Raw genomic sequence first — 57,671 nt, 5'->3', positions numbered from 1 at the left:
GAGTATTTATGATAAATTATCTGATGAATTATATGAAGAAATAACAAACATATAGAAATGAATCCAAGACAAGTTGCAGATTATATGTTCGATCAGGATTATTTTTCCCAATGGATGAATATCAAAATGATTGAAGTTAAAGAAAACTATTGCCTGATAGAAATGCCTATCAAAAAAGATATGATAAATGGGCTTAAAACCGTTCATGGAGGGGTAACGTTTGCTTTTGCTGACTCCGCATTGGCATTCTCATCCAACAACTCAGGAGACGCAGCGGTAGCTTTAAACTGTATCATCAATTTTACCAAAGCCGGAAAGGAAGGTGATATTTTCAGAGCAGAAAGTATTTTGGTCAATGACACAAGAAAAACAGCTGTTTATGATATTAAAATTACCAATCAAAACGAAGAACTGATCGCAAAATTTGTAGGAACAGTATATAAAATAGGAAAGAAAGTAACAGAATTATAAAATAAGATAAAAGACATCAGATGTCAGATATTAGATTTTGAAAATGTCTGTTATCTGAAATCTATCATCTAAAATCTAATAAGAAATGAACAACGTATACATCATAGACTATGTCAGGACTCCCATCTCAAAACTACAGGGAGGATTATCAGAAGTAAGAGCAGACGATCTTGCAGCTATTGTAATCAAAGAAGTTGTCGCAAGAAATCCTGAGGTTCCTGTTGAGGAAATTGAAGATGTGATCTTCGGTTGTGCTAACCAGGCTGGGGAAGATAACAGAAATGTTGCCAGAATGGGACTTTTATTAGCTGGGCTGCCATATAAAATAGGAGGTGAAACAGTGAACAGGCTTTGCGCTTCAGGAATGTCAGCTGTTGCTAATGCTTTTCGTTCTATAGCTTCAGGTGAAGGAGAAATTTACATTGCAGGTGGAGTAGAACAGATGACGCGTTCTCCATATGTTATGTCAAAACCAAGTGCAGCTTTTGGAAGAGACAGTCAGATGTATGATACCACTTTCGGATGGAGATTTATCAATCCGAAGATGAAAGAAATGTATGGCGTTGACGGGATGGGTGAAACTGCAGAAAATCTTGCAGACATGCATCAGATCAACAGAGAAGATCAGGATAAATTTGCCCTTTGGTCACAGCAAAAAGCAACTAAAGCTCAGGAAAGCGGAAGATTGGCAGAAGAAATTGTAAAAGTTGAGATTCCACAGAGAAAAGGAGATCCGATTGTTTTTGAAAAAGATGAATTTATCAAACCTACTTCTTCAATGGAAGGATTAGGAAAACTTCGTCCTGCATTCAGAAAAGAAGGAACAGTAACGGCAGGAAACGCTTCAGGAATGAATGATGGAGCTGCCGCCTTAATATTAGCCAGCGAAGAAGCTGTTAAAAAATATGGATTAAAACCAAAAGCTAAGATTTTAGGATCTTCCGTAGCTGGTGTAGAACCAAGAATTATGGGAATCGGACCTGTAGAAGCTACTCAAAAGCTATTAAAAAGATTAAACCTTTCACTCGATGATATGGACATCATTGAATTGAATGAAGCTTTTGCAGCACAGGCTTTAGCAGTAACAAGAAGCTTAGGTTTAAAAGATGATGATTCAAGAATAAATCCAAACGGAGGAGCTATTGCCATCGGACATCCACTGGGAGTTTCCGGAGCAAGAATCGTTGGTTCTGCTGCTATAGAATTACAGAAACCGGATAAAAAATATGCATTGTGTACCCTTTGTATCGGAGTTGGACAAGGCTACGCAATGGTAATTGAACGAGTTTAAATTAATTAAAAAAGTATTGACTATAAATAGTTTAAATATTAATCTCTTATGAATAAGTTCACTGATAAAGAAAGAAGAATATTTAACTATGGAATTATTGTAGGAAAACTTGAAACAATAGCTAGATTCAACGACAAGACGAACCATGTTTACAATTTTGAATTAAGTTCTATACCTAAATTAAATACAATTGCGGAATCTATAGAATATAAAGTTGAAAATATTAGTGAGAGTTATACATTAGAGAAAATAAGTTTAAAGGACGCATTTAAATTTTTCTTTAATCTATTGTATGATAAATGGTTTTATTCCTATCAAGATGACAGTGAATATCATTTATCTGATGTAGGAAATAATTTTTCTTTATACTTTGATGAGTGGAAAAGAGAATGGATTGAAGATTTTGTTGATCTTTTACTTCAAACAATAGATCCGATACAAATTTATGAAATAGAATATCAGAATTTGAAAAGCTATTATGCATCAGATTATGATGAATTTATTCTTGAGAGTCAAGATGAGTTATATTATTTTAAACTTTCAGCCATTGATTAAAATTTATTAAAAAGCATAAATAAAATTTATGTATCTAAAAGTTAATTTTCAAATTAAATAAAATGAACATCTACTCATATCACGGAATCCGTCCCATTATAAAACCTTCTGCTTACATTCATCCGCAGGCAGTGATTATCGGGAATGTAGAAATAGGTGAAGAAGTCTATATTGGTCCCAATGCTGTAATCCGTGGCGATTGGGGGAAAATTATCATTAAAGACGGAGCCAATGTACAGGAGAACTGTACGCTTCATGTTTTCCCCAATATAGAAACCATTTTAGAGGAATCAGCACATATTGGACATGGAGCGATTATTCATTCCGGACACATCGGAAAAAATTGTTTGATTGGAATGAACTCTGTGATCATGGACAAAGCTTATATCGGTGATGAAAGTATTGTCGGAGCATTAGCGTTTGTTCCTGCTAACTTCAGATGTGAGCCCAGAAAATTGATTGTGGGTAGTCCTGCAAAAATTATCCGTGACGTTTCTGATGAAATGATCCATTGGAAAACAGAAGGAACAAAGTTGTATCAGGAACTTGCCAGAGAAGGAAAAGAAGCGATTCTGCCTTGTGAGCCTTTTACTGAATATGTCCATCAAACTCCTACAAAGATTGTGGATTACAGTATTTGGGATGATGTGAAATAAATAACCATTCAAAATTAAATATGATAAAGAAAATTGCTCTTATATGCAGTATGATGTTTGCGGTAAATTCGATGGTATCAGCACAGACTGTCACAACAAAACCGCTTACAATAGGAGAAGTAAGAACCATAAAGTCTAAGGTTCTCAATGAAGAGAGAACATTGAACATCTATCTTCCTCAAAATTTTGATAAAACAAAAGCATATCCGCTGATCTATCTTTTAGATGGAAGCATGAATGAAGATTTTATTCACGTTACAGGATTGGTGCAATTTTTCAATCAGATGTATTCCATGCCGGAAACCATTGTGGTAGGAATTGCGAATGTAGACCGAAAAAGAGATTTTACTTTCCATACAGATCTGAAGGATTTACAGAAAGACTATCCAACAACAGGACATTCAGATAAGTTTATCACTTTTTTTGAAAAAGAATTAAAACCCTATGTTGAAAGTCAGTTTAAAACAACGGAGAAGTACCTTTTTGGACAATCTCTAGGAGGTCTTTTAGCAACAGAAATCTTGTTGAAGAAGCCAGAAATGTTCAACAATTATTTCATTATCAGCCCAAGTTTATGGTGGGATGACGAAAGCCTTTTAAAGCAGGCACCTCAACTTCTTTCAAAATCTCAGGATACTAAAAAATTCGTTTACGTTTCTGTGGGAAAAGGAGAGCATCCTGTTATGATAAAAGATGCAGAAGATCTTTATGATGTTTTGAAAAAAGCGGGAAAGAAAAACTGGACATTAGAATATAAAATGATGGAAACAGATAACCACGCGACGATTCTTCACAGAAGTTTATATGAAGGATTGGTGAAATTGTTTCCATATCAGGAACCGAAATAAATAATAAATGTAACAATATACCAATGTAAAAATGTAACATCCATTTGTCATGCTGAGCGGAGTCGAAGCATCTATTGGTAAACTGTTAGATTGATACATTGTTAAATTAAATTCTATATGGAAAAACTAAAAAACTATATCTACGGGCAATGGGTAGAAGGAAACGGAGATGGGATTCCTTTGTACAACGCCGTTACAGGTGAACAGGTTGCTGTTTCCGATACAGAAGGACTTAATTTTGAGCAAGCCCTTGACTATGGAAGAACGATAGGTTACAAAAATCTTTCTTCAATGACGTTCTATGATCGTGGAGAAATGTTGAAAAAAGTAGCCCTTTACCTATTAGAAAGAAAGAAAAAATATTACGAATTATCATACAAAACAGGAGCTACACACGTTGACTCATGGGTAGATATTGAAGGAGGTTTCGGAACCTTCTTTACCTATTCAGGATTAGCGAAGAGAATGCTTCCCAATACCTCATTTTGGGTGGATGGAGACACGCAGAAGATTTCTGCTAACGGAACTTTCTTGGGAACTCATATTTTGACACCTAGTGAAGGTGTTTCCGTACAGATCAATGCTTACAACTTTCCTGTTTGGGGAATGTTGGAAAAGTTATCCACATCATTGTTAGCAGGTGTTCCGGCTATCGTTAAGCCATCACCTTTCGGATCCTATCTTACGAATGCAGTATTTCAGGATATGATTGAAAGTGGAGTATTGCCGGAAGGAGCTGTTCAGCTGGTTTGTGGAGAACCGGGAAATATTCTGGATTACGTTCAGGATGGAGACTCAGTATTGTTTACAGGTTCCGCTACTACAGGAAGAAAATTAAAATCACTTCCTTCCGTTGCAGGAAATGCTGTTCGTTTCAATATGGAAGCAGATTCCCTGAACTGCTCAATCCTTGGGTTGGAAGCAAAACCGGGAACTCCTGAATTTGATCTGTTCATCAAAGAAGTTCGTAACGAAATGACTACAAAAGCAGGACAGAAATGTACGGCAATCAGAAGAATTATCGTTCCTGAGCATTTAATCGGTGACGTTCAAAACGCTTTATCTAAAGCTTTAGACCAAACAAAAATTGGAAACCCATTAAGTAGAGAAACCAGAATGGGATCTTTGGTGGGTAAACAACAATACGAAGAAGTTTTAAGAAAAGTAAACATCTTAAAATCTGAAACAGAACTTGTCTATGATGGAAAACATGAGCTTGTAGATGCCAACTATGAAAACGGTGCATTCATGAGTCCTAAATTATTCCTGAATGACAAGCCTTTCGAGAAAAACATCTCTCACGACGTAGAAGCTTTCGGTCCGGTATCCACTTTGATGCCATATAAAGATGCGGAAGAAGCGGCAGCTTTGGCAAAAAGAGGAAAAGGAAGCTTAGTAGGATCTATCATTTCCCATGACGAAAACTTTATTGCAGAAACTTCTTGGAAAATGGCTTCTCAGCACGGAAGAATCTTTGTTTTGAACAGAGATAACGCCAAAGAAAGTACTGGTCATGGTTCACCACTTCCGACATTGATGCATGGAGGTCCTGGTAGAGCCGGAGGCGGAGAGGAAATGGGCGGTTTGAGTGGTCTTCATTTCTTTTTACAGAAAACAGCTATTCAGGGATCACCTGATGTATTGAAGGCTATCACGAAGATCTATCAGCAAGGAGCAGAGAAGAAATTCTCAGACAAACATCCTTTCCAGAAATACTTTGAAGAAGTTGAGGTAGGAGATTCTTTAGAAACAGCGGGAAGAACCGTTACTGATGCAGATATTGTAAACTTCTCAAACGTTTCATGGGATCACTTCTATGCACATACTGATGCTACAAGTTTAACGGGAACTATTTTTGATAAAACAGTTGCTCACGGATATTTTATCCTTTCAGCAGCAGCAGGATTATTTGTTTCCGGTAAAAAAGGACCTGTGATCGCAAACTACGGATTAGAAGAATGTAGTTTCTTTAAACCTGTATACGCTGGAGATACCATTACGGTTTATTTAACAGCAAAGGAAAAAATTAACAGAGGAGTAAAAGGAAGAAATATTCCATCCGGAGTTGTAAAATGGTTAGTAGAAGTCATCAACCAAAGAGATGAGGTAGTTTGCGTAGCTACAATTCTTACATTGGTGGCAAAGCAATCTCCATTTATCGATTTAAATGTGAAAAATGTTCAAAAGATTTTAGGTGGATTAACGGAAAGTACTCCTGCACTTTGGGGGAAAATGTCACCGCAGCAAATGATCGAGCATTTGGATGAAGCTGTATTGGTAAGCTTAGGCGAACCAGAAGCTGAAAAATGTTTCACTCCTGAAGAACACCTTGAGAAATGGCAGGATTCTCTTTATAATCACAGAGCAATGCCAAAAGAGTTTACCGCTCCTTTCTTACCGCAGGATGGTTCACTTCCGGAAGCAAAATACAAAAATCTGGACGCAGCAAAACAAGCATTCATTGATAACCTGAAAAAATTTGTGGTATACTACAAAGAAAACCCTCAGGCAGAGCATATGAATTTCGTGTTTGGAAAACTGAATAAAGAAATGTGGGAACTGATGCATAAAAAACACTTTACCCATCATTTTGAACAATTCGGATTGATTTAATTCAAAATAAATGTGAATTTATAGCCCGTTCAGTTTACTGGAACGGGCTTTTTAATTTATCCTTGTCAAGGAGAGAAAAAAAATCTAAACTTAGAAAAACCTGCTGAGAAAGATTTTGAAAATCAATAAATGAATAGTATTTTTAAACCTCAATCATAAAATAAAAACAATGAACGAAAGCTGGATGCAAAAATGGGAAGAGATAAAAGACAAACTGATATCTCCGATAGATATTGAAAGCTATTTTACCTCAGAGGAAATCATGGAGCAGAAGATGGAAACAATGGAAATAGGAAATGTTTCTTTGCCATCAGGAAAGGTAATTGTAAGAGACCCTTTGGTATATCTGAATCAAAAAGAACAACCTTTCTTTGTTGAAGTTCCCAAAGGTAATTTTCCGGTCACGATTGCTGTGGCAAAATTTGAAGATTGGGGAGATCGTTATGCCGCTGTAAAAGTAGAATTTACCAAAGAAAAACCTGTTATTTACAGAGAAGCTTTAATTGGCATTGAAAATATCGACGAAACTGATGAAGATGCTTTTTTCGGATTTAATGTGGATGCCGGTTTAGCTTGTATTACCGATCCGGAAGTTGTTCCTCATGTGGATAAGTTTATTGATGAGTTGGAGGTAGAGAATATCTACGATGATTACTTTGCAGAACTATTTGCAAAAAGCTACAAAGAGAATCCGGAAAACCAAAGAGAGCTGGGAGATTGGATCAATTGGAAAGTTCCCGGTACAGATTATCAGATTCCAATATTTGCCAGTGGAATAGGAGATGGAGTATATCCGGTTTATTTTGCTTATGATGAACAGGACAAAATTTGTGGATTATATATTCACTTCATTGATATTGAATTAGAATTTTCAGAGTTCGATGAAGAAGAGGATGACGACGAAGAATCAGGTTCACAGGATAATTTCGTTTTTCTAAAATAAATCCAATGAATAAAACTTTTGCAGATCAGGTCATTACATTCAATGAAAATCTAACTTATACCGGAGCTCTTCCTGAAGGTTTTGATATTTTGAATCCATATCTGGATAATCCGGAAACAATGATCGTTATGCAAAAGTTTTATCATAAATATTATAATGATTCCAACAAAAGAAAATTCATCATTGGAATCAATCCCAGCCGTCATGGAGCAGGAGTTACGGGAGTTCCGTTCACCGATACCAAAAGACTGGAAACGGTTTGTGGTATCAAAATGAAATCCGCCCATACCCACGAAGTATCTTCCGTATTCATGTATGATATGATTGCAGACTATGGTGGGGCAGAACTGTTTTATAAAGACGTTTATATCAATTCACCATTTCCTTTAGCCATTGTCAGAAAAACAAAGAATGGGTGGCTGAATGCCAATTACTATGACGATAAAGAACTTTTCGAAGCTGTAAAAAACTTTATGATTGAATCATTAAAGCAGCACCTCAGCTTAAACCTTGACAGTTCAGAAGTTTTTATCCTCGGGAAAAAGAATGCAGACTTTATTGCAAAACTTAATAAGGAAGCCAATCTATTTGAAAAAATGACCGTTCTGGAACACCCCAGATATATCCAGCAATACAAATCCAAAGAAAAGCAGCTTTATATAGACAAATACATTCTGGCATTGAAAGGAGAAAATCAATAACCATCCTATTTTTCATGATTCAATGGCAGTTTTTTATTAAATTGTGATCATGAATGTTTTCCCAAAAGACACAATCTTCAAATACAGTTGGCGTACTTATCAGAAAAAATTTCTTGATAATCTTGATACCTATCTTTCAGATAATCATCTGCATGTTTCTGCACCTCCGGGATCAGGAAAAACAGTACTTGGACTGGAAATAATGCTAAGGCTTGGTAAACCTGCTCTTATTGTAGCCCCAACACTGGCAATCAAAAACCAATGGATTCAAAGATTCTGTGAGCTTTTTCTCAATACAGAAACTATTCCCGACTGGATATCATCAGACATTAAAAACCCGGGAATAATCACTGTTACTACTTATCAGGGAATTCATTCTGCTTCTGAAACAGCAGAGGAAGAAGAAGAGAGTAATGCAGTAGGGAAATCTTCAAAAGTTCCCTTTTCTGAAATTATAAAGAAACTACAAAAACAAAAAGTAGGAACCCTTATTCTGGATGAAGCCCACCATCTGAAAAATGCGTGGTGGAGAAGCCTCATGGAACTGAAGGAAAAAATTGAGCCTACCGTAGTTTCTCTCACCGCTACACCTCCTTTTGATGTTTCAGGGAGTGAATGGCAGAAGTACATCAAGCTGAACGGTCCTATTGATGTAGAGATATCCGTTCCTGAACTGATGCTAGAAGGCGATCTTTGTCCACATCAGGATCTTGTACATTTTACACTGCCTTCAGAGGAAGAACAGAAAAAAATAGAATATTATCACACACAGGCGCTCGGCTTTTTTGAAGAGATCAAAAATGATGAAACCCTTTTGAAAGCCATAGAACAACATCCCGTTTATAATAACCCACGGGAACATTTGGAATGGATCTATGAAAATATTTCCTCCTACACCTCAGGGTTGGTTTATCTTAATTTTAGGGGAAAAGAAATTGCTGAGGTTCATTTTGAAATTATCGGTGATCAGCAAAAATATGTTCCTGAATTTGATTTTATTTGGCTGGAAGAGCTGCTTGACTTTTATCTACTGATCGATGAAGTTCATTTCAAAGATTTTGAAGAACACCGTACAGACCTTGGAAACAGATTAAAAAGGAATGGCTTTTTAGAAAAGAAAACATTGAGCTTTTTTAATAGTAAAAATTTAAATCAGATTCTTAATTCAAGTATCGGGAAACTTCAGGGAATAAAAGACATTGCTGATCATGAATTTTCAGTGTTGAAGGAAAACCTCAGAATGGTAATTCTTACTGATTTTATTAAAAAGGAATATCTAAATAACGGAACCCAAAATACAATTAATCTTGATAAAATAGGAGCCGTTCCAATCTTTGAAAAATTAAGAAGAGAGAATTTTCAACATAAAAAAATAGGAGTTCTTACAGGAAGTCTCGTAATCATTCCGGCAAGCTCGAAAGATATGTTTGATGAGCTGTGTACCCGAAAGTCATTATCAGGAATATCAGTTATACCATTGAGCTATGATCCCGAATATCTTATCATTAGTCTTACAGATCAAATAAAGCATGCCATTGTACACATTATTACAGAAGTTTTCCAAAGCGGAGGCATTCAGGTTTTAATTGGAACAAAATCATTATTGGGTGAAGGCTGGGACGCTCCGAAGATGAATACACTGATTTTAGCAAGCTTTGTGAGTTCTTTCGTTCTTTCCAATCAAATGAGAGGTAGAGTGATAAGAACAGATAAAGATATCCCTAATAAAACTGGAAATATATGGCATCTTGTATGCTTTGATGCTAAGGATGAAAATGGTGGGCAGGATCTGGGAATTATGAAACGCAGATTTAAAACCTTTGTCGGAATTTCCAATAAAGAGAATCCTACCATTGAGAACAACTTTGAAAGACTCAATATTAACGTCATTGCCCATAAAGAAGAAATTCCAGAAGTTAATAAGACGTTTTTTCATCTTGCTGCAAATAGGGCAGAACTTACAGGACGATGGACAAACGCTCTTGATCAGGGAAATATTTTAGTAGAAGAAATACAGGTTCCTACCATGAATATGACAGCCATGGAGGAAATGAAAATGGATTACGTTAGTAAAATGTCCGGAAATATGGTCAAAGTAATGGCATCTTCCGTTTTATTGTTCTGGCAGAATCTTTTGTTCGGAATACTCAGAAATATACAGGAAATCGATTCTATGAAAAGCTTTTCGATAATCATTTCCCTTTTTGGAGGAGCCGGTTTTATTGTATACGGAAGAAAATTATACAGATCAGCAAGACAATATATGAAATATAAAGATGTCGGAAAACAGCTTGGCGCTCTTGCTGAGGTTGTATTGAACGGACTGATCTATGAAAGAGTTATCAGAACTCCTTTTGAAAAACTCACCATTGTAAGCGCTGCCAATACTAATGAAGGAGCATTCTGTTACCTTAAAGGAGGAAGCCAATATGAAAATACACAATTCATACAGACATTACAGGAATTGGTTTCTCAGGTAGATAATCCGAAATACTTACTGAAGCAGAAGAAAAGCTTTTTCTTTATGAAAAAAGATCTGTACTATCCAATACCGGAAATATTTTCAAAAAATAAAAAAAGCGCAGACTTCTTTAACAAAAGCTGGAATAAGATCATCGGGAAATCTGAACTCGTTTTCACAAGAAGTATTGAAGGACGAAAAATTCTTTTAAAACTAAGATTTGAAGCTTTATTAAAAAGAAACGGAAGAATAGAACATCTTCATAAATGGACCAGATAAAAAAACAAACCCCTTAATATTTAAGGGGTTTTGTCATTCTTGAATTAGAATCTTTATGGGAACAAGCACTTATATGGATGTCTTGTGTTATTAGTCTTTAATGACTTTAGTGGATTCGTTGGCGGTTCTTATAAAATAGACTCCTTTTGGTAGATCTGAGATATTGGTATCATTAGAACCTTTTTGAAGCTGAACTGTTTTTAGGGTTTTACCTTCAGCACTATAAATTTTCGCCTCAGAATTTTTTTCTGCCTTTATAGAAAGAGGTCCTTTTGTAGGATTCGGATATACATTCAAACTTTTTGATGACAATTTGGACTCTGATGTTCCTAATACAATATTACTGTCCTTCACCCAAGTGAATGAATCCAGCGCTATATAGTAAAAATTACCACCAAGAGTTAGCTGGAGCTGATCAATAATAATATTTGAATAGTTTTGCCCATCCAGGTTAGTCAGATCAATAAGAGTATACCCATTGGTGGTACTTATTGATGTATTAAAATTTGAGGATTTGGTTCTTGAAAATTTTGTTACTCCGCTAAGTTTTCCTGTTATAGTAAGGGACCCTGTTACATTTTGATTGGAGTATTGGTTCGAAACATATACCCAAAATCTATTGACTTTAAAGAGATTTGATGTAGTTCTTATACTGAAAGAGGCAAATTCAGGACCTACACTTCCGGTGTTATCAATATATCTATTGTCAATTGAGGTACTAGGTCCGTTCCAGCCAGTAGCGGCTCTGTTGATAATATCAAAATTAGACACATGGGAAATAATGTTGAATATTACACCGTTGTCCGTAAAACTTGTAGATTCGGAAGATTCAGTTTCAAATAATTCTGTACTTGTCTGCCCAAATGAAAAAATTGAAATGAGCATGCTACAGATAATAAAAAAAGTAGTGCTTTTCATGATTTCTGTTTTAAAAAATTAGGTTTTAAAAAATTAGTAATTGAAGGCAAAAGTAAAGACACAGAAATTTTACATTTTAAAAACTGTTTTGCAAAAGAAGAGAATTGCGTCTTTACCTCTACCAACCCTATCAGACATTAATAAAAAAACGTTTTCTGATAGTGAAATTCTGTTATTAGTTTTAATATTTTTAGCTACGAGAAGGGTAAGTACCTTCAACACAGATAATATAATTCAATCCAAGATATGGAGGCATATTGTTTACCGGAAGATTTTGCCCTGTATACATTATTGATTTCATATTGAGAGTAGTATCAGGATCTGCATCTATAAAATTGGGAACTGGGCTGAAATCCCTTCCGTTAGGAATTCCTGTAATAGCAAAAGAAGAAGTGGCAGTAGGAGTTACACTATTCGCATTCTGATTTTTGATTCTAAGCTGAAAACCACCAGCAATACTTGGTAAGTTAGCAGCTAAAAGTGTATTCTGAGTTGTTCCAGCCGTCACTCCCAAAGGATAATATTCGTTTGCATTTACATTTCCTGCACCTAAAGCCATTTTTCCTTTAAGATTTGGAAGAGCGAAAGTATCAATACCATTTCCTCCGTACGTTGTTCCCAAAATTGAAAACAAAGCACTGTTTTGTGAAATTCTTAATAAGCTTCCGTCACAGAACATCCAGCCTCTTGGTGCAAAATTTCCTGCAAATAATTTGATAATTCCAATGTACTCGTCCATAATAATAGTTTTTTTAAGCTTTAATTTCCTACTCTGTTCCTGGGCTTTTCAGATTCCGCCTTTAATGGTTTATTTTCTTACCCAAAGGAACAACTATTCCCAAGGCAGTACTAGAGTAGAAAATACCAAATTGAGCACTCCGTATTTCTACGTAAAGGGATATTTTTATACTTTTTAGCCAATAATCAGTAATTCCTTATTCAATCATAATTTCCTATCCTGATTTTCCGGCTTTTATACTGAAAATTATGCTTCCTAAGTTTCCTCAAAACCACTGTAATTAGTATTTTTGTAAGAATCCAATAAAAATAAAAATGAACGAATTCGTAGTATCAGAAATTAAAAATAATATTGCTGAAATCACCTTTGGAACCCCAAAAAGCAATTCCCTTCCAGGTGCTATTTTAGAAAAACTGGCTCAGACTATTTTAGATGAAGGAGCAAAAGATGAGGTAAAAGCAATCCTGGTAAAAAGTGAAGGTGAAAAAGCATTCTGTGCAGGAGCAAGCTTTGATGAACTTTTAGCTATTGAAGAACTTGAAGCTTCTACAAAATTTTTCGGAGGTTTTGCAAAAGTTCTGAATGCCATGAGAAATTGTGGCAAAATCGTAGTGGTAAGAGTTCAAGGAAAAACAACAGGCGGTGGAGTAGGAATTGCATGCGGAGCAGATTACTGTTTTGCAACAAAAGATTCAGCATTGGCACTTACTGAGATCAATTTAGGGATCGGACCTTTCGTAATCGGACCTTATGTGGAAAGAAAAATCGGAAAATCACAATTCTCTGCAATGGCTATCGATGCAGACTTCAGATCTGCAGAATGGGCAGAGCAGCACAACGTTTATCACTCTGTATCAGAAAATATTCACGAAATGGATGAAAAACTGGAGAAATTTTTACAGACTTTAGCATCAAGAAGCAAAGAAGCATTAGCGTTGATCAAAAAAGTATCATGGGAAGGTACAGATCATTTCAATGAGTTGATGCCGGCAAGAATTCATATGAGTGCAAGCCTTATTTTAGAAGATTCAGCCAAAAAGAATATCGAAGCAATTAAAGAAAGACTGAGAGCAAAATAACTTTCAGCCAATTTAAAATATTGAGCCGTTGATCTATTCAGCGGCTTTTTTATGAATGATTAAGTCGAAACAGTTTGATGAATTCAAATTTCAGTAAAAAATATTTTGTTGATTGATAAAAATTTATAACTTTGTAATTCAAAGTTCTTTTTATGGATTCGAAAAATTATCACGAAGACTTATCCCACATCCGTTCCATGATGGAGCGGTCTTCCAGATTTATTTCTTTGAGCGGACTCTCCGGAGTGGTGGCTGGTATAGTAGCACTTTTAGGTGCCGGATATGCCTATTTTGCTATGGAAAGTAAAAAAGTAGAGTACATTAACGGGGGCAGACTTAGCTTTACACCGGCATTGGTTCAGGAATTAGTGATCACTGGATTGGTAGTTCTAGTGGTGGCTGTTTTAAGTGGATATATTTTTACAGCCAATAAAAGTAAAAAGAAAGGATTAAAGATTTGGGATGCCACTACCAAACGTCTTTTAGCAACCTTTGCAGTTCCGTTGGCGGCGGGAGGAATTTTCTGCGCTGCTCTTATTTATCATCAATTAATAGTTTGGATTGCTCCTACAACTTTAGTATTCTATGGATTAGGATTAATCAGTGCTGAGAGATACACCTTACCAGATGTAAAATATCTTGGATATTGTGAAGTAACTCTTGGCTTATTTTCTCTTTTCTTTTTAGGTTGGGGATTATTCTTCTGGGCAGTAGGCTTCGGTGTTTTGCATATAGTTTATGGACTTATTATGCATAAAAAATATAAATAAAAACTAAATTTGCAGTCCCTTAGGATGCTATTCGCCATAATCTGCATTTTAATAGCTGCAACCTTTACCTATTATGATCAAAATCAGTCAACTCAATAAAGAATTTGAAAGCCGTGTAAGATTGGGCATTATGTCCGTTCTTATGGTGAACGATTGGGTTGATTTCTCTGAAATGAAAGGATTGCTGGAAATTACAGACGGAAATCTTGCCAGCCACAGTAACGCTTTGGAGAAAGTAGGATATATAGAAGTGAAAAAAGAATTTGTAGGTAAAAAGCCCAAAACCTCTTACCGAGTCACACAAAGTGGGAGACAGGCATTTACTGATCATCTGGATGCACTTGAAAAATTATTGGGGCGATAGTCCTATATTTTTTTGAAAATTTACTTTGTAATTCAAAGTTCTTTGTTTTTTTAATTTGAAACTATTGTAAAATTATGAAAGATCAGGATATTATTAATATAGGAAAGTCGGTTTTTGGACTTTGCTTTTTACTGGGAAATATGTGTCTGTTTGGATACCTAATCACCAAGGAGGAAGATTTTGCTATAGGAGGATTTCTCTTACTAATTGTTGGCTCAGCTCTAAATCTGCTGATCATACTTATTCTTCTTTTATCGGCTGTTGTTATTCCGTCAAGATCTGATGCTTGTCTCAAAGCTATAGGTATACTGATGATTAATATTCCAATAGCCATAATTTATGCTTTAATAGGACTTAACCTTAATTAAAATAATACACAATGAAAAAAATACGCGTTCAGTTTCTGCTTTTTGTGTACGATAAAACTCAAAAGCTCTACAGAAAATATTTCAAAAAGAAAAAAAGACAATGGCAGTTCAATGAAAAACAACTGTTGGAATTTCAGGAAGACTCATTAGGACGAAAGCTTGGCGAATTCTACCATAAACATGGGTTTTCTATGATTCCCAAAATGGAAAATCATGACGTTCATCACCTGATTACCGGTTGTGGAACCAACTTCGAAGACGAAATTGCCATGCAATATCTCTTGCTAGGAAACGGAAAACTCAACGCCCATCTTCTTGCGGTAATCGTTTTAGGAACATTTATTCTCCCTGAATATGTGAAGATTTATATCAAGGCGTACAGGAAAGGACAAAACATGAGAACTTTTCATCATTGGGATTTCGAAGAGTTGTTATGGCAGAATTTTGATCATCTGAAAAATTTTGTCCAGCAGAAGGACACAGTTGTTTTATACTAAAAAAATGATAAGTCTTTTATCTCTTGGTCTAACCTTTAAAATTTCTAAACATCATGAAAACACATCATTATATATTTCTCACAACCCTCTCATTTGTTATTCTGTTTTACGACCAGGATCTTGGATTAAACTTCGGGATTCTAGGAATTCTGTATGCTGTTCTAACCTTTTTTAAAACTATAGAAAGAAACAAAACGAGAACATTCTACATTCTTACAGCTACAAGCATTCTCTCCAGTATTGCCTTTGCCTGGTATGGTGATTTTCCGTCTTTTCTTGCCGTTGTAAGTTCACTGCTTTTACTTTCCTATAAAGCAAAAAACAAAAAGATGAAGATCCTTTTCCTTATACCTGTTTTTGTTGTTAATTGCCTTACCTCCTTTTGTCGATTTTTTGACTTTGACAAATGGATGCCCCAAAGAAATGTTTCCGGATTATGGCAGAAGATCATGGCATTTGTATTGATTCCGTTGGTACTTTTATCCGTTTTCTTCGGTATTTATGCAGCAGGAAGTGATCACTTTGCGTCCCTTTTTACAGATTATGAATTGGATATAAATCTTTGGCAGCTATTCTGTCTTATCGTTTTAGGATTTTTTATTGCCTTTAATTATTGGAATTATGCCGTTGAAAAATTGATCTACAAAACAAATCACGTTTTGAATAATGATTTTAATAAAGATGCTCAAATACCAAAGTCTACTTACTCATTCCTTGATGTCGATTCCGAGAGAATAAGCGGAATAGTATCTTTCTTTTGTCTGAATATCTTATTGGTATTTTTCATTATTACCTACAATTACGAACAGTTTTATGAAGTATCAAAAACATCCATTCAACTTTCCGAAGAAACCCATGAAAGAGTAAACGCCGTGATCATGTCTATCATTATGGCAATTTTGGTGATTATGTTTTACTTTAAATCAGGGTTCAATTTCGATCCTAAGGCAAAATTATTGAAAGTACTAGCCAAAATATGGATCTTTCTGAATGCTGTACTGATCATATCTGCCGCTGTGAAAAACTATGAATATATCATCAATTATGGCTTCACCTACAAAAGACTCGGAGTTTTTGCTTTCCTGCTTTTATCTTTGATTGGGCTTGTTTTGACATTTATTAAAATTCAGAAAAGAAAAAGAAATGCATTCCTGTTTAATACTATGGTTTGGTATTTTTATGCAACAATTTTAATTTGCAGTTATATTAATTGGGGCGGTTTTATCACTTCACAAAATATGAAACGTAAAGATTTCGCTGTTAATTATCATTTTACGGCTATTAATTTCAGTGAAAAATGTCTTATGGAATATGCCAAAGAGAAGAATAATCAGAAACTCAAAAATGATCTGATGAACAGACTCAAAAATGAAAAGTCCAAAAATTTTCTTTCTAAAATCATTTATTATCAAACTGTTAAATAATAAAGAAAACAAAATAGAACATTGAAAACCGGACCATTAATGGTGAATTGGAACAATTTTAGCATTTAAAAAGAACTACTTTAACCAGGAGTGAATAAAAGAAAAAGACAGGAAAACCTAAAAAACTTCCATCTTGGCTCACATCCTTAAATTTAATTATTATGAAAAAAAGCTTATTGTTAATTCCATTGATTATCATTTCCTGTAAGAAAGATCCTGCAGTCACTGAAACACCAGGAAAAGACTCTGTCGCAGCAACAGAAATGCCGGATTCAGTTTATAAAAGAGATTCTATAGCATTGAAAAAAAGAGACTCAATCATTAACAATGCTCCCGCGACCAAAGAAGTTTTACGTAAAGGGGTAATGAGAAACGAAAAAGAAGGTCAGATCGTAAGAACAGCAGATGCTTCTCAGCTTCCGTTTACTTTAGGTGAGGAGTTTACAAAAGATGATCAGGAGCTGGTTTTAAAACTTACAAACTTTGAACAGTCTAAAATAAAAGCAACGATTGCTACAAAAGAGAAAGATTTTAATATCAGATTTAATCAGATAAAGCTTCCTAATGGAGATTATGACGGTCCTTTCGGGAGAGATATCACTTATGATATAAAAGAAAAAGGAGAGGTATGGCTTATTATTGGGAAAAGTAATATGGCTTCTGGAAATACCAAAGGGCATTTTACAGTAAGTGTAGAATAGATCAATCAATTTTGGTACAATTTCTGCAAACTATATCCAAAATTTAAATTAAATATTATGAAAAATATAGTTCTAACAGCAATGGTTGCCTCAGCCGCACTTGTAAGTTGCGGAACCGTACAGTCATTGGTTCAGAATACGTTCCCATACACAGCGAATGTTTTAGTTTCTACAGGGGTACCTGGTGATAAGGAAGTTTCTTCTACAGCAACTGCAACTAATGTACAGACATGGTTTGGAGGTAACAACAATGCAAAGATTAAAGATGTAAGAATTTCTGAAGCTAAGATTTCCGTAGCAAGTCCTTCAGGAGGAAATTTAAGCGCTTTTAAATCCGTGAAAATATATGTTTCTTCCAATGGAACAGGAGAAAGGCTGATTGCGTCACGTTCCAATATGTCAAACAATTCTTCAAGCCTCAATCTTGATCTGAATGATACAGGATTTCTGGATGAAATTGTAAAAAGTTCTGGTTTAACGGTAAGAACCGTTTATGAACTGAAAAACCAGACAAGTTCAGATATGAACATTAAAGTAGCCCTTAATTTCAGCAGTGTTCCTGCGAAATAATTTTATAATAGTTTATGAAGAGAAAACACCTTTCAGCTTGCTGAAAGGTGTTTTTGTATATATTATAGTTTGGTGAATTTCTCAACAACTCTTCTCGGTCCTTCATTGATGTTGATCATATATTGTCCTGTCGGAAGCTGTGAAATATTAATTTTTTCATCCGAAGAAACTGTGCTTTTGATCACCGATCTTCCTTGCATATTAACGACTTCAATGTCCAGTTTTTTATTTTCTTTACTTTGAATCGCTATGAAACTACTGGATGGATTTGGATAAATTTTAACTTCCAGCGGAGGTAAAGCGGTAACTGTAGCTTTGGATTTACCTTCCAGTTGTAATATCGCATTCTTTACATTCGGAAGAGGTCCTATTTTCTTATTGGTATCTGTACCACCCTGAGGAATTCCTGTAGAAACCAAAAGGCTTCTCATAGCTGATGGACTTAAGTATTGTCCTGTTGTCTGCTTGTAAAAAGATTGGATCAATACCGCAGCTGAGGCTACTGTAGGTGTTGCAGAGCTTGTTCCGCTGAAATAATTGTAAGTTCTGTTGTTGTCATTATCATATTTCGCATACGATCCGTATCCTGCGGCAAGAACGCTGCTTCCCCATCCCTGCACATCCACTCTGTTTCCGTAAGTACTGAAACTTTGTTTTGAATGGGTAGTATTAGGAGTTCCTGCTCCTACAATGATAGCACCGCTGTTTCCTCTTGATCTGTAAGTAGCATAAAAAGGATCATCAAGGTCCTGATTTCCATTTCCTGCCGCAGCAACGATAATGATTCCTGAATCTGTAGCCGCTTTTGTAAGATCCCAGATCACACTGTCATATTCCGCAGGACAATATTCTCCGTTCTTCCCACCAGTCTGCATTTCATAAAGAATAACATCTCCAGCCGTAGAAGCATTAATGGATCTGCTCACTGCCGAAGCTCTGTTGTAGCCAACGGTAGTCCATTCCATATACCCTTTTATTTCTGAAGCATTATAAACGGCACCGGTAAGTCCGATATTATCTTTTATAGAGCCTAAAATACTTACAACAGCAGTCCCATGATCACGATAATTGTTATTAGCTAACCCGGAATTGGGAGAATATCCTGGTTCCAGTTGTATAGAGTTTTGATTGGTTAGCATTTCATGAGTTTTATAAAAACCATATTCCACATCACGGATTCTGATATTTTGCCCGGTAATTCCTCTGGACCATGCGTATTTTGCATTGATGCCCGGATTGTCATTAAGATAAGTCTGAACGCTTTCCAGATCAGGAGTAGCAACGAACATATTAACCAAAGGAGGTTCAACTGGCGTTCCACTCATCACAGATACATATTCTACCTCAGGAAATCTTTCAAGAGTTTGAATCAGCTTTTGAGAAGAATCTGGGTTATGTAAAGGAATATTTGCCTTAAATATTCTTTTCAGTTTTTGAACAGATTCTCCTGAGTTGCCATTCATCCTACTGCTGATCATCATTTCATTGATTTTTTCATCACTGAATTCAAGATCATAAGTAAATGTAATTTCATTTTCTCTGGAGAACTTTTCCAGCTCAGCATTTTTGTTGAAAGCTGCTTTTTCTGAGGTAATACCTTTTGAAAAGCACACATAGATGATTGAGTTTTGATCTGGGCGTGATTGTCCAAAAGAAAAGAAGAAACAGAACACGAAAAGTGTAAGAATTCTAAATTTTGTTTTCATATTGTTTTTGTTAAATGGTTGTGAATAATTTTGTGTTAGATCAAAAATAATAATAAAATAAAAACAAATCACGTTTTTGTGAGTTTATTTTTTATTTCTGCTGAATTTGCTTTATTTAAGGGACTTCTGTAATCATAAATAAAAAAATACCTTCCAGAATTACTGAAAGGTATTTTGTAAGCGGTATAAAATGAGAACTAATTTACACTATTCCTCAAACCAATTTTCTTTTGTTTTATGATAATAAATCTTCTTTTTATTCATGATTTGGTATTCAATACCGATGCTGTCTTTAGTTACATTTACAAGTCTTGCATTCTGAATAGGCTGGTCACTTCCTATTATTGGACTTTCGGGAGTAAGTTCTAAAACATTTTCAGCAACACTATCATAATGTGTTCTTAAAATTTGTTTTTCAAGAATTCCTTCCTGTCTGTAAATGGTTATTTGTGGTTTGTATAATACTCCCGGGCGATTTCTGTCAATTCTATAGGTATCATCAAGCTGAATTCGCTGATAACTTCCAATGGTTGAAAAATAATGTACCAACCCGAAAAACGGAATCATCATGGGTAGAATACTCAAAATAATTCCTGAAATGATCAGTGTAAAATAAACCTTAGTGATTTTCTTTTTCCAGAACTTTATAATGACAAAAACTGTCATCGACAGCCAAAGCCAGCCGATTATTTTATCGGGATAATATCCGGAAAAGCTATAATTATTAATACTCATGAGAATCCCACACAATAAAATCAGTGAGATAACGAGATAAGCGATGGCTATTTTTTTATTTGTCATGTATTTCTATGATCAGTTTTTGGTAATAGAATCCATAACGATAGTCACAGGTCCGTCATTGATTAGCGAAACCTTCATGTCTGCGCCGAAAATTCCGCTTTCCGTTTTTAAACCGGATTTCGCAATTTCTTCTTTAAAATAATCAAACAATGGAACTGCTTTATCTGGTTTTGCAGCTTTGATGAAAGAAGGGCGATTTCCTTTTTTATAATCAGCAATCAATGTAAACTGACTGATGCATAATATTTCTCCTGAAATATCTTTAACAGAAAGATTCAGTTTGTCATCTTCATCTCCAAAAATCCTAAGGTTTAAAACTTTTTGTACCAGCCAATCCGCATCTGTTTTTTCATCATTTTCATCAACGCCTACCAGCAGCATCAATCCTTTTCCTATTTCACCTACGATGTTTCCGTCTACTTTTACACTGGCTTCAGAGACTCTCTGTATAACGATCTTCATTGTTTATTTTTAATAGTAAATACTTAAAGTTTTGCTTACTTCATCATAATTGTAAGGATATGTTTTCGGTGGTAGTGAAGTTTTAGAGCCACTTTCAGGTTGCCCAGTTCTTAAGATCCAGGTTGTATTATCCTTTGGACAAATAATAGAGATATTGTTTTTAACTTCAAGAGTAGTATTGTTATCGGGGCATAGGTGAGGTGCATTACGGTCATACACTTTAAATGCATTTCCCGTACGTACAATAATCAGTCCTCGCGTTCCGGATTGCTGCTCATCAACGTAAGCCCAGCCATTGTCATAATTCAAAGAATTGTACAGAGGCATGGTGTTTAAGTTAATGGTTACATTGATGGGGGCATTGGGAAAGCAGCTTACAGTATCTTCTCTGCTTCCGCATGAGTTTGTAGATAATGTACTGAAAACCAATAAAATAAAAATAGATAATATCGAAAAAGTTTTTTTCATTTCAATTTAAATTTTTATATATTTGTAAAAATTAAACGATTACAACACGAAAACATTGTCCGGCAAATGTCGGATTATTTTTTTATACTAAAACTAAATTTTGAAAATTATGGCAAGCTATGTAACAAAGGAGGGCCTAGAGAAAATGAAAGCTGAGCTGGAACAGTTGGAAACTGTAGAGAGACCAAAAATTACTCAGCAGATCGCAGAAGCAAGAGACAAAGGAGATTTGTCTGAAAATGCAGAATATGATGCGGCTAAAGAGGCTCAGGGGATGCTTGAAATGAGAATTTCCAAGCTGAAAGATGTTATCTCAACTTCTAAAATTATAGACGAAAGCCAATTAGATACTTCAAAAGTTTCAATCCTTACAACGGTGAAACTTAAGAATAATGCGACTAAGCAAGAGCAGGTATTTACATTGGTACCAGATAACGAAAGTGATCTTAAGACAGGAAAGATTTCTGTAAATACTCCGATCGCTAAAGGACTATTAGGTAAAGCTAAAGGTGAAACAGCTGAGATTACTTTACCAAACGGAAACAAACTTTCTTTTGAAGTATTAGACATCTCTCTATAGTCTGATACCATCTTTCTATTTCTAAACTTCTAATATTTAACGACTAACTTCTAAATACAATGAGCACTATATTCACAAAAATCATCAACGGTGAAATTCCCTCATATAAAATTGCAGAAGACGAAAACTTTATAGCTTTCTTAGATGCAATGCCTTTGGTGAAAGGACATACTCTGGTAGTTCCTAAAAAAGAAGTGGATTTGATTTTTGATCTTGAAAGTGAAGAATACAAAAACCTTTGGGGATTTGCCCAAGAGGTAGCCAAGAAGATCAAAACTGCAATTCCATGTGTAAGAGTAGGAGTAGCAGTTGTAGGACTTGAAGTCCCTCATGCCCACATCCATCTGATTCCTTTAAATAAGATGGAGGATATGAACTTCAGAAATGAAAGATTAAAATTAACGAACGAAGAATATACAGAGATTCAAACCTCAATTATAAATTCTTAAAAAAAGCAGAAAATCGTAAAAAAGAAATTTTTTACGATTTTCTTTAACATATACACATATATTATATCATATGAATTCAAACCAGTGTTCTTTCTGCGGTAGAAAAAGAAATGAAGTACAGATGCTGATTTCAGGGCAGAACGGTTTTATTTGTGAAAATTGTATAGAACAGGCACACACTATCGTTAAAGACAGTGCTTCCAAATCAGAATATTCATCTGCAGACAATATGGAAGATCTTAAAAAACCAAAAGAAATCAAGGTATTTCTTGATCAGTACGTCATCGGACAGGATCAGGCGAAAAAACAGCTTTCAATTGCTGTCTATAATCATTATAAGAGATTGCTTCATGCTCAGGATGAAAACAGAGAAGTAGAGCTTGAAAAGTCTAATATCATCATGATTGGAGAGACAGGAACGGGAAAAACCCTTCTTGCAAAAACCATCGCCAGAGAACTTAACGTTCCTTTCTGTATCGTGGATGCAACCATTTTAACAGAAGCCGGATACGTAGGAGAAGACGTTGAAAGTATTCTTTCAAGACTATTGATGGTGGCTGATTACGATGTAGAGAAAGCAGAAAAAGGAATTGTCTTTATTGATGAGATCGATAAGATTGCCAGAAAATCAGATAACCCAAGTATTACACGAGATGTTTCCGGAGAAGGTGTACAACAGGGATTATTAAAGCTATTGGAAGGGAGTATTGTAAACGTTCCGCCACAAGGAGGAAGAAAACATCCAGACCAAAAATACATTCAGGTGAATACTCAGAATATTCTTTTCATTGCCGGAGGAGCTTTTGACGGAATCAAAGAGATTATCGAAAGAAGAATGAATAAACAGGCAATTGGGTTCAGTTCTGAGAAAATCAATAAAACAGATGAAGATGAATATGTATTAACAAATATTAATGCAATCGATCTTCGTTCATTCGGATTAATTCCCGAACTTTTAGGAAGATTTCCAATCATCACCTATCTTGATAAACTAACAAAAGAAACGTTGGTAAGAATCATGAAAGAACCTAAAAATTCAATCGTGAACCAATTTGTAGAGTTATTCAAAATGGATGGCACGGATTTGGTAATCACAGACGGTGCAATCGAAAAAATCGTAGAGGAAACTATTGAAAAAGGATTAGGAGCAAGGGGTCTGAGAGGGACTACAGAAAAAGTTTTAGAAGACTATATGTTCTCAATCGGAGAGGAGAAAGAGATTGTATTAACGGAAGATAATATTTTGATTAATAGATAAAAATGTTTTTTTTTTAAGAAAAAAATAATACCTTTGCGGGTGAAGATTGTATTAACACACAAATAATTTATACAATGAGAAAAAGTTTATTTGCTATAGGTCTTTTAGCAATTAGTTATTCTGTTCAGGCGCAGATACTATGTCATGTTGACACTAATGCTAATATGTATGTGAGCGAAGGCACCCTAGTTTATAGCGGTGGAGGTGTACAAACAAAAGGCAATGGTCTTTTGGACGTACATGGAAATATTATGGTTGTGGGATCTGGTACAGATGCTTTTAAAACAATCGACGCCGGAGGTTCAGATAAAACCGATGGTGGAAATATTGTTTTAAGGCTTAATACCCCCGGAAACTATAATTCTTCTACGTATGGTCAGTTGTTCATCGATGGATTATCCCAATCCAACATTACAGGTGTCGTAAGTAAAGAATACCTTACTGATAAACACGGTAACGGTAATTACTTCCAACAGATTGCCCTTCCTTTCTATGGAAAGGCATACAGTTCATTATCCACAGAATTAGGAAAAGCATTTGGTACCACAAGGAATATCCAAAATCCTGGTTACATAAATAATGATCTTATTCTACAATGGAATAACCCACAGGCTAAATCTGATCATGTAACGGACTTGTCAAGTACTACAAGTAACGGTCCGGCATATTATATGTTAGGTTCTAGAAATAATAACCTAAATCTTAATACGCCTCTTGGTGCTAATACCGTATATACTTTAAACGGTAGACCATATGCAACTTTTGCTCCAGTAAGCTTACAGAATGGAGGAAATGTGTCTTTTGGACCTAATGGTAACGGAGCAAACAATCATGGAGAAGCTTATAACTCTTACCTTCAGGATCAGTTTGATCTTCCGAATGGTGCGTGGAATGCTACTTATGGTAAAAACATTTATCAGTTTGGTAACCCATTCTTTACCAACTTGGATCTTTCTAAGATCGGTTATATAGAAGGTGGTACTATTACAGACGGAAATAATGTAGCTAACATTATGGGGATTGAATATTCAGCAGGTTCAGTGGTAACCTTAGCTAATGGATATACTTATACTACTGGTGCATTAATACAGACATTTAATTCAAATGGAACTCCTGTTGGAGATATGGGTTTAATTATCAAACCAATGCAACCATTTATTATTAAGTTGAGAGATAATTCAGCACAGACTCTTAATTTCAGTACTCTTAGAAGATTTAAGGATGTTGTAAGAGCAAATGGAACAGATTATGGTGTAACTGCAGCTAGAGTTAGCAATAAAGTAACTAACGGAACAGTTAAACAGCTGGGAGTTATTGGTCTTGATGCTAATGGTAATGAAATTGGAAGAACCTATTATGTAGTTTCTCCTACTGCCACTACAGGCCATCAGATGTCTATTGCCACTACAGTACAGGCTGCTGCAACTCCAAGTAACCTGATTGGTACATTTGAAGAATTGCCAACTGGTGGATATGATCCGCAACAAAATTTAAAATATTGGTTATATATTAATGAAGCTAACGAAGATAACTTCTTAGGAAGAGATGTATTACTATGGAACTATGATTTCAGTAAGCCAGACAAGAAAATTGTTTCTTACAAATTTGAAATCAGAGAGAATGCAGAAATGATTGCTGCTGGAGCACATCAATTGTCTTCAGGAACAGGATTCTTTTTTAAAGCATCCAATGGTTCAGTACAAGAAGCAAAACAGGGAGATGTAGTTCCTGTAACTTCTAAGTCATATAATCTATACTATGGAGCACCTGATAGAGGAACTCTTGCAACTAGAGAAACGAATATAACTTCTAGAACAACAGTTGTTTATAATCCTGCAATCAGTAACTATATCGTTAGATTTGATCCAGATTGGAAAAAAGCAGATATTGAAGTTTATGATATGAGTGGTAAACTTATTATCTCGAAGAAAGCTGTTGAGACATCCAAAGACTTCGTAATTGAACTTAATGATTCAGTGAAGAGTACTTATGTCGTAAAAGTTGTTTCGGATAAAGGAGTAATAGTGAACACCAAAATCTTAAAATAAAAATTAATATGAAAACCATAAATAAACTAATATTTGCGTTATTTTTCTTTGCCACATTATTGGTAAGGGCAGATATAGATGATATGCCAGTTCCAGGAGGTGGAGGAACCGGAGGACACGGTACCGGAGGAGCTCCATCGTCACCAATTGATATGTATGTATATTTACTTTCTATTGTGGCATTTGCATTCATCGTATACTTTACAAAAAAGTATAAAAACGTTAAAGCATAAAATTTTATTAAAATAACAAGAAACTCTCTGATTAATCAGAGAGTTTTTTTATTTTTACTCTATGAAAAAGATTTATACATTATCTGCAATGTTAGCTGCATTTGCTTTACAGGCTCAGTTTACAGTTACTATTCAAACACCGGCAGATTTTAAAGATAAGGATGCAATTCTATATACATTAAACGGGTCAAAAGATATTATTGTTACAAAAGAACAAAGTAAAAATAATACATGGACTTTCAAATATCCCAATCATTATATGGGAATGATGAAAGTTTATTTCCCAGGATCCAATAATACAGTGAGTTTTATATCTGAAAACAAGAATGTAAATTTCAAACTGGATATTCAAAAGGATAAAGTGAAAGATGTCGTTTATCTTGATGAGGCTAACGAATTAATGAGTAAGCAGCAAGATGGCTCACAAAAGAAAGAGCTTATCTTACCTGCTTTAGGACAGATTAAAGAATACTATAAAGATAATACTGAATTTGGTAAAGCATTGAAGCTAGAGATTGAGAGACTTTCTGGATCATCATCTTCCATAGATGCTGCACAACATCCGTTTATTTCATATTATAATACAAACTACAGTAAATTCCTTTCCAATAGTCCTGATGGAGCAAAAAAAGTAGATCAGGAGGAAGTAATCAACTTCTTAGATAAGTCTAATGATATGCTTGAAAGCTCATCGTTATTGAGACCTGTATTGGTGGCTTATTTAAACTCAGGAGGAAATACTAATGTGGGGGCTTCTGTAGATAAACTTTTAGATCGTTTAAAGGTAGAGACACCAAGAGGACAGACAGTATTATCAGAGCTTATTGATATCTTTGATGTCTATCAAATGGATGAGTTTAAGACCAAGTATCTTGGTTTAGCTAAGAATCTTAAATGTACCATTAATGACAGGCTTGCTTCTACATTGAAGTCCAATGCTAATGTGGAAATGGGGGCTGCTTTCCCTAACTATAAGTTTCAGTCAGCAACTAATACTACAGCTAAGTCTATTTATGATGTAAAGGCAGACAAAAAGGTAATTGTATTCTGGTCTTCTACATGTTCACATTGTGAAACAGAACTTCCTAAATTATTAGAAAAATACAATGATTTAAAGACAAAAGATATTCAGGTGATTGCTCTGTCTTTGGACGTAGATAAAAATTCTTATACAAAAAAGATTGCTGCATTTCCTTGGATCAATGATTCGGAATTAAGAGGATGGAACAGTAATTATGTAGAAACCTACAATGTTCATGCAACTCCGACGTATTTTATTTTAGATGCTAACAATAAGATAATCAGCAAACCAGAACATGTTGGGAATGTTTTAGAATATTTTAAGTTAAAATAATTTTGGTAGTTAAAATATAATTTCTATATTTGCACCACCAAAACGGCGAGGTAGCTCAGTTGGTTAGAGCGCAGGATTCATAACCCTGAGGTCACGGGTTCAATTCCCGTCTTCGCTACAATAAACCGCAATCATTAACTAATGATTGCGGTTTTCGATTTTTATAAGGTTGTTCAATCTTTTGTATTCATACTGTCAATTCTCCTGACAAGCTTCCTTTTTGGTGATTCTTTTTTCCTAAAGTAAATAATCCACTCTCTCGGAAAGAATTAATGTTCTTAATATCTCCATTCAAAGGACGTTTACATTCTGTATTTAATATTATTTTCAAATAAGGCTTAATTAGAGGTTTTTAATCGTTTTAACTATTTGGATAAGGTATTTTATTCTATTGAACAAAAAACAGCGCAAATGGCGAGGAAAAGGGCTGTAGGATGCGAAAGTTTCTATACTTGACACTATGTAATAGACAAGACTCTTTTCTCTCATCATTTGAATGATGAAATAGTATAAAAAAACCGCTTCAAAAAGAAACGGTTTATGATTATTTTGTATGACTATGCCTGATAGCCTAATAATTCTCTGATTTGGTAGAAGAACCTTTCAATAAGTCTGAGATCTTTTGTGACGATTTCAGCGTTACCTCTAAGTTCTTTATCAAACTTCAAGGTTTTATTGTAGCTTGTCTTTAAACCGTTTGGCAAAACTACATCTACATAGTAATTTCCTTTGTCGTCCGGAATAAGAGATATATTCTGAACTTTCCCTTCGATAATACCATATTCCTGGAAACGGAAGTTATCAAGTTTGATCAAGACCTTTTCTCCTGGAATAATCTTCCCTGAATTGGCTGTAGGAACAGACATTCTTCCTACTATTCGATCTTTGTTCTTTGGTAGGATAGAAACTATAGGCTCTCCCGGCTTTACAAACTGATTTTCCCCGAAAAACTGCTGGAAGCTTGCTACACCATTCGTGGAAGAAATAACAAGGTAATTTTGCTCCCATTGCTTTAATGACTTTCTAAGTTGTTCAAATAACTGTAAAGTCTGTGCAGAGTAAGTAATTCTTTCTTTTTCCGAGTTGATTGCTGTAACGCTTTGAGTTTTGTTAATATTTGAAATTCCTTCCTCAGCCTGAGATATGGATATATTAATATTCTCAAGGTTTTGCTGTGCCTGAAGATATTTAATCTTTTCATTTTCCAGTTCTACCGCAGAGATTACTCCTTGATTAAAGAGTTCCTGAGATCTGTTAAAATTCTTTTTAGTAAGATCATATTTTACGGATTCCAGACTTTTCTGCTGTCTTAAAGTTGTCATTCTTAATTTATATTCAGAAATACTCTTTTGAGAAGCGAGGTTTTCGGGAACGTAAGGTTGTAACCTTCTGAAAAGTTCTTCATCTTGAAAAGCTTTTGCAAAACTGTTGTATTCTCCCTGCAATTCTCCAAGCTTAAATCTGGATGACTGGGCAAGAGGAAAAGAATACAGTTGATTCGGAGATATAGAATCAACGATTTTTTTTAGTTCCAGAACATCCTTGTAATTGGCTGCAGATTGCATGACCATTAGTACATCATTCTTTTTAACTTCCTGATGATCTTTAATAAATATTTTCTCTATTCTGGTCCCTATTCTTGCCTCTATTTTCTCCGGAGGATTTTGAGAAGTTACAATAATGGGAGCCGGCACAAATTCCGGGTATTTTATAATATAACTCATTACGAAAATAAGCAGGATAATCACAAATATAACTGTGTTTCCCCAACGTATCATCCAATTAGGCGGCTGGGTAAGAATATCCTGTACACTTTCTGAGCGGAGTTCGATATTGTCTAAAACGTCTTCTTTCATTTTTCTGAGATAAAATTTCTTTCCAAATTTGAAAAGAATATTATTTTAATTTCCTAATTCTAGTTGATTTCTAACCAATCTGTAGTATTCGCCTCTTAAATCAACTAATTCTGCGTGGCTTCCTTCTTCTACAACCCTTCCTTTATCCAATACAATAATTTTGTCGGCATGTTTTACAGTGGAAAGCCTGTGAGCAATAACTACGGCTGTTTTTCCCTGGAAGAACTGTTCTAGATTTTCCATAATAACCTTTTCGTTATTAGCGTCCAATGCAGATGTAGCTTCATCAAATAAGATGTATTGAGGTGATTTGTAAACTGCTCTTGCTATAAAGAGTCTTTGCTTTTGTCCGCCACTTACTCCAACACCTTCATTTCCGATCTTTGTATTATAGCTGAGAGGTAAGCCTTCTATAAAGTCTTTAATATTGGCAATTTCTACTGCTCGCCTTAGTTTCCGTTTATCAATGTGATCTTCACCCACTGCGATATTATTGGCGATAGTATCGTTAAATACATAACCTTCCTGCATTACTACACCACAATGATCTCTCCAGAAACGTGGAGATATGTTTTTCATGCTTGTGTTTCCGATTCTAATATCTCCTTTGTCAGGATCATAAAATTTCATCAAAAGCTTAAGTAAAGTGGTTTTTCCACTTCCACTTGCTCCCACGATAGCAGTAGTTTTTTGATAAGGGATTGTAAGATTCAGGTTTTCAAAGACAGGAACATCTGATCCTACATATCTGAAAGACATATCTGTAATTTCGATATCTCTATGTGGAATATCCATGGCGTACTGCTCATCTTTACTTTCTTCATCTTCTTTATCATGAATTTCTCCTAATCTTTCAAGGGATATTTTAGCATCCTGAGTTTGCTTAATAAAATCGATGAGCTGCAAAAGCGGGCTGTTCAGCTGTCCAATGATGTATTGTACAGAAAGCATCATCCCTAATGTTAAGTTTCCACTTAATACCAGTTTTGCAGAAAGGAAGCTTACCAGAATATCTTTAATCTGATTAATGAAATTTCCTCCTACTGACTGCCATTGTTCTAATGAAAGTGATTTTATCCTTATTTTAAATAACTTTACCTGAAGAAATTCCCAATCCCAACGTTTTTGCTTTTCAGCGTTATGCATTTTGATTTCTTGCATACCGTTGATTAATTCAATGACTTTGCTTTGCTCCTGAGAAACCTGGGAAAATCTTTTATAATCAAGTTCTTTTCTTTTTTTAAGGAAAAAGGTAATCCATCCGATATATAATCCAGCACCAATCAGATAAACAATGAAAAGCCTGTAATCATACAGTAATAAAACAATGCTGAAAATAATAAGATTCACAAGCGAGAACAAAGTGTTCAGTGAAGAACTTGTTAAAAGTTGTTCTATCCTGTGATGATCGTTAATTCTTTGCATGATATCACCCGTCATCCTAGTATCGAAGAAGCTTATAGGGAGCTTCATCAGCTTAATGAAGAAATCGGAAATGATCGAAATATTTATTCTGGCTGAAAGGTGAAGAAGGATCCAGCTTCTGATCACTTCGATACCCATTCTTCCAAGGAACAGCATGATCTGGGCAAGAAGTACCACGTAGATAAAGTTGATGTCCTGATTCTGAATACCGACATCCACAATACTTTGCGTAAGGAAAGGGAATACCAGTGAAAGTAAACTTCCTGCTAAAAGCCCTACCGCCAATTGAATGACAAGGGATTTATATTTTAACAGATACTTGGAAAGGAATGAAAAGCTGGCTTTACTTTCTTCAGAATCAAATTCCGTTTGAAAGAATGCTGGTGTGGTTTCCAGAATAAGAACAATTCCTTCTTCCGTATTTTCATTAGCGTTTTCTCCAATCCAGGCTTTAATGAATTCTTCCTGTGTGTAAGAAATCAAGCCATAACTTGGATCTGATATATATACGTTGTTATTTTTATCTGTTTTATAAACTACAACAAAGTGGTTTTTGTTCCAGTGGGCAATACAAGGAAGTGGAACTTCTTCTACAAGGGTTTTGAAGTCAACCTGAACTCCCATCGATCGGAATCCCAGGTTTTCTGCAGCATCACTCAGCCCCAAAAGGCTGCTTCCTTCACGGGTAGTCTCAGAAAGAGCTCGTATCTGTTGTAGGGATATATTTTTACCGTAATATTTACTTACGATTCTCAGACAGGTTGGTCCGCAGTCTTTAGTGTCTGGCTGCTTATAAAAGGGGAATTTTTTCAAAACTAATACTCATTATAAAATGTCGTCATATTTTGACGACATTTTTTGCTTTATTCAATATTATAATTCAAAGAAATGGTTGGCTAGTAGTAGCACCATTTGTTACATGCATTAATAGCTCCTTCCTTAGGTGGATTTATTTTGGACTCGCAGTAGCTTGCTTCACTTTGGATTCTTGCACATTCCTGTGTAATACCACCTTTTAGTGTTCTTAAGTTCTCTCTTGAAAGTTTTTTAAGATTTTTCATAATATATAGTTTTTGGTTAATGCTTTATTTTTCCTAAGATAGTGAAATTTTAGAATTGTCAGCTTTTTTTTACTAAAAGTCTTCATCTTCTATTAATTCATCAACAAAGAATACAATATCTTCACGATCGTATCTTTCAGGGTACTGATATCCGTTGATAATAAATACAGGAGTGAAGTTCAGCCCGGCATTGCTGTTTTCCATAGACATTGCTACCAGAGGGCTTACATTTTCTGATGTAGGAACTCCTCCTACAAGAGTATTGATCTGGCTTTCGTCTTTTGTTTCAAACCATTTTTCTATGGCATGAAGGAATTCTTTTTCAGGTTTATTATTGTAAATGTGAGTGAAATCTGAGATCAACTGATTGTATTTTTCATTGGCTCTTTCTGGAATATAATTGAATCTCATTTGTAATGAAATGTCATCCGGATATTTCTCTAAAAGGTTTTCTACAATTTTATGAGCATCTTTACAGAAACCACAATATGGATTGGAAACAATGGAAATACGAACTTTAGTATCTTTTTTTCCTACTGAGAAAGTTTGAGTATCCTGAAAATCAATTTTATCTTTTGTTAATAATTGACTTTTGAATAGCTCATAATTTCTTTTAAATCTCAGGTTCTTAGCATTTGACTTTTGAATCTCCTCTTTTTGCTCAAGTAAAGTATTGAAATAGATTACTGCTGAAAAAATAAGAGCCCATAAGATAACAGTAAGTAGAAGTATTCCAACTGCAAATGAGTAATTTTCAAAAAAGAAACTGCTGATAACCAATTGTCCTACAAGGATTGAAATGATTAAAAGACAAACTTTACAAAATGTCTTCTCTACAAAAGCCTGAACGTAAAGAGAATATCCAATTGCCAGTATGGAAACAAATGTAAACCCTTTTACAATATAAGCGGTTGCAGGTAAAAACAGCCCTAATACCGCAAGCCCTGTGAAATAGATTAATGAAAAGTCAGAAAACTTTAAACCTAAAATACTGGTTTTATCTTGTTTTATGATTTTATCACAAGCATTAACTGTCTGTGTAACAGTAGGAGCACCACATATACTTCCGATCACTGTAGAAGTATTTCCGAATTTCTGATTGAATAATTCCAATGAAATATATACACCAGCTAGTGAAAGTAAGTTGAAAATAGCTTCCTGTATGGTTTGGTTGAGAAGGGAATAAATAAGAATGACTGCAAAAATAGCATATAAAACAGGCTTGAAATTGAAGACCATTTTACTTTCTGCATTTTCGGTTTTTTCAAATAGAAGTACAAAGTTTGTAGACTTGTTATATAACTCTTCTTTGTTTAAAGTTTTTGCTTTTTCCGAGTAGACTGAGTAATTGGTTCCTGATTTTTTGACTAAGGAAAACGAATTTTCTACAATTGCAATAAACTCTTCAGGAAGTTCATTCCAGTATTCTTTGTCAAGTTCATAGGCATCATTTTTTACTCCCATAAAGTTCAAAGTATCGCTAAATGCCAGCGCAGATGGATAATTCGGATGGGAATTAAACTGGAAAATAAACTCCTGCTTATCGAGTTTCAGATAGTTAATTAGTTTGTCAAAAATCATATTAATATTTTTAACTAAAATACACAGATGTTTTAAATTAACAAAAAAATTTTTCTTTTATTAGTGAGATATAGCGTGGAGTAGGCGTATTTAGTTTAATTTTCAATATTTTATATTTAATTTTAATTGGAAATGTTTTTTAAAAATTAAAGTTTTAAAGTTCATCATAATGATGATCTGGTTCATAAAAGAGAAGTATTGTCCACATCCTTATTTTCCCCTTAATCTAAAATTCATAATAACAATGGTTATAGAATTTTCATTATTTAAAAACTAAGTCTTTTCTAAAGAAATAAAAATATATAAGTTCGACAGGCGAATGACACTACAAATAATCTTTTGGATCAGTCAAATTAATGGGTTTAAATTTTAGATATATATCTTCTTTTAAAGGGAATAACTCTAATTTTTCTTCTGTTGAAAATAGGGGATAACTGGAATATTTTATGTGTAACCAAAACTTTGATTCTGTAGTTTTTTAACGTATTAAGTACAACTTAATTGATTTTTTATTATTGTATCTCAAGTTTGATTAAGATTAATATTGTTGTTCTATAAACTCAAAAAAACTTAAAAAATCATAAAGTTTTCATAAAGTTTTAAAAAAGAAATAAAATGTTTTTGTATTTATAAAATATGTCGTACTTTTACATCGCCTTGAATGAGGGAACAAGTCAAGGTAATAAATTTTTTTTCATCATTTGTGTTTTTAGAATCGTATCGCCTGATACGATTCTTTTTTTATTCTATTTTTCGTAGTTTAAAAGGAGATCTATAAAGTAAGAATAGGTGACAGAACCTTCCTGTTGATTGCTTTTTAGGAAGAGATTATTGGTAAATCCAAAAAAGTCATCCAGCCATCCCTGATGTCTGAGAATGAAATCCTTTTCATAAGCACGATCTCTTTTCATTGCAGGAGAATAATTGTTGATAACTGATTTTACAAACTCTGGATCTTCATCCACAATAAATTTTAAAAGACTTTTTAGAGTAAAGTATTCGGTGCTATATCTCAAATCAGGATGATGAGAGTGAACCCCTATCAGATATCCTACAAAATTAGCCTCTTGTTCTCTTGCAAAACCAAGCTGATGAGCACTCTCATGGGCTGTAGTAAAAGGAATGAAAGTAGATGGTAATTCAGCGTTATATTGTGCTTCGGCAGTGAATGGATTATAGTATCCTAGAATGCCTGTAAAATTCATTACTTTTTTAAATAAACTAGGCTTAATGGAAGCAATTTGGGTTGCTTTTTTGTCCGAAATATATCGGGGAATTTTTGCCTGTTGTTGTAAAATTTCCAGCTGTATGGATTTTAAGTCTGTAATGATGAAAACCCCATTCTTGTCTTCCTTTACAGATTGGCGTGAAACTTTACACTTTTCAAGATATTGGAGTGCTAGTTTTTTAGCTTTATTCATTTCAGGCTCGTTCTGGCTCGAGAGTTTTTTTATAATCGGAGTCTGGAAATATAGCATCCCCCAGAATATCTGATAGGTAAAGTAAAAGATATTGATGATCAAAAGAAGTCTTACGAGGGAAGTGTTTCTTTTTTTTTTCTTAAATAAAGTAATGAAACAGTATAAAAGGCTAATTCCTAATAGGATATAAAAAACATCTCCCCCAGAAAATGGAAGCCAGCTGAACAATATCTGATGAAAACCTTTTTGAAAATCAAAGAAACTTTCAAAAAAAGAAATCATGTGCTTAGACTTTGAAAAACAGTAAAATAAAAGAAATTGGGCAAGTAAAATACCTGCCCGAAATCTCTTCTTCTTATATATATGTTGTATATTCTTAATGAGCACCTTCGGATTCTAAAACGTCAACGTTAATTCCCTGTCTAAATAAAGATTTTTTAGCCAGATATGCAAATACCGTGATGTATACAAAACACAATACAGGAATTATATACGAACTGTGAATTCCGATAATATCAGAAAGCTTGCCCTGAAGTGGTGGGATGATACCTCCACCTAAGATCATCATAACAAGGAATGCAGATCCCTGGGCTGTGTATTTTCCTAAACCTGTGATGGCAAGTGTAAAAATAGAAGGCCACATGATACTACATGCAAGACCTCCGGAAAGGAATGCATAAATAGCAAAGTTCCCTGTGCTCAACAATCCTACGATCATTGCAACAGTTCCGAATAATCCAAAAATAATTAATGTTAAAGCAGGTTTGTTCTTACTCACTAAGAATAATAAAACCTGAATAGCTACACATACTGCATAGAAATACAGATGAGACATATCTTTCTGAGCAATCGTATTGATTCCGATAATCACAGAGAATGCAATGAAAGGAACAATAATAGTAGCAATAGTTTGTTGTTGTTTTGTTAAATTAAAAACAGCAATAGCACCCGTCCATCTTCCGATCATTAAACTACCCCAATACATGGAAATATAAGGTGCCAGATCAGAAGACTGATGCCCTCCGAATTCAGGCAAGCTTAAAAGCTCTCCAAGATTACTTCCGATAGCAACTTCTACCCCTACATAAGCAAGAATAGCAATCATTCCCAATACAAGCTGCGGATATTTCATAGCACCCCAGCCTTCAGCATTTTTCTTAGCACTTGAGTTTGCAAATAAAAGAGAGATAATAACAACAAGTAATGCACCACCCAGGTACATCATTCTCTTTTTCTCCAATGGATGCTTGATGGCTTCCAGATCTGATTTTGTTTTTACAATTTGTGCTTTATAAGAATCAATTGTAGCAGTATTTGTTTCTTTCTCTACATTGCTTTCCAATGTAGTTATCTGCTGGCTTAGCGTCTCGATATTCTTTGCTTCCTCAGAATTGTAGCTGCTGAATACAGGAATAAAGAAAAGGATCACAAGAATTGTCATTGCAATCAGTGTCTTTCTTGCTTTACCAGCTTTTTCCATAGGCTCAGTAGAAATACCATCAGGAAGTTTCTTTGAAAAGTAGAAGATCCCGGCAGCAATTAAGAAAAGAGCACCTACAGCCGTATAAAGTAAAATTACCTTATCAAGAGCAAGGTGTTTGATCTGATCATCATCTACTGTAGCAGTAGTCCCGAAAAGTGCCAATCCTACGATAATAGGACCGATGGATGTTCCAAAAGAGTTGATTCCACCTGCAAGGTTTTGTCTGCTTGCTCCGGTTTTAGGATCTCCCAGAAGAACGGCAAACGGATTCGCAGCGGTCTGCTGAATAGAAAAACCTAATGCTACCACAAAAAGCCCGATAAGCATTCCATAATATACATTGCTTTTCACCGCAATAATCATAATGGCTGCCCCAAAGGCGGATAACAGAAGCCCGTAAACAATACTCTTTTTGTATCCCCATTTACCGATAATATCAATTCCTTTTATAGTACTGAATATGAAAAGCAGTAACGCTCCCAAAAAATAAGCAGTATAAAAAGCAAAATCTATTAGCTGAGACTGAAACTGGTCAAGAGAAAAATAGTTTTTACAGAAAGGGATGAAAATACTATTGCCGGCAGCAATAAAACCCCAGAAAAAAAATACAAGTACAAGTGTGTACAGCGCCGGGTAATTAGTCGGCTGGTTGGTTTTTGACATATTTTATTGAAAATTTCGCAAACAAATATAGCTATTTCTTTTAAATAGAGTGTTCTGTCAAGGTTTTTTTAATTACTTGATAAGCCTCTTCTTTAGAGTCTTTTGGAGAATCAGTAGGCTCTATAATTCCATTGAAATAGACTTTTACTCTTCCGGGATAGCCCTTGGAGTTTTCAAAAGGAAACATTTCCTTAAGCCCTATAAAAGTATAAACTGCAATAGGAGAGTTGTGTTTTGAAGACAGCATAAACGCTCCGTCTTTAAAATTATCGAGAATGACAGACGTATCATCGGGAACACCACCTTCAGGGAAAATAGCAATGCTGTTACCTTCCTCCATCTTTTCAGCACATCTTCGGTACACGTCAGCACGGCTTTTTGCGCTGGATCGGTCTACCATGACGCAGACTCTTTTGTAAATAGTTCCGAAGATAGGGATCTTTACAAGTTCTTTTTTTCCTACAAAACAAATCGGATGGTGCGGAAAAAGAATGCAGGTAAGCATGATATCCATGATCGAAGTATGGTTCGATATGAAAACATATTCTTTATTTCTGTCTTTTTCCTGCTCAGAAAGTTTAATAAGCTCATATCGGAAACCCATCCCGTAAAACATTCCAAAACACCACAAGCGGATAAACTTGTAGGAATATTTGTAATGTTTTTTATTAAAAGATAAAAGATAAACAGGGATTCCAATAGTAGTCGTTAAAACAAATGCTAATAACAACAGCCAAAATCTCCAGAGATAATTTAAAATTTTTGTCACAGCTTAACCGTTAAAAATTACTTTCTTTTTTACCGAATAATTAAGAATGGAAACCAATAAAATTGCTGCAATCTTACTGATCATTTCCGGACTCAAGGTATAAAAAATTAAATTGATATTATCTTTAAATATAAAACTGTAGAATATCTGGAAAAACCCAAGGCTTAACAATGTCGAAAAGAAGGAAACAGCCATAAAATAAGCAAATTCCTTTTTCTTGGAATGCTTTCCTCTTTCAAATACGAACCAGATGCTCAGAAAATAATTCGTGATGATTCCGCAACAGGTGGAGAATATATTGCTTAAAGGATAATGTACCCCATGAAAGTTAGTTTCTTTAGCAAGGAAGTGTGGTAAATAAGTGCTGAATATTTTGAAACTGCCAATTTCAACAATAGCACTTAGTCCTCCGGCAATAATGAAGAACAAAACTTGTTTTTGGCGTATGAGTATTTCTTTCATTTAATTGATATAAATATATGTCATATAATACTGAACCTTAGAACGTGTTATAAGTACAGCAACAGCTGCTTTGCAATGTTCCATGTATTAATAATAGTTTACATCTATTAATAATTGTGGTATCTCATTATATGAATATGCAAATTTATAACTATATGTTAAACACTGAAAAAAGTTGTTAAAATATTTTTTTAAATAAAAATTATTTCTAATTTTAATAAGCAGAATGATGTTACAATAACCTGATAATAAATTCATTTTCAAATCCTTGTGTTAATGGTTTTTTCTATCTTGTAATGCGCGATTGGAAGCATACGACTCCTAAATTTTATGTCCTAATTGATAACAATATTTGTATGAAACGTCAAAACAAATACAGAAAATTCCAGCTTCAACAGAAAAATATTGAAGCTCTTGAGAAAGAAAACTCCCGCTTCAAACGAGTGTATTCTGAATATGAAAATATGTCTAATGAACTTTGGAATCTTGAGAACTCTACAGGGGAACCCGTTCCCGATGACTTTATCAATGCCATGGTATTACAGGCTTCCTATCTGGAAGACGAAATAGAAGACTGGCTTATTCAGTTCAATGAAAAAAAAGCAAAGATTAAACATTAATGATTTTAGACAGCTTCCAGGTTGTTTTTAAACGCTAATTGAAGATAAATTCATAATTTAGCACCCTTAAATTAAAATCTAAAATATGGTTGCTATTGTAGATAGTGGTTCTACGAAATCGGATTGGGTAATACTTGATGACTTTAAGAAAGTATTCTTAAAAACAGAAACTATCGGTTTCAATCCGAACTTTATCAACAGAGAACTTATCGCTCCTGAAATTCAGAAGAACAGCAACCTGATGTTGGTCAAAAATTCAATTACCAAAGTATTTTTCTATGGTTCAGGATGTGGTGTGAAAAAAAACTGCGAAACGATACAAGAAGAACTTATTAAGGTATTCAGTAAAGCTGAAATCATCGTAAAAGAAGATTTGATGGCTGCCGCATATGCTGCATATAGCGGGAAACCTGCTATTGTATGTATTTTGGGAACAGGATCAAACTCTTGTTATTTCGATGGAGAAAACCTGAAAATTGAATTACCATCTCTTGGATTCCTTATCGGTGATGAAGGAAGTGGAAGTGCAATCGGAAAACAGCTGGTGCGTAGGTATTTTATGAAAAAACTGCCTTCAGACCTTCATGCTGAATTTGAAGCAGAATATAAACTTACCGTAGAAGATACATTGAAAAATATGTATCACAAACCAAGACCAAACGCCTATCTGGCAGATTTTACCAAATTTGTGATTGAAAGAAAAGATCACCCTTATTTTAAGGACATGGTTTTCGAAGAAATGAAAAGTTTCTTTGAATATCAGGTTCTACCTTATCATGAAGCAAAAGACGCCGAGATCAATTTCATTGGCTCTATTGCTTATTATTATGAAAATATTCTACGTTCTGTAGCAACAGAATTTAATTTAAATGTGGGACATGTAGTACAGAAACCAATTGAAAGCTTAGTAGATTACCACATTAAATATATACTCTAACAAAAAATAAAACCTATGTCAAGTAACAACAATCGCGACGAAAAGAATTTTAGTCAGGCCGCGTTAGATTATCATAAAGCAGAACCTAAAGGAAAAATAGAAGTTATACCATCCAAACCGCACTCTTCTCAAAGAGATTTGTCATTGGCATACTCTCCCGGAGTTGCTGTTCCTTGTATGGAAATCCACGATAAGCCTGAAACAGTATACGATTATACAGGGAAAGGAAATCTGGTAGCTGTAATCTCAAACGGTACAGCAGTACTTGGTTTAGGTGACATCGGAGCAGAAGCTTCAAAACCGGTAATGGAAGGAAAAGGTCTTTTATTCAAGATCTTTGCTGATATCAACGTATTTGATATCGAAATTGATGAAAAGGATCCGGACAAATTTATTGAAATTGTAAAAGGTATCGCTCCTACATTCGGAGGAATTAACCTTGAAGATATCAAAGCTCCTGAAGCTTTTTATATAGAACAAAGATTGAAGGAAGAATTAAATATTCCTTTGATGCACGATGATCAGCACGGAACGGCAATTATTTCTGCTGCTGCTTTGATCAACTCATTGCAGATCGCTAATAAAGATATTGATAAAGTAAAAATGGTCGTGAACGGAGCTGGAGCAGCTGCGATTGCTTGTACCAAACTTTATATCTCATTAGGATTGAAAAAAGAAAACGTCCTGATGTGTGACAGTAAAGGAGTGATCAATCATAAGAGAGAAAACCTTACTCCTGAGAAATTAGATTTTATCGCTCAGACAGATATTGAAACATTGGAAGATGCTGTAAAAGGTTCTGATGTTTTCGTTGGATTATCTAAAGGAAACGTAATGACTCCTGAGATGTTGTTAAGCATGGGTGAGAATCCTATTGTATTTGCTTTAGCAAACCCTGATCCTGAAATTGCTTATGACCTTGCGCTTTCAACACGTAAAGATGTAATCATGGCAACAGGTAGAAGTGATTTTCCTAATCAGGTGAACAACGTATTAGGATTCCCTTACATTTTCCGTGGAGCATTAGATGTTCAGGCAACAGGAATCAATGAAGAAATGAAACTTGCTGCAGTACATGCTATTGCAGATTTAGCAAAAGAACCGGTGCCGGAAGCTGTAATTTTAGCTTACAATGTTCAGAATTTACAATTCGGAAGAGAATATTTTATTCCAAAGCCATTTGACAACAGATTGATCACAAAAGTATCGAGTGCTGTAGCAAAAGCGGCTATTGAAAGTGGTGTGGCAAGAAAAACTATTTCTGATTTTGAAGAATACGAACACCAGCTTCTAGACAGAATGGGAAGAGACGAAAGATTGGTAAGAATGATGCAGAGCCGTGCAAAATCCAATCCGAAGAGAATCACCCTTGGAAATGCTGAAGAATATAATGTACTGAAGGCAGCACAAATTCTTTATGAAGAAGGAATTGCTTACCCAAGTCTTTTAGGAGATAAAAAATACATCAAGGAACAAATGGAGCGTTTCGGTATCAACCTTGATATTCCAATCATTGATCCAAGTGATGACGATCAGAAAGAAAACAGAAAGAAATACAGAGAAACTCTTTGGAAACTTCGCCAGAGAAAAGGAATGAACGAATACAAAGCGAAAAGATATGTTCGCCAGAGAGATTATTTCGGACCTTTAATGCTGAAGCATGGAGATACTGATGGTCTTATTGTAGGATTCTCTAAAAACTATACTTCTGTATTACGTCCTGTTTTAGAAGTGATTGAAAAAGATAAAGGCGTAGATAAAGTAGCCGCAATGATGATGATCCTTTCTGAAAAGAAACCTATTTTCTTTGCAGATACATCTATCAACCAAAATCCTACAGCTGAAGATCTTGTGAATATCGCTAAAATGGCAGAATTTACAGTAAAATCTTTTGCTATTGAACCTAGAATTGCAATGCTTGGATTTGAAAACTTTGCTGCGATTTCTGAAACTTCTAAAAAAGTAGCAAAAGCAGTGGGTATCCTTCACGAGAAATATCCTAAAATGATCGTAGATGGTGAAATTCAACCGGATTTTGCAATGAATGCAGATCATTTAAGTGATTATCCTTTCTCAAAATTAGGAACAACTCCGGCAAACACATTCATCTTCCCGAATCTTGAAAGCGCAAACTTATCTTACAAAATTCTTAGAGGAATGAAGGTAGCACAGGTTATCGGTCCAATTCTTATGGGATTAAAACAACCGGTACACGTTCTTCAGATGCGTTCAAGCGTAGATGAGATCGTAAATCTTGCAACGATTGCTGTTCTTGACGCTCAGAGAAGAGAGAAAAAAGCATAAGATTATTAATATAATAATGAAAAAGCATCTTGTAAAAGATGCTTTTTTTATTGAATAGAGAGTACTAATTTATTCCCGCGTTTTTTAGTTTATTATTTTCTTCTATAAGTTTTTTGTTTTCTCTTTCTAATCTTTCGATGTACTTATGTTGAGTTTCCAATATAAAGTTGGGAATCTTTGAATAAGCGATATTACTGTCTTGAATACCATTTTCCAATCGCTGAGAATGTTTTAATTCGTTATTTTTAATACTTTCCGAAGAGACTCCCAGAACTTTTGCCAGTTTTTCCCATTCATCCTCGTAGATTTTCACTTCTCCACGTTCTTTTCTTGAGTAATTAGATGCATCTGTACCTATAATCTTTCCCATTTGTAACTGGGATAAACCCTTTTGCCTTCTAAGGTTTTTTAACTTTTCATACGCCTTCATTTCTTGATGTTTTTTACAAATGTGCAGATTTTATGAATTATTTGCAAGAAAAATACAGGAAAAATGCATATTATTTCTTTTATGGGTGATTTTTTTGTTTGTATCTTCATTGATGTCAATAATGACAAAAAAAATCAAATTAAAAATTTAACGCATGAAAAAATTAGAAAACCTTAAGGGGAAAAAATTAGGAAACATGAAAAGCATTATGGCTGGAAAAGCAATAGGAGGTGGTGCAGGATTAGCTGGACCATGTGGAGGTACAGGCTCTATGGATGATCCGCATGTATTGGAAACGCTTACCATTACAAAAGGTGGAGGCGGTACTAATGATGGATGTGACTAGTTATCCCTTCTGATCTAAAAAAAACTGAAGACTCTTTATATTTTAAAGAGTCTTCCTTTATCTAATGTATAGTATTCGGTAATTTATAATATATGATTCTGATTTTATCAACCCCAAATGATGATGATACAAACATCGTTATGGAACATTTGGCTGCTTTAGGTGAAAAGTGCTTAAGAATAAATGATCTTGATTTGTTTAACGGAAATATAAAGATGCATTATGAGCTGTCACCGGAACCTAAATTATTTGTAGAAAGTATTTACTTTGAAAAAACAGACCTGTCATCTGTTAAATGTGTTTGGTTCAGAAAATTTGGATTTTTTGATAAATTCAAACCCTATTTGCAAGGGGAAACTAATATCGAGATGCTGGAATACCTGAAATTGGAATATACGACGACGTTAGATCTTTTTTTTGATTTTTTAAAAGATAAAAAATGGCTTAATCATTATTCAAATATTAAAAAAATAAATAAAATCAGTACTCTGATCGCTTCTCAAAAGCTAGGATTAAGCATTCCCAAAACGACAATAACTAATACTGCTGATTCTCTGGACCTCAAAGAATCATATATCACCAAATCAATAAAAGACGGAACAGTGGTGAATGTTAAAGATGAAATATTTTTCTTTTTAACAAAGGAAGTGAAGCCAAAAACAATGTCCCGTTATAAAGGCTTTTTCCCAAGTTTGTTTCAGGAGAAAATAGAAAAAGAATATGAACTTAGAATTTTCCATCTGAATGGAAAAAACTACCCAATGGCTATCTTTTCTCAGAGAGATGCACAGACAGGTGTAGATTATAGACATTATAATTATAGTAAACCCAATAGGATGATTCCTTATGAATTACCTGAAGAAATTGATGAAAAGATCTGTAGTCTGATGAAGAATCTCGGACTTGATACAGGGTCACTGGATATTATAAAAGGAAAAGATGGTGATTATTATTTTTTGGAAGTAAATCCTTCAGGACAGTTTAGAATGACGTCCTTACCTTGTAATTATGATCTCCATTATAAAGTAGCAAACCATCTAAAAGCGATGAATACATGAAAAAAACATTATTAAAAGAATTGGGATACGAAAAAAAGAAAGAGCTTCTCCCTGTAATTTTCTCTCATATAGCTCCCATGGAGGTTAGTAAAATAAAAAGAGACCGCCCGTTTAGATTAGCTAAGACTAATATTCACCAGTCAGAAATCTATTGCTTAAGAATTTATAAAGATGGAATTAACATATCTACAGAATAATAAAGACAAATATATCCACGTATTTTCATGCTGTATCCCTGTGAAAGGGGAGGAAAGAGGTGCTATTTATGATCTTCAGAGAGAAGAAATAGAATTTGTACCCAATACAATGATAGATTTCTTGGAATATATTGATCAAAAGAAAATCAGTTCTGTCCTGCATGAATTTGAAGCAGATAAAATGGCTGGAAAGTATCTGGATTATTTAGCAAAGAATGAAATTATTTTTTATTCTCATAAAGAGTTCTTTCCGAAGCTGGCTGTTAAAAGTATTAATGAAGATACATGCACAATACAGTTTGTTACGCTGATACTCTCGGATTTTATTAGAGATCATTTTAATACTGTTATAGAGAATATTAGTGCATTGGGAGTAAAAAGATTACATATCCATATTGATCGTAAAGATTGTATGAAAGAAATTAATACAATCCTGGATGCTTTGGATTATACAAGAGTAACCAATATATCATTCTCTATTCCTTACCAGAAAATTGATAAAAAACTATATACCAATAATCGTTTAAAAACATTGTATATCTTTAACTCACCTAAAGAAAAAGCGCTTGTAAATAATGAAGTGACGAGTCTTTTTATAACGGTAAGTGATGCCAGAATGTTCTTACCTAAATTTAATATTAATACCGTTGAAATCAATACTACAGCTTATAATATTGCAAGGAACTATAATCTTTCATTATATAAAACCATATTTGTAGATGAATCGGGGAAAATTAAATTTAATATCACTGATACCAATAACTACGGAAATATAACAGATTCATTTGAAAAAATAAAAACCGGAACCATTCAGAAGTTATCCGAGTTGTGGAATATTAAAAAAGAAGATATCGCTCCATGTAATGCTTGTGAATTCAGATTCTGTTGTACGGTAGTTCAGGTTCCCTTTAAAAGTAATAATGGCTATGCAGTTGCCTGTAATTATGACCCATATAATGCTGAATTAAACTAGAAATAATGAATAGAAAACTGATAGGGCTGTTAGGAGTACTTTGTGTAAGCTTTTTTATGCAAAGCTGTAAAAATTATTATTATCTGAAACATACTATTCCATCAAATAATGAGGAGGGTAATCGTATTCATAACTTAAAAATTTCTGATGAAAATATACAGTTCATCACCTATTCCGATTATCAGTTTAATAAAGTAAATGAAAAGTATGTCTTCTTTGCAACAAAAGATATAGATCATATTCTTAAAACACATATAAAAAAAGCTTACGCAGAGCAATTTATGTTTATGTATACCAATATGAGCATTTATAATAATATGCTGGGGTTTTATTATAAAGATATTTCTTTGGAAAATGTAGTACAAGATTATGATAGAAAACCAGATGTAGATTTAGGTAATGGCGTTTTGTATACCTATGATTCCGGAAAATTTAATGTAGTTGATATTTATAGAAAGTGTAGTAATGGGGGAGTCATAAGGTTTATTAATTTGAATAACCCAGACGAAAAAGACCCTCAGTTTAAAAAATTTCATCGTGAAGTCAATAACTTGTTTTTTGATCTTAATCAGAGTTTGTGGGACAAAAATGCTGTAGACTTTCAATAATCTGTAAAATAGTATGGCTGAAAGCATAGACAATATCTTGAAATACCTGAAAAAAAAAGATATTCTTTTAGAAAGAAAAACATTTACCTCCCAAATTCAGTCGCATCCTGCTTTTCCAAGTCTGATGTCTATAATAAGTGCACTCAATGTAAATTTCATCTATAATTACGCGATAGAAATTGAAAATTCAGAGGTACATGAGTTACCCAATGACTTTTTAACATATGTTGAGCTTAAAGATAACCAGTCGGAATTAGTTTTTGTTGAGAAAGCAAATACAGATTATCTGATCAACGGAAAACATACACTGGACGAAAACGACTTCCTTAAAAAATGGAATAATATTGTCATTTTAATCGATGAAACACATTCCATACCCCAAAAGACAAGTAATAACAGACATATTCCATGGGTAATTGTAGGTCTTGTTCTGATCTTATTGATTTTTGCAGCCTATCAGATAAATCGGTTTTCTTTCATCTATCTGCTTTTATCGTTATGTGGATTTTTTATGTCTGTGCTTTCGCTAAGGAAAATATTCGGAATAGAAAATCATATTGTAAACAGAGTCTGTTCCGGAAACTATACAGATTGTTCATTCTCCAACGATACGAAAAGTAAAAATTTTGTCTCAAATTTCGGAGATTTCAGTTTAGTTTATTTCTTTTCGAATATCGTCAGCTTATTACTTCTGCAAGCAAGCCACAATGATGGAGTTTTCCTCATGATACAGAAAATTTTGTTGATTGTCATTTTTCCTGTCATAGGATATTCACTCTTTTATCAGATATTCAGGATCAAAAAAATATGTCCTCTATGTATTGGGATCATCCTTGTTTTACTCTTACAAACATATATTTTATTGATGTGATATGAATGTAATACCTATTATGCCTTTGGTTTTATATGCCGTTTTTTATTTGTTAATCCTTGTTTTATGGCTAAGGATTAGAGCTTATTTAAAACAAAATGAAAACATCAAAGATCAGCTGATAAGAAAAAAAAGAGTTGCCAGAAACTATAACCTTTTTATTAATACTTTACATACGGAGGAAAAGAAAGAATTACCTGAACCTGTGATTGTACTTGGAAATAAAAGCAGTGAACAGGAATTGACGATATTTACAAGCCTTTACTGTGAAATGTGCAAAGATATATGTGAGACAATCAATAAGATACTTTTTGCTTATGAAGAAGAAATCAGAATAAATATTTTTTTTAAAAAGCATCCTGTTGAAGACAAAAATGAACCTTTATACATTCTTCAAAACCTGTTTTTATCGGATGGATCTGAAGAGTTTATGAAAGCATTCAATTTCTGGTTTGAAAATAAGCATCTTAAGCCATGGAAAGATAAAAAGCTAGATCCTTCTAATGAGAATGAAGACAAGATTACTTCTTTGAATGAATGGTTTTCCATGAATAATATTATTTCTACACCTTCCGTTTTTATTAATGAGTATATTTATCCTCCCGAATTTGACAAAGAAGATCTGTATTATCATATAGAAGGAATAATAGAAAATAACGAATAAACTAAGACACCATGCACAATAGAATATTAATAGTAAGTATACTCCTTTTTGTTTTTCATAGCTTGTACTCACAGGATATGCGAATAGATTACAATTTGGTTTATAAAGAAGACTCTCTAAGTTCAGAAAACGTTACTAAGAAAATGGTTCTCATCATTCAAGATGGAGGATCAAAGTTTCTTACTGAAAAACAATATAATGTAGATTCACTAAGAAGTACAGGATTTAATGGTTTTGCTGTGAGTGATCATGATTTCCTTACTATAAAGAAAGATCAGAATCATGTTTCAAGATATTATTTTGTACTCAGAGATTCATATAAACTGGCAACTCCTACAAAATTTGACTGGAAAATAGAGAAAGATGTAGCGGAAAAATATGGTTATAAATGCCAAAAAGCAACACTTAACTATAAAGGAAGAACCTGGGAGGCTTGGTTTACTCAGGATATTCCGGTTCAGGAAGGACCTTATGTTTTCAAAGGGCTACCAGGATTAATTGTGTATATGAAAGATAATCGTGGATCCTATGAATTTACATTTTCAGGTCTCAAAAAAACTTTCCATAAAATGGAATTGGAAAATATGAATCTGAAACCTCTTGAAGTTTCTTACAATAACCTGAAAAAAATATTGATGGATTATTATAACGATCCGTTCAGAGAAATGAAGTCGGGAAATGTAAAAGCTAAATTTAAAGATGAAAAGGGAAATGAGATTCAACCTGATTTTAGAGAAATGACAAAAAAACTTCAATCTTTCCTTAAAAAACACAACAATCCGATAGAATTATCAGACGCAATTAAATATCCTTAACTGCTAAAAACAATTTATTTTAACCTTTAATGCTGTATTTGGGGGTTAAATTTTTATATTTGGGGAGTTTCAAAAATTAATAATGATATTTTCTTTACAAGGTACAGTTCAAGAACTTACACCTACCTATGCGGTAATCAATGTACAAGGCGTTGGATACTATGTTGGGATCAGCTTAATGACCTCACAGACACTGGTTTTAAATCAACAAACTTTTCTATTCATTCAACAAATAATCCGTGAGGATGCTCACCTTCTGTTCGGTTTTAACACTCGTTCAGAAAAAGAAATGTTTAATCTGTTAATAAGTGTTAATGGAGTAGGGGCTGTTTCAGCACTTATTCTGTTGTCTACACTAAGCCTTGATGAAATTGCTGCCGGCATACTTTCTGGGAATAGTGCGCTGATACAGAAAGCAAAAGGAATCGGAGCCAAAACAGCCGAAAGAATTATTGTTGATCTTAAAGATAAAGTCCAGAAATTCAGTGGTCCTGCTGAGAGTATTTCATCCGCAGTGGATAATAAAATCAAGGAAGAATCGTTATCTGCATTAGAAGTTTTAGGAATTCCTAAACGAACAAGCGAGAAGATTGCTGATAAAATTTTAAAACAAAATCCAAGCGTCTCGGTTGAAGAATTGGTTAAACAAATTTTAAAAAACATTTAACATTTGGTGGCGAATAATAAGCATTTTAAGATATTTTTGTTCCTATCGTTCCTGTGTATGTCTGTAAGTGCTTTTGCGCAGCAGACCAAAGACACAGCGATCATAAGAAAACAATACGAGGTGGCAGACCCCACGAGGTATGAAGCCTACTACGATATCAAAACCGGGATGTACTATGTATATCCCAAAATAGGAAATACGATTACAGGTCCTCCTACAGCCATGTCCCCGGAAGAGTATAAAGAATATATGCTCGCTACCCAGACAAAAGCGTATTATAAGGAGAAGTCTGATAAATATAATCTCCTTTTTAGAAAAGACAAAACTGATGCCAGAAAGAAAGGACTCATCCCTTCATTAATGATCAATAACAAACTATTTGAAACCATATTCGGTGGAAATAAAATAGAGATCATACCTTCAGGATACGCATCCATTGATTTCGGAGGACTTTACCAGAAAATAGATAACCCGCTGATCCTGCCACAGAACAGGACCAGCTTTACTTTTGATATAGACCAGAGAATTCAGTTGGGATTATTGGGGAAAGTAGGAGAAAACCTTCAGTTAAAAGCTAATTATGACACCCAGAGTGGTTTTGCTTTTGAAAACAGAATGAATCTCGTTTGGCAGGCAAAAGGAAGCTGGAAAGACCTTCAAAGCAAAGGGCTTGGAAATGTCGATAAGCCCAACGAAGGAGGAGAAGATAAAATCATTAAAAGAGTTGAATTCGGTAACGTAAATATGCCACTTTCAACAAGTTTAATCCGTGGATCACAATCGTTATTCGGGGTTAAGACTGAATTCCAGTTAGGAAAAACCTTTGGAACAGTTGTCCTTTCCCAGCAGCAGGGTGAAGCCAGAAATATTGTTGTACAAGGTGGTGGTGTGATGAATAATTTTAAAGTCAATGCCATTGATTATGAAGAGAACCAGCACTACTTTTTAGGACATTACTTCCTCAATAAATATGATAATGCTTTACTTAATTATCCACAAATCAACTCAACAATCAATATTACAAGATTAGAAGTTTGGGTATTGGATCAGGGAAATAGTAATCTTGCGTATCAAAAGAGTGTGATTGGGATCAGAGATCTTGGTGAAAACGGAGGTTCATCACCAGACAACTCTCTAAACGGATTATATGATGCTATTTCAGGTGCAGCGGGAACCAGAGAATCAGGTAAGGATTATAGCACAGCATTTCAGGGGAAAATATTTCCCGGAACTCCGGAGCCTTATATAAATGGTGAACATTATACTTTTAATACTAAAGCAAGAAGGCTGAACTCCAATGAATATACATTCCAACCACAGTTAGGGTATATCTCTTTGAATCAAAAATTAAATGACAATCAACTTTTGGCTGTATCATATTCATATACAGTTAACGGAAGTAATAAAGTATATAAAGTAGGGGAATTCTCTGAAGAAAGTCCTGTTCTGATTACTAAAATCTTGAGATCAAATACCACTACAGATACCAGCTCTCCAACGTGGGATCTGATGATGAAGAATATTTATTCCCTTGATGCAGGACAAGTATCTCCCGATAATTTCATGCTTAATATATATTACAGGGATCAAAAGACCGGAGGTAAAGTAAATTATCTTCCGGATACACCTGTAAAGGATATCAACTTATTGAAACTATTGAATTGGGATCGTCTGAATATGAATGGAGATATTCAAAATAATAAAGACGGCACCAAAGGAGATGGAATTTTTGACTTTGTGAATGGAGTGACAATCAGACCGGAAACCGGTAGGATTATCTTTACCAAAGTACAGCCGTTCGGAGATTATATGCAGCAGGTATTAGGAACTAATGATCCTCAATATGTTTTTCATGATATTTACGATCAGATAAAACCTTCAGCAGGTCAACAATCTCAGGTTCCTCAACGTTATACCATCGAAGGTAGATACAAGGGAGTGCAGGGACAAGGTATTTCCCTGGGAGCAGTAAACGTTCCTCAGGGATCTGTAAAAGTTTCCGCAAATGGAGTACAGCTTGCCGAAGGGGTAGACTATACCGTAGATTATATGCTTGGAACCGTTACGATCATTAATGAAAACGTAAAACAATCGGGGCAGGCTATTAATATTTCATTGGAAAACCAGTTGACATTTAATACCCAAAGAAAAAGATTCTTAGGATTAAATTTAGAAAGAAGATTCAATGAGAACTTTATATTAGGAGGTACAGTTGTCAACTATTCAGAATCACCGCTTACCCAGAAAGTAAACTTCGGACAGGAAGCTGTGAATAATACGATGGCAGGTATCAATTTGATGTATAACAATCAGGCACCATTCCTGACCAGACTTACAGATAAACTTCCATTAGTAAAAACTGAGGCACCTTCCAATATTAATTTCAGAATGGAGGGAGCTTACCTTATCCCAGGCTTGAATAAAGCGACCAACAGCCAGTCTTATATTGACGATTTTGAACAGACAACTTCTAAAATCTCTTTAAAGGAACCTGGAGCATGGAGCTTAGCATCAAGACCGGAAAAAAATTCGATAGCCCCGTTTAATATTCCACCAACGAGCGATGACTTGACAAGTGGCTATGGAAGAGGATTGTTATCATGGTATAATATTGATCCGAGATTTTGGGGTATTGGAGGAAAAGCACCTACAGGGATTACGCAACAATCCGTATCAAATCACGCTTCAAGAAGAGTACAATATTCTGAGATTTATAATAACAGAGACTTTGTAGCAGGAGAGCAGACCTATACCAATACATTCGATATTTCTTACTATCCTGGTGAAAAAGGACCATACAACGTAAACCCTGGAACTGAAACAGCACAAAGCAGATGGGCGGGGATTATGAGACCAATCAGCGTTCCGAACTTTATCAGTTCAAATATTGAATATGTAGAATTCTGGATGATGGACCCTTACGCCGATGGAAATCAGTTGGGTACAAATGCAAGACTTTTATTACACTTAGGAAACGTTTCTGAAGATATTCTTAAAGATGGAAAAATGTTGTACGAAAACGGACTTCCTACTCCGTCAACACCATCTTCCACTACCAATTCAAATTGGGGGATACAGCCAAAACAACCTCCAATTTTATATGCGTTCTCTACTGAAGGAGAAGAAAGAAAAACTCAGGATGTTGGATATGACGGGTTAAGCTCAGATCAGGAAGCAATGAGATTCGGAAATACATTTGTGAATCCGGTAACCAATATTGTAGACCCTGCTGTGGATGACTTTGTATTCTATTTGTCAGATAAATTTACAGGAAGCCAGGCTGCTTCATTGGTTCAGAGATACAAATATTTCAGAAACCCGGATGGAAACTCAGAAGCAAATTCACTGAATGTATCTTCACAATCTCCGGATGCAGAAGATATCAACAGAGACTATAATCTTGATCAGGTTGAAAACTATAACCAATATGTAGTAAAATTAGACCAGGCAAGTCTTGCGCTGGGAACAAACAATATCGTAGACGTAAAAACTGTAAAAGCAGATTTCCAGAATGGTCAGTCATCAGATGTGAAATGGTTCTTATTCAGAATACCGGTTTCTCAATATGATACTCAGGAAGGAACTCACAAACCAAACGTACTTAATAATGTAAGATTTGCAAGATTAATGTTAGCAGGATTTGAGAATACATCTACGTTGAGATTTGGTACGATGGATCTTGTAAGATCAGACTGGAGAAAATATACCAATACTCTTGCTACTTATTCAGATGCACCTATAGACCCAGCTCCAAATGAAGGAGTAATTGAAGATAATGAAATCAATCAGCTTGAAGTAGGGAGTGTCAATATTGAAGAGAATGCACTTAACAGACCTCCATATGTATTGCCTCCTGGGATTGACAGACAGGTTTTAAGTGGAAATGCCGGAGCACAAAGACAGAATGAAGCTTCATTATATATGAAGATTAACGAGCTTGCTTCTGGTAAGTCTAAAGGAGTATTTAAGAATACAACTTTGGATATGAGAAGATATAAGAAGCTTAAACTTTTTGTACATGCTCATGATGCATTGAGAGGAAAAGAAGGATTTGATGCCAATACTAAATTCTTTATTCGTTTTGGTAGTGATGCTACAGATAACTATTATGAATATGAAGCATCTTTGAACTTAACTTCAATAAATGCTACTGCTCCAATGGAAATATGGCCAATGGAAAATGAAGTGAATCTTGATATTCAGAATTTTGTTGACGCTAAAATCAGAAGAGATAAAGCATATCCAAATGATATTGCAAAAAGATTTTTGGATCCTGTTTTTGAACCAGGGGATCATTTAAAAAGAATCTACGTCAAAGGACGCCCAAGTTTAGGAAATATTACAACCATTATGATAGGGGTTAAAAACGGTATCACGAGAGGATTGCCGACAACCGCTATCAGTAGAGTACTTTGGGTAAACGAAATCCGTCTTTCTGATATTGATAATGATGGAGGGTATGCAGCGAATGCAAGCTTAAACTTCAATCTAGGAGACTTTGCAACGGTAAATACCAGTGCATCTTATACTTCAGTAGGATTTGGAAATATTGATTCAAAACCGGCAGAAAGAAACCAGTCTACACAATCAGCATTCAGTATTAATACTGCGGTGAATGTAGATAAGCTTCTTCCGGAAAAGACAGGACTTAAAATACCATTAAACTATTCTTATTCCCAAACAATCGAAGATCCGAAGTACAATCCTTTAGATACCGATGTGGAATTCAGCAAAGCTCCAAACAGAGAACAACTGAAAAAGGTAGCTAGAACATATACACAACAAAGAAGTATCGGAGTTGTGAATATGCGTAAAGAGAAGGTAAACCAAAACAGAAAGAATAAGTTTTATGATATTGAAAACGTTTCGGTAACTGCAGTATATAACGATGACTACTTCAGAGATATTTATACAAAGAGAAACTATAGACAATATCTGAGAGGATATATTGACTATAATTATAACTTCACACCTTGGTCAGTAAAACCATTTAATAAAATGATCAGTGATACTGCAAAATCAACCAAGTATCTGAGATGGGTGAAGGAATTTAATATTAATCCTATCCCTACAAGAATTTCTTTCCGAACTGAGATTGATAGAAATTACAACGAACTTGAATTCAGAAATATTGAAGCTGTTTTAGGAGGAAATGTAAGCGGAGATATGGAAGCGATCAGAAACAGAAACTTCTACTTCGGATGGCAGTATGGTTTAGGATTTAATTTTACAAAATCATTGAAACTAGAGATCAGCTCAGCAACCAGAACCCTTAATGATAACATTGATGTAAACGGAATGGATAACAAGTCTATTTTCGGAAATGTATTCAGAGCAGGGCGACCGGTATTGTATAATCATAAAGCACAATTAAGCTATAAACTACCATTCCAATACCTTCCTTATATGGACTTCCTTGAAGCGGAATTAGGATATGCATTTACATACAATTGGAACGCACGAAGTACTGCTTTATATGGTATGGTAAATCCAAATAACAATAAAGTAGAAAGCTTAGGTTCCATTGGGCAGAATACAAGTGTTTTAGAAGCAAGAGGTACAGCGGATATTCCTAAATTCTTCGGACAGTTTAAATACTTTAAAAATATAAGTACCAAACTACAGAAACGTAAGCAGGAAATGGATTCCCTTAATACTGTTTATACGAAGCAATGGGAAAAAAACAGATACAGATACAAGAGCTATAAATTTAAGAATAAGCTTACTGTTCTTCAAAGTGCAGCATTCTTCCTGACTTCATTCAAGCAATTGGATTTCAGCTATACGGAAAATAACGGTACTGTACTTCCTGGATTATTGTCAGCGCCTAACTGGTATGGTTCAGGGCAGACATTAGGAGGTCCTACAATCGGATTCCTTTTCGGATCTCAGGCTGATATCAGAAGAACGGTAATGGAAAGAGGCTGGGTAAGTAACTCAGAGTTTATGACAGACCCATATGTAAGAACGTCTACTAAAGAATTCAGAGCGAATCTACAGATGATGCCAATGAATGACTTAAGAATTGATTTTAACGTATTGCATAATTATAACAGTAATTTCTCTCATACAGGATTCAATTATACCAATGGAGGAGTTCCTGATCCGGAATTTACATTCGCTACGGATATGACAACGTATTCCAATTCTACGGTACTTCTTAATTCATCATTTAAAGATGGACAGGCAATTTATCAGGCAATCAGGGATAATGCAAGAATAATGTCATTACAGTTGGCAGGACCTAACGCAGAAGTAGGAAATGATGGATTTGCGAAACATTACAGTATTGCCAATTCTTATGTATTGATTCCTGCATTTAGAGCAGCGCTTGAAGGTAGATCTATGTCACCGATGGGTAATCCTAAAAAATCAGGAATGCCATTGCCAAACTGGAGAATTACGTATTCAGGATTGAAGAATATTCCAATGATCAGCGGACAGTTTACAAAATTTGACATTTCACATGTGTATACTTCCACTTATACTGCTACAGGAATTCAAAGAAACATTGACTATCATAGCAATCCGAACGGTTTCTATCAGACTGTAGACGATGCGGGCGTTATTGATAAAAACGGAGGAGATAAAATTAATCCATATACCTTTGCTCAAGTGGGTTATGTAGAATCATTCTCGCCGCTTTTAGGGATAGATGTTACGATGAGAAATAATATGCAGTTTGGAATCCAGTACAATAAAAACAGAATGATGGTATTGGGATTAGTAAACCATACCCTTACTGAAGATTCCAATTCAGAATATGTAGTAAGACTTGGATACATCATCAGAAACTTCAGATTAGGAACAGCTAATATCAGAGGACGAGGAACAAGAGGAAAGGGAAGCGATCTTAACATCAGAGGAGATATTTCATTAAGAGACAGCAAAACCTCCATTATGAACATCCTGTTGAATGATGCACAGGTAACAGGAGGGCAGAGATTAATGAATATCAAGCTTTCTGCAGACTATAATGTTTCTGAAAACCTGAACCTGAGAGTTTTCTACGAACAGATGACTTCCAAGTACAAGATCTCAACAGCATTCCCGCTGTCCACGATCCGAGCAGGTATTTCCGCTACATTTACATTCGGAGATTCCGGCGGCGGATTCTAGAAATAGCATAAAATTAAAAGTCCTTCAGTTTTGAAGGACTTTTTTTATATCCAATATTTGAAGCTAGTAGAATTTTGAATACATTTGTACAAAATAAAAATTTAAAAATGAACACACCATCAGAATTAAAGTACACTAAAGATCACGAATGGATCAAGATTGAGGGGAATGTAGCTACAATTGGTATTACAGACTTTGCTCAGGGAGAACTTGGAGATATCGTATACGTAGATGTAGATACTGTAGACGATGATCTTAATGGCGGAGACGTTTTCGGAAGTGTAGAAGCAGTAAAAACTGTTTCAGATTTATTCTTACCTATCTCAGGAAAAGTTATCGAATTCAATTCAGAATTAGAAGACCAGCCTGAGCTGTTAAATACAGATCCTTATGGAAACGGATGGATCATCAAATTAGAACTTGCTGACGGTGCAGATCAGTCTGAATTACTTTCTGCTGAAGATTATCAGGCTATCATTGGATAAGATTTCAAAAATATTTAGTAAGATATTGCCCATTTATTGGGCATTTCTTACTTATATGCTCCTCAAGCCGGGGGAAGAAAACCATGAGTATTGGTTTATGTTCAACGGTATTGATAAGGTTTTGCATGTAAGTATATTTGCCGCTTTAGGATTTTCTTTCATTGCCGCATTCCCAAAAATAAAATTCTCATACTTTTTCCAGATCATCCTCATATACGCCTTTCTTACCGAGATTCTACAGGAAGAAATGGGACTGGGCAGATCTATGGAATCCTTAGACATTGTTGCAGACACTGTGGGCTGTCTCATCGGATACTATGTATATAAAGTATTAGTCAAGCGTTTCTTCTGATATTACACTTGCTATCCCATCTTAAAAATAATTCTTTAATTATTATTTTTCAATATTTAGCCATCCTTTATAAAATCATGTTTTTCTCATGATCTTAAATTATTTAGGAGCTATCTCCCGCTCTTCACTCATACTCCTCGCACCATGCAATCCAACCGCCAAGCCCTAACGCTTTCCAACGTATGCTGTGGGGTAACCGTTTCTATCGGGGCTAGGGGAGAAGTACCGGTAATGAATGATGGGTATAATTAATAATTTGAGGTCAATTTCAATGTATGCATCCTTTAATCTTTGTCTTCCCGTAGAGCTCTCAGTATTTATTTCTAATTTCACTTATCTATATATATGTAGAGTTATTTTGGGTCATCATGAATCAAAGCTATTATATCTATACCATCCATATTTTTCCATTCCTATTATATACCTCTATATAATATTAATATATCAGCTATCCTAATCTGCGCCATCCATGCCTCTGTGGTTAAATAAAATATACACCACCCATAAGCCCATCCACAAGATATTCACTAGAAACGGTCTTTAGCCCGTTTACAAAAAATCACACCTCATAGGCTTTAGCCCAAACTTAAAAACTTTAATTCCCCCCACAGCCCTCCCTCAAACAGATGTTTAATATTTTTCTCCCTTTAAACCAGTTGTTTAGGGTTGAATATGAATTTAAGATGAAATTTATGTTAAATAAGTTTGTTTTGCGTTGAATAAAGTTGTTATCTTTGCCCCACTGAAAACGAGAGTATATCAGTAGCGCAGAAGAGCTTTTAGATAGGCAGAGACGATATTGCTTCAAGAAGAGAGGAACGAAAAAAAGCTTTGCATTTTTTATCAAATAAAATTTGCGAGTTAAAATAAAGTTAGTATCTTTGCAGTCCCAATTGA

The 57,671-nt window shown here is 34.7% G+C and carries 55 protein-coding genes and 1 tRNA gene (1 of these 56 running past the window's edge); 40 read left to right on the top strand and 16 right to left on the bottom strand.

Annotated elements, in window-relative coordinates:
* The 10 genes from BW983_RS20680 to BW983_RS20635 all read left to right on the top strand — a co-directional run.
* Positions 1–55: the 3' end of a hypothetical protein gene (locus BW983_RS20680; protein WP_076553697.1), read on the top strand. It extends 260 nt beyond the left edge of the window; 55 of the gene's 315 nt are visible here — the last part of the coding sequence; its start codon lies beyond the left edge, outside the window; it ends in the stop codon at positions 53–55.
* Between the two features lie 2 nt (positions 56–57).
* Positions 58–471 (top strand): PaaI family thioesterase, encoded by a 414-nt coding sequence (locus tag BW983_RS20675; protein ID WP_076553696.1) that lies wholly within the window; start codon positions 58–60, stop codon positions 469–471.
* Between the two features lie 85 nt (positions 472–556).
* A complete protein-coding gene (gene pcaF / locus BW983_RS20670) occupies positions 557–1,762 on the top strand; it encodes a 3-oxoadipyl-CoA thiolase (protein ID WP_076553695.1) in 1,206 nt (401 codons plus the stop codon).
* 48 nt (positions 1,763–1,810) lie between these two features.
* Positions 1,811–2,317, top strand: a complete 507-nt coding sequence (locus BW983_RS20665) for a hypothetical protein (protein WP_076553694.1) — start codon at positions 1,811–1,813, stop codon at positions 2,315–2,317.
* A gap of 62 nt (positions 2,318–2,379) precedes the next feature.
* Complete coding sequence (locus tag BW983_RS20660; protein ID WP_076553693.1) at positions 2,380–2,973, top strand: acyltransferase; 594 nt, start codon at positions 2,380–2,382, stop codon at positions 2,971–2,973.
* Between the two features lie 20 nt (positions 2,974–2,993).
* Positions 2,994–3,821, top strand: a complete 828-nt coding sequence (locus tag BW983_RS20655) for an alpha/beta hydrolase (protein WP_076553692.1) — start codon at positions 2,994–2,996, stop codon at positions 3,819–3,821.
* Between the two features lie 117 nt (positions 3,822–3,938).
* Positions 3,939–6,434, top strand: coding sequence for a phenylacetic acid degradation bifunctional protein PaaZ (paaZ, locus tag BW983_RS20650; protein WP_076553691.1), 2,496 nt, complete (start codon positions 3,939–3,941; stop codon positions 6,432–6,434).
* A 169-nt stretch (positions 6,435–6,603) separates the two neighbouring features.
* Positions 6,604–7,377 (top strand): DUF4241 domain-containing protein, encoded by a 774-nt coding sequence (locus BW983_RS20645; RefSeq protein WP_076553690.1) that lies wholly within the window; start codon positions 6,604–6,606, stop codon positions 7,375–7,377.
* 5 nt (positions 7,378–7,382) lie between these two features.
* The gene (locus BW983_RS20640) at positions 7,383–8,078 is read left to right on the top strand and encodes an SMUG2 DNA glycosylase family protein (protein ID WP_076553689.1); all 696 of its coding nucleotides are present in this window, start codon (positions 7,383–7,385) and stop codon (positions 8,076–8,078) included.
* A 49-nt stretch (positions 8,079–8,127) separates the two neighbouring features.
* The gene (locus BW983_RS20635; protein ID WP_076553688.1) at positions 8,128–10,818 is read left to right on the top strand and encodes a DEAD/DEAH box helicase family protein; all 2,691 of its coding nucleotides are present in this window, start codon (positions 8,128–8,130) and stop codon (positions 10,816–10,818) included.
* 90 nt (positions 10,819–10,908) lie between these two features.
* Here BW983_RS20635 and BW983_RS20630 read toward each other — a convergent pair whose 3' ends face one another.
* Together BW983_RS20630 and BW983_RS20625 are read right to left on the bottom strand one after the other, a co-directional pair.
* Positions 10,909–11,736: a T9SS type A sorting domain-containing protein gene (locus BW983_RS20630; RefSeq protein WP_076553687.1), complete on the bottom strand. Its 828-nt coding sequence runs from the start codon at positions 11,734–11,736 to the stop codon at positions 10,909–10,911.
* A gap of 190 nt (positions 11,737–11,926) precedes the next feature.
* Positions 11,927–12,475: a phage tail protein gene (locus BW983_RS20625; RefSeq protein ID WP_084184623.1), complete on the bottom strand. Its 549-nt coding sequence runs from the start codon at positions 12,473–12,475 to the stop codon at positions 11,927–11,929.
* A gap of 314 nt (positions 12,476–12,789) precedes the next feature.
* On the opposite strand from BW983_RS20625, the gene BW983_RS20620 reads away from it, so the two are divergent.
* The 8 genes from BW983_RS20620 (at position 12,790) to BW983_RS20585 (ending at position 18,248) form a co-directional block, all read left to right on the top strand.
* Positions 12,790–13,554 carry an enoyl-CoA hydratase/isomerase family protein gene (locus tag BW983_RS20620; protein WP_076553685.1) on the top strand — a complete coding sequence of 255 codons (765 nt, stop codon included), beginning with the start codon at positions 12,790–12,792 and terminating at the stop codon, positions 13,552–13,554.
* A gap of 152 nt (positions 13,555–13,706) precedes the next feature.
* Positions 13,707–14,324, top strand: coding sequence for a hypothetical protein (locus BW983_RS20615; protein ID WP_076553684.1), 618 nt, complete (start codon positions 13,707–13,709; stop codon positions 14,322–14,324).
* 73 nt (positions 14,325–14,397) lie between these two features.
* The gene (locus BW983_RS20610) at positions 14,398–14,688 is read left to right on the top strand and encodes a winged helix-turn-helix domain-containing protein (RefSeq protein WP_045492574.1); all 291 of its coding nucleotides are present in this window, start codon (positions 14,398–14,400) and stop codon (positions 14,686–14,688) included.
* A 74-nt stretch (positions 14,689–14,762) separates the two neighbouring features.
* Positions 14,763–15,056, top strand: a complete 294-nt coding sequence (locus BW983_RS20605; protein WP_076553683.1) for a hypothetical protein — start codon at positions 14,763–14,765, stop codon at positions 15,054–15,056.
* 11 nt (positions 15,057–15,067) lie between these two features.
* The gene (locus BW983_RS20600) at positions 15,068–15,553 is read left to right on the top strand and encodes a Coq4 family protein (RefSeq protein ID WP_076553682.1); all 486 of its coding nucleotides are present in this window, start codon (positions 15,068–15,070) and stop codon (positions 15,551–15,553) included.
* A 53-nt stretch (positions 15,554–15,606) separates the two neighbouring features.
* Positions 15,607–16,977 carry a DUF4153 domain-containing protein gene (locus BW983_RS20595; RefSeq protein ID WP_076553681.1) on the top strand — a complete coding sequence of 457 codons (1,371 nt, stop codon included), beginning with the start codon at positions 15,607–15,609 and terminating at the stop codon, positions 16,975–16,977.
* A gap of 161 nt (positions 16,978–17,138) precedes the next feature.
* Complete coding sequence (locus tag BW983_RS20590; RefSeq protein WP_076553680.1) at positions 17,139–17,678, top strand: hypothetical protein; 540 nt, start codon at positions 17,139–17,141, stop codon at positions 17,676–17,678.
* 57 nt (positions 17,679–17,735) lie between these two features.
* The gene (locus BW983_RS20585) at positions 17,736–18,248 is read left to right on the top strand and encodes a hypothetical protein (RefSeq protein WP_076553679.1); all 513 of its coding nucleotides are present in this window, start codon (positions 17,736–17,738) and stop codon (positions 18,246–18,248) included.
* 62 nt (positions 18,249–18,310) lie between these two features.
* Here BW983_RS20585 and BW983_RS20580 read toward each other — a convergent pair whose 3' ends face one another.
* From BW983_RS20580 to BW983_RS20565, 4 genes are all read right to left on the bottom strand, one after another.
* Positions 18,311–19,954, bottom strand: coding sequence for a S8/S53 family peptidase (locus tag BW983_RS20580; protein WP_076553678.1), 1,644 nt, complete (start codon positions 19,952–19,954; stop codon positions 18,311–18,313).
* 207 nt (positions 19,955–20,161) lie between these two features.
* A complete protein-coding gene (locus tag BW983_RS20575; RefSeq protein WP_139329331.1) occupies positions 20,162–20,755 on the bottom strand; it encodes a hypothetical protein in 594 nt (197 codons plus the stop codon).
* 12 nt (positions 20,756–20,767) lie between these two features.
* The gene (dtd, locus tag BW983_RS20570) at positions 20,768–21,217 is read right to left on the bottom strand and encodes a D-aminoacyl-tRNA deacylase (protein WP_076553676.1); all 450 of its coding nucleotides are present in this window, start codon (positions 21,215–21,217) and stop codon (positions 20,768–20,770) included.
* A gap of 9 nt (positions 21,218–21,226) precedes the next feature.
* Entirely contained in the window at positions 21,227–21,685 is a 459-nt protein-coding gene (locus BW983_RS20565; protein ID WP_076553675.1) for a hypothetical protein, read from the bottom strand.
* 109 nt (positions 21,686–21,794) lie between these two features.
* Here BW983_RS20565 and greA point away from each other — a divergent pair, with 109 nt between their 5' ends.
* The 7 genes from greA to BW983_RS20530 all read left to right on the top strand — a co-directional run bounded on the left by greA (position 21,795) and on the right by BW983_RS20530 (position 27,725).
* On the top strand, positions 21,795–22,265 hold the full coding sequence (greA, locus tag BW983_RS20560; protein WP_076553674.1) for a transcription elongation factor GreA: 471 nt from the start codon (positions 21,795–21,797) through the stop codon (positions 22,263–22,265).
* Positions 22,266–22,324: 59 nt separating this feature from the next.
* Complete coding sequence (locus tag BW983_RS20555) at positions 22,325–22,714, top strand: HIT family protein (RefSeq protein ID WP_076553673.1); 390 nt, start codon at positions 22,325–22,327, stop codon at positions 22,712–22,714.
* A gap of 70 nt (positions 22,715–22,784) precedes the next feature.
* Entirely contained in the window at positions 22,785–23,972 is a 1,188-nt protein-coding gene (gene clpX / locus BW983_RS20550; protein WP_076553672.1) for an ATP-dependent Clp protease ATP-binding subunit ClpX, read from the top strand.
* 74 nt (positions 23,973–24,046) lie between these two features.
* Positions 24,047–26,020: a T9SS type A sorting domain-containing protein gene (locus BW983_RS20545; RefSeq protein ID WP_084184621.1), complete on the top strand. Its 1,974-nt coding sequence runs from the start codon at positions 24,047–24,049 to the stop codon at positions 26,018–26,020.
* 8 nt (positions 26,021–26,028) lie between these two features.
* Positions 26,029–26,253, top strand: a complete 225-nt coding sequence (locus BW983_RS20540; protein ID WP_076553671.1) for a signal peptidase — start codon at positions 26,029–26,031, stop codon at positions 26,251–26,253.
* A 61-nt stretch (positions 26,254–26,314) separates the two neighbouring features.
* A complete protein-coding gene (locus tag BW983_RS20535) occupies positions 26,315–27,607 on the top strand; it encodes a TlpA family protein disulfide reductase (protein WP_076553670.1) in 1,293 nt (430 codons plus the stop codon).
* 44 nt (positions 27,608–27,651) lie between these two features.
* Positions 27,652–27,725, top strand: a tRNA-Met gene (locus BW983_RS20530).
* Between the two features lie 439 nt (positions 27,726–28,164).
* Here the strand turns inward: BW983_RS20530 and BW983_RS20525 are convergent.
* The 8 genes from BW983_RS20525 to BW983_RS20495 form a co-directional block, all read right to left on the bottom strand.
* Positions 28,165–29,463: an HlyD family secretion protein gene (locus BW983_RS20525; protein WP_076553669.1), complete on the bottom strand. Its 1,299-nt coding sequence runs from the start codon at positions 29,461–29,463 to the stop codon at positions 28,165–28,167.
* Between the two features lie 45 nt (positions 29,464–29,508).
* Positions 29,509–31,701, bottom strand: coding sequence for a peptidase domain-containing ABC transporter (locus BW983_RS20520; protein ID WP_076553668.1), 2,193 nt, complete (start codon positions 31,699–31,701; stop codon positions 29,509–29,511).
* A gap of 83 nt (positions 31,702–31,784) precedes the next feature.
* Entirely contained in the window at positions 31,785–31,949 is a 165-nt protein-coding gene (locus BW983_RS24630) for a bacteriocin-like protein (RefSeq protein ID WP_162926236.1), read from the bottom strand.
* Between the two features lie 72 nt (positions 31,950–32,021).
* Positions 32,022–33,530: a thioredoxin domain-containing protein gene (locus BW983_RS20515; protein ID WP_076553667.1), complete on the bottom strand. Its 1,509-nt coding sequence runs from the start codon at positions 33,528–33,530 to the stop codon at positions 32,022–32,024.
* Positions 33,531–34,276: 746 nt separating this feature from the next.
* Positions 34,277–35,233 carry a DUF3810 domain-containing protein gene (locus BW983_RS20510; protein WP_084184619.1) on the bottom strand — a complete coding sequence of 319 codons (957 nt, stop codon included), beginning with the start codon at positions 35,231–35,233 and terminating at the stop codon, positions 34,277–34,279.
* Between the two features lie 94 nt (positions 35,234–35,327).
* Entirely contained in the window at positions 35,328–37,097 is a 1,770-nt protein-coding gene (locus BW983_RS20505) for an MFS transporter (RefSeq protein WP_076553666.1), read from the bottom strand.
* A gap of 40 nt (positions 37,098–37,137) precedes the next feature.
* Positions 37,138–37,866 (bottom strand): lysophospholipid acyltransferase family protein, encoded by a 729-nt coding sequence (locus BW983_RS20500; protein ID WP_084184617.1) that lies wholly within the window; start codon positions 37,864–37,866, stop codon positions 37,138–37,140.
* Positions 37,867–37,869: 3 nt separating this feature from the next.
* On the bottom strand, positions 37,870–38,328 hold the full coding sequence (locus BW983_RS20495; protein ID WP_076553665.1) for a GtrA family protein: 459 nt from the start codon (positions 38,326–38,328) through the stop codon (positions 37,870–37,872).
* Between the two features lie 356 nt (positions 38,329–38,684).
* On the opposite strand from BW983_RS20495, the gene BW983_RS20490 reads away from it, so the two are divergent.
* The 3 genes from BW983_RS20490 (at position 38,685) to BW983_RS20480 (ending at position 42,189) form a co-directional block, all read left to right on the top strand.
* Positions 38,685–38,948: a hypothetical protein gene (locus BW983_RS20490; protein WP_065393372.1), complete on the top strand. Its 264-nt coding sequence runs from the start codon at positions 38,685–38,687 to the stop codon at positions 38,946–38,948.
* Between the two features lie 85 nt (positions 38,949–39,033).
* Positions 39,034–39,885 carry a BadF/BadG/BcrA/BcrD ATPase family protein gene (locus BW983_RS20485; RefSeq protein WP_076553664.1) on the top strand — a complete coding sequence of 284 codons (852 nt, stop codon included), beginning with the start codon at positions 39,034–39,036 and terminating at the stop codon, positions 39,883–39,885.
* Between the two features lie 15 nt (positions 39,886–39,900).
* Entirely contained in the window at positions 39,901–42,189 is a 2,289-nt protein-coding gene (locus tag BW983_RS20480) for an NADP-dependent malic enzyme (protein ID WP_076553663.1), read from the top strand.
* A gap of 64 nt (positions 42,190–42,253) precedes the next feature.
* Here the strand turns inward: BW983_RS20480 and BW983_RS20475 are convergent, their stop codons facing one another.
* Positions 42,254–42,619, bottom strand: coding sequence for a helix-turn-helix domain-containing protein (locus tag BW983_RS20475; RefSeq protein ID WP_076553662.1), 366 nt, complete (start codon positions 42,617–42,619; stop codon positions 42,254–42,256).
* 154 nt (positions 42,620–42,773) lie between these two features.
* Here BW983_RS20475 and BW983_RS20470 point away from each other — a divergent pair, with 154 nt between their 5' ends.
* The 12 genes from BW983_RS20470 to BW983_RS20415 all read left to right on the top strand — a co-directional run bounded on the left by BW983_RS20470 (position 42,774) and on the right by BW983_RS20415 (position 56,774).
* On the top strand, positions 42,774–42,965 hold the full coding sequence (locus BW983_RS20470; protein WP_065393368.1) for a hypothetical protein: 192 nt from the start codon (positions 42,774–42,776) through the stop codon (positions 42,963–42,965).
* 92 nt (positions 42,966–43,057) lie between these two features.
* Positions 43,058–44,023 carry a grasp-with-spasm system ATP-grasp peptide maturase gene (gene gwsG, locus BW983_RS20465; RefSeq protein ID WP_076553661.1) on the top strand — a complete coding sequence of 322 codons (966 nt, stop codon included), beginning with the start codon at positions 43,058–43,060 and terminating at the stop codon, positions 44,021–44,023.
* A complete protein-coding gene (locus BW983_RS20460; protein ID WP_065393366.1) occupies positions 44,020–44,220 on the top strand; it encodes a hypothetical protein in 201 nt (66 codons plus the stop codon). The genes gwsG and BW983_RS20460 overlap by 4 nt, the downstream gene beginning before the upstream one ends.
* Positions 44,195–45,193: a hypothetical protein gene (locus BW983_RS20455; protein WP_076553660.1), complete on the top strand. Its 999-nt coding sequence runs from the start codon at positions 44,195–44,197 to the stop codon at positions 45,191–45,193. Before BW983_RS20460 ends, BW983_RS20455 begins: the two co-directional genes overlap by 26 nt.
* Before the next feature lie 5 nt (positions 45,194–45,198).
* Positions 45,199–45,801 (top strand): hypothetical protein, encoded by a 603-nt coding sequence (locus BW983_RS20450; RefSeq protein WP_139329330.1) that lies wholly within the window; start codon positions 45,199–45,201, stop codon positions 45,799–45,801.
* 13 nt (positions 45,802–45,814) lie between these two features.
* The gene (locus tag BW983_RS20445) at positions 45,815–46,672 is read left to right on the top strand and encodes a vitamin K epoxide reductase family protein (protein WP_076553658.1); all 858 of its coding nucleotides are present in this window, start codon (positions 45,815–45,817) and stop codon (positions 46,670–46,672) included.
* Between the two features lies 1 nt (position 46,673).
* A complete protein-coding gene (locus tag BW983_RS20440) occupies positions 46,674–47,336 on the top strand; it encodes a thioredoxin domain-containing protein (protein ID WP_076553657.1) in 663 nt (220 codons plus the stop codon).
* An 11-nt stretch (positions 47,337–47,347) separates the two neighbouring features.
* Entirely contained in the window at positions 47,348–48,151 is an 804-nt protein-coding gene (locus BW983_RS20435) for a GLPGLI family protein (protein WP_076553656.1), read from the top strand.
* An 82-nt stretch (positions 48,152–48,233) separates the two neighbouring features.
* Complete coding sequence (gene ruvA, locus BW983_RS20430) at positions 48,234–48,818, top strand: Holliday junction branch migration protein RuvA (protein ID WP_076553655.1); 585 nt, start codon at positions 48,234–48,236, stop codon at positions 48,816–48,818.
* Between the two features lie 6 nt (positions 48,819–48,824).
* Positions 48,825–55,937 (top strand): T9SS outer membrane translocon Sov/SprA, encoded by a 7,113-nt coding sequence (gene sov, locus BW983_RS20425; RefSeq protein WP_449391870.1) that lies wholly within the window; start codon positions 48,825–48,827, stop codon positions 55,935–55,937.
* A 107-nt stretch (positions 55,938–56,044) separates the two neighbouring features.
* Positions 56,045–56,422: a glycine cleavage system protein GcvH gene (gene gcvH, locus BW983_RS20420; RefSeq protein WP_045492676.1), complete on the top strand. Its 378-nt coding sequence runs from the start codon at positions 56,045–56,047 to the stop codon at positions 56,420–56,422.
* Between the two features lie 25 nt (positions 56,423–56,447).
* Positions 56,448–56,774 (top strand): VanZ family protein, encoded by a 327-nt coding sequence (locus BW983_RS20415; protein WP_076553747.1) that lies wholly within the window; start codon positions 56,448–56,450, stop codon positions 56,772–56,774.
* A 595-nt stretch (positions 56,775–57,369) separates the two neighbouring features.
* Here BW983_RS20415 and BW983_RS24410 read toward each other — a convergent pair.
* On the bottom strand, positions 57,370–57,671 hold a 302-nt coding region (locus BW983_RS24410), incomplete at its 5' end, for a hypothetical protein (protein WP_228409049.1).

Source organism: Chryseobacterium ureilyticum, from assembly GCF_900156735.1.
In the GTDB taxonomy this organism is placed as follows: Bacteria; Bacteroidota; Bacteroidia; order Flavobacteriales; family Weeksellaceae; genus Chryseobacterium; species Chryseobacterium ureilyticum.
This window is presented reverse-complemented; position numbering and strand designations above follow the sequence as displayed.

Bases quoted from the DNA above. Each gene is read 5' to 3' on its own strand.
- BW983_RS20630 (WP_076553687.1), bottom strand. From the start codon at position 11,736: ATGAAAAGCACTACTTTTTTTATTATCTGTAGCATGCTCATTTCAATT.
- BW983_RS20495 (WP_076553665.1), bottom strand. From the start codon at position 38,328: ATGAAAGAAATACTCATACGCCAAAAACAAGTTTTGTTCTTCATTATT.
- BW983_RS20640 (WP_076553689.1), top strand. From the start codon at position 7,383: ATGAATAAAACTTTTGCAGATCAGGTCATTACATTCAATGAAAATCTA.
- BW983_RS20440 (WP_076553657.1), top strand. From the start codon at position 46,674: ATGAATGTAATACCTATTATGCCTTTGGTTTTATATGCCGTTTTTTAT.
- BW983_RS20470 (WP_065393368.1), top strand. From the start codon at position 42,774: ATGAAAAAATTAGAAAACCTTAAGGGGAAAAAATTAGGAAACATGAAA.
- BW983_RS20535 (WP_076553670.1), top strand. From the start codon at position 26,315: ATGAAAAAGATTTATACATTATCTGCAATGTTAGCTGCATTTGCTTTA.
- BW983_RS20655 (WP_076553692.1), top strand. From the start codon at position 2,994: ATGATAAAGAAAATTGCTCTTATATGCAGTATGATGTTTGCGGTAAAT.
- gcvH (WP_045492676.1), top strand. From the start codon at position 56,045: ATGAACACACCATCAGAATTAAAGTACACTAAAGATCACGAATGGATC.
- BW983_RS20605 (WP_076553683.1), top strand. From the start codon at position 14,763: ATGAAAGATCAGGATATTATTAATATAGGAAAGTCGGTTTTTGGACTT.
- BW983_RS20525 (WP_076553669.1), bottom strand. From the start codon at position 29,463: ATGAAAGAAGACGTTTTAGACAATATCGAACTCCGCTCAGAAAGTGTA.
- BW983_RS20675 (WP_076553696.1), top strand. From the start codon at position 58: ATGAATCCAAGACAAGTTGCAGATTATATGTTCGATCAGGATTATTTT.
- BW983_RS20445 (WP_076553658.1), top strand. From the start codon at position 45,815: ATGGCTGAAAGCATAGACAATATCTTGAAATACCTGAAAAAAAAAGAT.
- BW983_RS20610 (WP_045492574.1), top strand. From the start codon at position 14,398: ATGATCAAAATCAGTCAACTCAATAAAGAATTTGAAAGCCGTGTAAGA.
- BW983_RS20600 (WP_076553682.1), top strand. From the start codon at position 15,068: ATGAAAAAAATACGCGTTCAGTTTCTGCTTTTTGTGTACGATAAAACT.
- BW983_RS20595 (WP_076553681.1), top strand. From the start codon at position 15,607: ATGAAAACACATCATTATATATTTCTCACAACCCTCTCATTTGTTATT.
- BW983_RS20485 (WP_076553664.1), top strand. From the start codon at position 39,034: ATGGTTGCTATTGTAGATAGTGGTTCTACGAAATCGGATTGGGTAATA.
- BW983_RS20620 (WP_076553685.1), top strand. From the start codon at position 12,790: ATGAACGAATTCGTAGTATCAGAAATTAAAAATAATATTGCTGAAATC.
- BW983_RS20540 (WP_076553671.1), top strand. From the start codon at position 26,029: ATGAAAACCATAAATAAACTAATATTTGCGTTATTTTTCTTTGCCACA.
- BW983_RS20665 (WP_076553694.1), top strand. From the start codon at position 1,811: ATGAATAAGTTCACTGATAAAGAAAGAAGAATATTTAACTATGGAATT.
- BW983_RS20645 (WP_076553690.1), top strand. From the start codon at position 6,604: ATGAACGAAAGCTGGATGCAAAAATGGGAAGAGATAAAAGACAAACTG.
- clpX (WP_076553672.1), top strand. From the start codon at position 22,785: ATGAATTCAAACCAGTGTTCTTTCTGCGGTAGAAAAAGAAATGAAGTA.
- BW983_RS20590 (WP_076553680.1), top strand. From the start codon at position 17,139: ATGAAAAAAAGCTTATTGTTAATTCCATTGATTATCATTTCCTGTAAG.
- BW983_RS20565 (WP_076553675.1), bottom strand. From the start codon at position 21,685: ATGAAAAAAACTTTTTCGATATTATCTATTTTTATTTTATTGGTTTTC.
- greA (WP_076553674.1), top strand. From the start codon at position 21,795: ATGGCAAGCTATGTAACAAAGGAGGGCCTAGAGAAAATGAAAGCTGAG.
- BW983_RS20510 (WP_084184619.1), bottom strand. From the start codon at position 35,233: ATGATTTCTTTTTTTGAAAGTTTCTTTGATTTTCAAAAAGGTTTTCAT.
- BW983_RS24630 (WP_162926236.1), bottom strand. From the start codon at position 31,949: ATGAAAAATCTTAAAAAACTTTCAAGAGAGAACTTAAGAACACTAAAA.
- BW983_RS20545 (WP_084184621.1), top strand. From the start codon at position 24,047: ATGAGAAAAAGTTTATTTGCTATAGGTCTTTTAGCAATTAGTTATTCT.
- BW983_RS20555 (WP_076553673.1), top strand. From the start codon at position 22,325: ATGAGCACTATATTCACAAAAATCATCAACGGTGAAATTCCCTCATAT.
- BW983_RS20575 (WP_139329331.1), bottom strand. From the start codon at position 20,755: ATGACAAATAAAAAAATAGCCATCGCTTATCTCGTTATCTCACTGATT.
- BW983_RS20625 (WP_084184623.1), bottom strand. From the start codon at position 12,475: ATGGACGAGTACATTGGAATTATCAAATTATTTGCAGGAAATTTTGCA.
- BW983_RS20660 (WP_076553693.1), top strand. From the start codon at position 2,380: ATGAACATCTACTCATATCACGGAATCCGTCCCATTATAAAACCTTCT.
- BW983_RS20435 (WP_076553656.1), top strand. From the start codon at position 47,348: ATGCACAATAGAATATTAATAGTAAGTATACTCCTTTTTGTTTTTCAT.
- BW983_RS20505 (WP_076553666.1), bottom strand. From the start codon at position 37,097: ATGTCAAAAACCAACCAGCCGACTAATTACCCGGCGCTGTACACACTT.
- BW983_RS20480 (WP_076553663.1), top strand. From the start codon at position 39,901: ATGTCAAGTAACAACAATCGCGACGAAAAGAATTTTAGTCAGGCCGCG.
- BW983_RS20460 (WP_065393366.1), top strand. From the start codon at position 44,020: ATGAAAAAAACATTATTAAAAGAATTGGGATACGAAAAAAAGAAAGAG.
- BW983_RS20635 (WP_076553688.1), top strand. From the start codon at position 8,128: ATGAATGTTTTCCCAAAAGACACAATCTTCAAATACAGTTGGCGTACT.
- gwsG (WP_076553661.1), top strand. From the start codon at position 43,058: ATGATTCTGATTTTATCAACCCCAAATGATGATGATACAAACATCGTT.
- BW983_RS20475 (WP_076553662.1), bottom strand. From the start codon at position 42,619: ATGAAGGCGTATGAAAAGTTAAAAAACCTTAGAAGGCAAAAGGGTTTA.
- paaZ (WP_076553691.1), top strand. From the start codon at position 3,939: ATGGAAAAACTAAAAAACTATATCTACGGGCAATGGGTAGAAGGAAAC.
- BW983_RS20515 (WP_076553667.1), bottom strand. From the start codon at position 33,530: ATGATTTTTGACAAACTAATTAACTATCTGAAACTCGATAAGCAGGAG.
- BW983_RS20450 (WP_139329330.1), top strand. From the start codon at position 45,199: ATGAATAGAAAACTGATAGGGCTGTTAGGAGTACTTTGTGTAAGCTTT.
- BW983_RS20455 (WP_076553660.1), top strand. From the start codon at position 44,195: ATGGAATTAACATATCTACAGAATAATAAAGACAAATATATCCACGTA.
- BW983_RS20615 (WP_076553684.1), top strand. From the start codon at position 13,707: ATGGATTCGAAAAATTATCACGAAGACTTATCCCACATCCGTTCCATG.
- ruvA (WP_076553655.1), top strand. From the start codon at position 48,234: ATGATATTTTCTTTACAAGGTACAGTTCAAGAACTTACACCTACCTAT.
- dtd (WP_076553676.1), bottom strand. From the start codon at position 21,217: ATGAAGATCGTTATACAGAGAGTCTCTGAAGCCAGTGTAAAAGTAGAC.
- BW983_RS20580 (WP_076553678.1), bottom strand. From the start codon at position 19,954: ATGAAAACAAAATTTAGAATTCTTACACTTTTCGTGTTCTGTTTCTTC.
- BW983_RS20585 (WP_076553679.1), top strand. From the start codon at position 17,736: ATGAAAAATATAGTTCTAACAGCAATGGTTGCCTCAGCCGCACTTGTA.
- pcaF (WP_076553695.1), top strand. From the start codon at position 557: ATGAACAACGTATACATCATAGACTATGTCAGGACTCCCATCTCAAAA.
- BW983_RS20490 (WP_065393372.1), top strand. From the start codon at position 38,685: ATGAAACGTCAAAACAAATACAGAAAATTCCAGCTTCAACAGAAAAAT.